Origin of the sequence: Psychrobacter sp. HII-4, from assembly GCF_904846595.1 — a bacterium.
In the GTDB taxonomy this organism is placed as follows: Bacteria; Pseudomonadota; Gammaproteobacteria; order Pseudomonadales; family Moraxellaceae; genus Psychrobacter; species Psychrobacter celer.
The window spans coordinates 1-43,425 of record NZ_CAJHBJ010000022.1 but is presented as its reverse complement, the minus strand read 5'-3'; the positions used below and the strand labels follow the sequence as shown (position 1 = coordinate 43,425).

Annotated in this window: 32 protein-coding genes, 1 pseudogene and 1 other annotated feature; of the genes and pseudogenes, 10 read left to right on the top strand and 23 right to left on the bottom strand. The window is 43.1% G+C overall.

Translation table 11 applies throughout. The annotated features are described in order from the left end of the window. The 14 genes from JMX98_RS10165 to tssJ form a co-directional block, all read right to left on the bottom strand. On the bottom strand, nucleotides 1-1,597 hold a 1,597-nt coding region (locus tag JMX98_RS10165), incomplete at its 3' end, for a type VI secretion system Vgr family protein (protein ID WP_201586327.1). A gap of 102 nt (nucleotides 1,598-1,699) precedes the next feature. After that, a complete protein-coding gene (tssH, locus tag JMX98_RS10160; protein ID WP_201586326.1) occupies nucleotides 1,700-4,507 on the bottom strand; it encodes a type VI secretion system ATPase TssH in 2,808 nt (935 codons plus the stop codon). Between the two features lie 107 nt (nucleotides 4,508-4,614). Beyond that, on the bottom strand, nucleotides 4,615-5,676 hold the full coding sequence (gene tssG / locus JMX98_RS10155; protein WP_201586325.1) for a type VI secretion system baseplate subunit TssG: 1,062 nt from the start codon (nucleotides 5,674-5,676) through the stop codon (nucleotides 4,615-4,617). Further along, nucleotides 5,673-7,643 carry a type VI secretion system baseplate subunit TssF gene (gene tssF / locus JMX98_RS10150; RefSeq protein ID WP_201586324.1) on the bottom strand — a complete coding sequence of 657 codons (1,971 nt, stop codon included), beginning with the start codon at nucleotides 7,641-7,643 and terminating at the stop codon, nucleotides 5,673-5,675. The genes tssG and tssF overlap by 4 nt, the downstream gene beginning before the upstream one ends. Next, on the bottom strand, nucleotides 7,636-8,142 hold the full coding sequence (tssE, locus tag JMX98_RS10145; RefSeq protein ID WP_201586323.1) for a type VI secretion system baseplate subunit TssE: 507 nt from the start codon (nucleotides 8,140-8,142) through the stop codon (nucleotides 7,636-7,638). The genes tssF and tssE overlap by 8 nt, the downstream gene beginning before the upstream one ends. A gap of 132 nt (nucleotides 8,143-8,274) precedes the next feature. Further along, complete coding sequence (locus tag JMX98_RS10140; protein WP_201586322.1) at nucleotides 8,275-8,757, bottom strand: Hcp family type VI secretion system effector; 483 nt, start codon at nucleotides 8,755-8,757, stop codon at nucleotides 8,275-8,277. Between the two features lie 51 nt (nucleotides 8,758-8,808). After that, nucleotides 8,809-10,311, bottom strand: a complete 1,503-nt coding sequence (tssC, locus tag JMX98_RS10135) for a type VI secretion system contractile sheath large subunit (protein ID WP_201586320.1) — start codon at nucleotides 10,309-10,311, stop codon at nucleotides 8,809-8,811. A gap of 35 nt (nucleotides 10,312-10,346) precedes the next feature. Then, nucleotides 10,347-10,886, bottom strand: a complete 540-nt coding sequence (gene tssB / locus JMX98_RS10130) for a type VI secretion system contractile sheath small subunit (protein WP_201586317.1) — start codon at nucleotides 10,884-10,886, stop codon at nucleotides 10,347-10,349. 269 nt (nucleotides 10,887-11,155) lie between these two features. After that, entirely contained in the window at nucleotides 11,156-12,199 is a 1,044-nt protein-coding gene (gene tssA, locus JMX98_RS10125; RefSeq protein WP_201586315.1) for a type VI secretion system protein TssA, read from the bottom strand. A gap of 3 nt (nucleotides 12,200-12,202) precedes the next feature. Next, nucleotides 12,203-12,802 (bottom strand): TagF domain-containing protein, encoded by a 600-nt coding sequence (locus JMX98_RS10120; protein ID WP_201586313.1) that lies wholly within the window; start codon nucleotides 12,800-12,802, stop codon nucleotides 12,203-12,205. A 45-nt stretch (nucleotides 12,803-12,847) separates the two neighbouring features. Beyond that, nucleotides 12,848-16,582: a type VI secretion system membrane subunit TssM gene (gene tssM / locus JMX98_RS10115; RefSeq protein ID WP_201586311.1), complete on the bottom strand. Its 3,735-nt coding sequence runs from the start codon at nucleotides 16,580-16,582 to the stop codon at nucleotides 12,848-12,850. Between the two features lie 74 nt (nucleotides 16,583-16,656). Then, entirely contained in the window at nucleotides 16,657-17,865 is a 1,209-nt protein-coding gene (gene tssL, locus JMX98_RS10110; RefSeq protein WP_201586308.1) for a type VI secretion system protein TssL, long form, read from the bottom strand. A 27-nt stretch (nucleotides 17,866-17,892) separates the two neighbouring features. Further along, on the bottom strand, nucleotides 17,893-19,233 hold the full coding sequence (gene tssK, locus JMX98_RS10105) for a type VI secretion system baseplate subunit TssK (protein WP_201586307.1): 1,341 nt from the start codon (nucleotides 19,231-19,233) through the stop codon (nucleotides 17,893-17,895). A gap of 18 nt (nucleotides 19,234-19,251) precedes the next feature. After that, a complete protein-coding gene (tssJ, locus tag JMX98_RS10100; protein WP_201586306.1) occupies nucleotides 19,252-19,860 on the bottom strand; it encodes a type VI secretion system lipoprotein TssJ in 609 nt (202 codons plus the stop codon). Nucleotides 19,861-20,385: 525 nt separating this feature from the next. Between tssJ and JMX98_RS10095 the strand changes: the two genes are divergently transcribed. Next, a complete protein-coding gene (locus JMX98_RS10095) occupies nucleotides 20,386-20,673 on the top strand; it encodes a hypothetical protein (protein WP_201586305.1) in 288 nt (95 codons plus the stop codon). Here JMX98_RS10095 and JMX98_RS10090 read toward each other — a convergent pair. From JMX98_RS10090 to JMX98_RS10080, 3 genes and pseudogenes are all read right to left on the bottom strand, one after another. Beyond that, nucleotides 20,637-21,856 (bottom strand): annotated as a pseudogene (locus tag JMX98_RS10090) (IS3 family transposase). The gene JMX98_RS10095 and the pseudogene JMX98_RS10090 sit on opposite strands and share 37 nt — an antisense overlap. Continuing rightward, nucleotides 21,465-21,581: a sequence feature (AL1L pseudoknot), on the bottom strand. It overlaps the preceding pseudogene by 117 nt. Nucleotides 21,857-21,918: 62 nt before the next feature. Further along, complete coding sequence (locus JMX98_RS10085; RefSeq protein WP_201586304.1) at nucleotides 21,919-22,440, bottom strand: helix-turn-helix domain-containing protein; 522 nt, start codon at nucleotides 22,438-22,440, stop codon at nucleotides 21,919-21,921. A gap of 73 nt (nucleotides 22,441-22,513) precedes the next feature. Next, the gene (locus JMX98_RS10080) at nucleotides 22,514-22,771 is read right to left on the bottom strand and encodes a hypothetical protein (RefSeq protein ID WP_075101596.1); all 258 of its coding nucleotides are present in this window, start codon (nucleotides 22,769-22,771) and stop codon (nucleotides 22,514-22,516) included. Between the two features lie 401 nt (nucleotides 22,772-23,172). Here JMX98_RS10080 and dinB point away from each other — a divergent pair, with 401 nt between their 5' ends. From dinB to infA, 7 genes are all read left to right on the top strand, one after another. After that, nucleotides 23,173-24,258: a DNA polymerase IV gene (dinB, locus tag JMX98_RS10075; RefSeq protein WP_201586303.1), complete on the top strand. Its 1,086-nt coding sequence runs from the start codon at nucleotides 23,173-23,175 to the stop codon at nucleotides 24,256-24,258. A gap of 260 nt (nucleotides 24,259-24,518) precedes the next feature. Continuing rightward, the gene (gene queA / locus JMX98_RS10070) at nucleotides 24,519-25,694 is read left to right on the top strand and encodes a tRNA preQ1(34) S-adenosylmethionine ribosyltransferase-isomerase QueA (protein WP_413786549.1); all 1,176 of its coding nucleotides are present in this window, start codon (nucleotides 24,519-24,521) and stop codon (nucleotides 25,692-25,694) included. Between the two features lie 123 nt (nucleotides 25,695-25,817). Further along, nucleotides 25,818-27,668 (top strand): FimV family protein, encoded by a 1,851-nt coding sequence (locus tag JMX98_RS10065; protein ID WP_201586299.1) that lies wholly within the window; start codon nucleotides 25,818-25,820, stop codon nucleotides 27,666-27,668. Nucleotides 27,669-27,719: 51 nt separating this feature from the next. Further along, on the top strand, nucleotides 27,720-29,369 hold the full coding sequence (locus tag JMX98_RS10060; RefSeq protein ID WP_201586296.1) for a FimV/HubP family polar landmark protein: 1,650 nt from the start codon (nucleotides 27,720-27,722) through the stop codon (nucleotides 29,367-29,369). Between the two features lie 214 nt (nucleotides 29,370-29,583). Continuing rightward, nucleotides 29,584-30,669 carry an asparaginase gene (locus JMX98_RS10055; protein ID WP_201586331.1) on the top strand — a complete coding sequence of 362 codons (1,086 nt, stop codon included), beginning with the start codon at nucleotides 29,584-29,586 and terminating at the stop codon, nucleotides 30,667-30,669. A 64-nt stretch (nucleotides 30,670-30,733) separates the two neighbouring features. Further along, nucleotides 30,734-31,573 carry a tRNA pseudouridine(38-40) synthase TruA gene (truA, locus tag JMX98_RS10050; RefSeq protein WP_100749575.1) on the top strand — a complete coding sequence of 280 codons (840 nt, stop codon included), beginning with the start codon at nucleotides 30,734-30,736 and terminating at the stop codon, nucleotides 31,571-31,573. Between the two features lie 107 nt (nucleotides 31,574-31,680). Next, the gene (infA, locus tag JMX98_RS10045; protein WP_021814850.1) at nucleotides 31,681-31,902 is read left to right on the top strand and encodes a translation initiation factor IF-1; all 222 of its coding nucleotides are present in this window, start codon (nucleotides 31,681-31,683) and stop codon (nucleotides 31,900-31,902) included. A 483-nt stretch (nucleotides 31,903-32,385) separates the two neighbouring features. On the opposite strand, the gene JMX98_RS10040 is transcribed toward infA, so the two are convergent. The 5 genes from JMX98_RS10040 to leuC all read right to left on the bottom strand — a co-directional run bounded on the left by JMX98_RS10040 (nucleotide 32,386) and on the right by leuC (nucleotide 38,129). Beyond that, nucleotides 32,386-33,519: a L,D-transpeptidase family protein gene (locus tag JMX98_RS10040; protein WP_201586293.1), complete on the bottom strand. Its 1,134-nt coding sequence runs from the start codon at nucleotides 33,517-33,519 to the stop codon at nucleotides 32,386-32,388. A 378-nt stretch (nucleotides 33,520-33,897) separates the two neighbouring features. Continuing rightward, nucleotides 33,898-35,001, bottom strand: a complete 1,104-nt coding sequence (gene leuB / locus JMX98_RS10035) for a 3-isopropylmalate dehydrogenase (RefSeq protein WP_105246303.1) — start codon at nucleotides 34,999-35,001, stop codon at nucleotides 33,898-33,900. Between the two features lie 208 nt (nucleotides 35,002-35,209). Further along, the gene (locus JMX98_RS10030; protein WP_201586291.1) at nucleotides 35,210-35,878 is read right to left on the bottom strand and encodes a hypothetical protein; all 669 of its coding nucleotides are present in this window, start codon (nucleotides 35,876-35,878) and stop codon (nucleotides 35,210-35,212) included. 137 nt (nucleotides 35,879-36,015) lie between these two features. Continuing rightward, complete coding sequence (leuD, locus tag JMX98_RS10025; RefSeq protein WP_201586290.1) at nucleotides 36,016-36,666, bottom strand: 3-isopropylmalate dehydratase small subunit; 651 nt, start codon at nucleotides 36,664-36,666, stop codon at nucleotides 36,016-36,018. Nucleotides 36,667-36,710: 44 nt separating this feature from the next. Then, nucleotides 36,711-38,129: a 3-isopropylmalate dehydratase large subunit gene (leuC, locus tag JMX98_RS10020; RefSeq protein WP_105246307.1), complete on the bottom strand. Its 1,419-nt coding sequence runs from the start codon at nucleotides 38,127-38,129 to the stop codon at nucleotides 36,711-36,713. 409 nt (nucleotides 38,130-38,538) lie between these two features. Here leuC and JMX98_RS10015 point away from each other — a divergent pair, with 409 nt between their 5' ends. Both JMX98_RS10015 and putP read left to right on the top strand, forming a co-directional pair. Beyond that, nucleotides 38,539-39,411: a LysR family transcriptional regulator gene (locus tag JMX98_RS10015; RefSeq protein ID WP_075101606.1), complete on the top strand. Its 873-nt coding sequence runs from the start codon at nucleotides 38,539-38,541 to the stop codon at nucleotides 39,409-39,411. A gap of 575 nt (nucleotides 39,412-39,986) precedes the next feature. Further along, nucleotides 39,987-41,486: a sodium/proline symporter PutP gene (putP, locus tag JMX98_RS10010; RefSeq protein ID WP_201586289.1), complete on the top strand. Its 1,500-nt coding sequence runs from the start codon at nucleotides 39,987-39,989 to the stop codon at nucleotides 41,484-41,486. An 85-nt stretch (nucleotides 41,487-41,571) separates the two neighbouring features. Here putP and JMX98_RS10005 read toward each other — a convergent pair whose 3' ends face one another. Then, entirely contained in the window at nucleotides 41,572-43,119 is a 1,548-nt protein-coding gene (locus JMX98_RS10005) for a porin family protein (RefSeq protein ID WP_201586288.1), read from the bottom strand. Between the last annotated feature and the right edge of the window lie 306 nt (nucleotides 43,120-43,425).

Genomic DNA, 43,425 nt, shown 5'->3' with positions numbered 1-43,425 from the left:
TTTCAGTACGCTTGCCATGTACCGTCACGGTCTCATCTTTATCAATGGTGGTGGTACGGTCACGGTTGACTCTGCGAGTCTCATCGTTCTTCACCAGTGAGTTTAAATCACGCTGCGCCTGCAAGTTCACCAGCTCAAAGCCGGCATCATCATTGAACATGAGCTCATTGTAGTTCTCAAGGGGCGAGTTAAAGCTTTTAGACTTGATACCAGATTTCTTGGCCGCCTGCGGGTAGCCCCATGGTGGTGGATTGGCACTGTTGTAGAGACGGCCGATGACGATGGGACGATCAGAGTCGCCGTTGATAAAGTCAATAAGCACTTCTTCACCGATACGCGGGGTATTGATGGAACCAAAGCTACCCCCTGCGGAGCCTTGTGCGACCCGTATCCAGTCTGAGCTCAGCTGGTTCTTGGGGCCGTATCGGTCCCAGTGGAACTGGACTTTGATGTCGCCATAATCGTTGGTGTGTACTTCTTCTCCTGCAGGGCCGGTGACGGTGGCGCCTTGGGTGCCGATGATTTGCGGCTTGGGAGTAACTCTAGGGGCACGGTACTGGTAAGTGAGGGGGATGGCACTAAAGCGGATACGGTAGTGCGATTGTTCGGTGCCACTGGCATAACCGGCCTCTTTGAGTTCGTACTCGGCATAGATAATGAGGTGTTCGGTGTTGGCGGCGTCATGCGGGTGACGGGTCAAGGCAAAGGTGTGACCGGGGGCGATGGTGAGGACGTTACCAGCAGCACTAATGCGTTTGCTTTGGGCGTTGTAGTCTTGGGCGCGGACTTGTTGGTAGTGCGGGGCATCCTCTTTGCTACTGAAGTTGGTATAGAAGTCGTAGTGTTCGGTATTGATACCCCCTAAGCCATGGGTTTCGCCTTGGTAGCTGAGCTTACGGTTGGCGGTTTGGTAGTTGTGGTCGTTGACGTTGACGGTCTTGGTGGCGAGGCGGTCGGTTTGCTGCCATTCGTCGATGTAGTTCTGATCAGGGGTGCCTGGGGTGACGGCTGAGTGGTAAGGAATGAAGGGTTGACCCTGAATGGGAGGATGGGCGCTGTTGTCATCAACGATGATGAGGGTATGATTGCCGTCGGTATGGGCAAAGTAGTAGTAGAGCCCTTCTTGTTCAAACAAACGGTTTAGGTAGGCAAAGCTGGTTTCTTGGTATTGGGTGCTGTGTCCGTATTTACGGTAGTGGTTCTGGCACTGTATCTCGTAGGGGAAGCCAAATTCGTCTAGGATGGTGCGGGTGATCTCAAGTATGTCTTTGTCAACAAAGACTCGGCTGTCATAACGCTGGGTGAGATACCACATGTTTGGACGCATGATGCAGGTGTAGAGATGGTAGCTTTGCTCGTCTTCATCTTCACTGAGGTAGCCAAAGTCGGTAACTAGGCCATTTAGTACGCGCTCACCGCTCTTGGTGTCTATGGTGACGGCGATGGTTTGGCCGATGATGTCGGTGGCAGCGAGATTGGGGTTTTTGCTGGTGAGGGTTAGGCGATACTCATAGAGCATGCTGAGCCCTTCAAATCCATTGAGTTCGACAAAGGACAGCTCACGGCCAAAGGGGGTGTGGATGGCAATGGTGCGCATGAAGAGAGCCTTTTTAGAGGTTAGTTGATAAATATATGTCTGGCTAGAAGCACGACGTCAACACTTATGATGGGTAGATAGTGCTGACTTGCTCATTATACTCTACAAATATCGGTAGATTATATCATCTTCGTCGGTGCTTAGATGAATAGAATCGATGGTTTTATTGTCGATAATGTAAGTCAGTAGGTCTTTGCTGATTTTAGGTAAGATAGTATTGGTCAAGATGGCATCAATCATGCGACCGCCAGACTCAACTTCGCTACATCGATCAGATATCAGGGCCAAAATATCATCAGAGTAGCTCAGTGTAATACCATGATTGTCTTTGATGCGCTTGACGATACGCTTAAGCTGCAAGTCTACGATCTTATTCAATGCCGCGTCGTTCAGTGGATAATAAGGAATAACCTGAATCCTACCCAACAATGCGGCTGGGAATACTTGCAGCATAGGTGCTCTTAGCTCTTTTTGTAGCGTTTCTATATCGATGACTTCATCGTTGTTATGGCAACGATTCATGATGAGCTCTGTACCGACATTGGTGGTCAAAATAATGATGGTGTTTTTAAAATCAATATGTCGCCCTTCTCCATCTTCCATCCATCCTTTATCAAATACTTGAAAGAATATCTCATGGACATCAGGATGGGCTTTTTCTACCTCATCAAGTAATACCACACTATAAGGCTTACGTCTGACGGCCTCCGTTAACACACCGCCTTCTCCGTACCCAACATAGCCTGGAGGTGCGCCCTTTAGGGTTGATACAGTATGTGCTTCTTGGTATTCACTCATATTGATCGTAATGACGTTATGCTCACCACCATATAATGAATCGGCTAACGCCAAGGCAGTTTCTGTCTTACCAACCCCTGATGGGCCCGCCAGCATAAAGACACCGATAGGCTTATTGGGATCATCAAGACTCGCTCTTGAGGTTTGTACTCTTCTAGCAATGGCCTCCATACCATGATCTTGGTCGATGACACGCTGACTCAGCGTTGAGCTAAGCGCCAGAATGGCCTGTAGCTCATCTTTCATCATTTTACCTACTGGTATGCCTGTCCAGTCTGAGACCACATTAGCCACTGCTCTGGAATCTACCAATGGCAATACTAGCGGATCATCATTTTGTTGCTGTTTCAGCTGCTCAATGATATTTTTTTGTGTCTCAAGTAGGCCCTCGATATCACTACTGGTATCGCTTATATTTGGTAGATGATTAGTGTCATCGTCATTATGGGCATTGTCTGCGGCAATAGCACCATTGCTATCTGTCTCATCATTGAGCGCTGTTTCATTATGACTATCAACTGTAGCATCAGTAACTTGCGTATGACTGCCTTCTGTTGTAGCGTCCTGATCCTCAACATCTGAAACATCTTCGTCTGTTACATACTGCAAAATTTGTTGACGAACATCAATTAGCGCATGAACCAGACGAGACTCTTCCTGCCATTTATTCTCAAGCTCGACTAATTGAGCTTCTAAATCAGCGATGTCGCTGTCAATCTCACTCAGTTTGTCTTGCTGATCATAATCAAGCTTCATTTCACGCTCCATATTATGCTTTTGTGTTTCTAAAGCAATAATTTTTCTATTGAGATACTCAATTCGACTTGGCGTTGAGTGCTGACTTAATGATACTCTCGCGCAGGCAGTATCCACTAAGCCAATGCCTTTATCTGGCAGCTTACGTGCAGGAATATAGCGATGGGACAGCTGCACGCTTGAGACTATGGCTTCATCAAGGATGATCACATTATGATGTGATTCCAGTGAAGGTACTAATGCTCTTAGCATCTCAATCGCCTCATCTTCTTCTGGCTCATCAACGTTGATGACCTGAAAGCGTCGTGTCAAAGCAGGATCTTTTTCAAAGTACTTTTTGTATTCTGCCCATGTGGTTGCCCCTATGGTTCTTAGCTGACCGCGAGCCAGCGCAGGCTTTAGCAGATTGGCAGCATCACCAGTACCAGCAGAACCGCCAGCACCTATCAAAGTATGTATTTCATCAATAAAAAGTACGATAGGCGTTGGACTTGATTCTACTTCCTCCATAACTGCGCGCAGACGCGTTTCAAACTCCCCACTGACGCTAGCACCTGCTTTTAAAGCACCAATATCAAGTAAGATAAGCTCAACGTTTTTCAGACTTGGCGGCACGTCACCTGAGGCAAGTTTGAGCGCCAACGCTTCAACGACTGCTGTTTTACCAACGCCGGCCTCTCCAGTCAAGATAGGGTTGTTTTGGCGGCGGCGCATCAGGATATCTATGATTTGTCGTATCTCATTATCACGGCCCACGATAGGATCAATCTTGCCAGCGGCCGCCATTTCGGTCAGATTGCTACCATATTTTGCCAAAGCCGTTTTTTCTGAATCCTCTACATTCGCGTTTGATGACACTGGCGACTCTTGTTGGACGTTTTCAGAAGAAGATTCAAATATAGTATCAAAATCATCGACCAGTTTATCGGCGTTAATCTTCTTAAATTGGCTTGATATTCTAAATAGAATATTAGACAGCTCTGAGCTTTTTAGTAACGTATAAAGCAGGTAAGCACTACGTATCTTTTGGCTATCAAACAATAACGAAGTATAGGTCCAGCTTTGTTCTACTGCCTCCTCTACATGTCTTGAGAAATCAGCAACATTACTAGCACCCGTCGGTAGACTCTCAACTGCAGCAAGAATATCCTTTTTCAAATTATTACTATTTATCTCAAAGTAGCGATTAATACAATCGAGATCGTTATCAGGTGTCTGTACTAGAACATGTAACCAATGCACTAGCTCCACATAGCTGTTCTCTCTCAGACGACAATAGGTAAAAGCACTCTCTAAAGACTTATAAAGAGAGTCATTCAACTTGGCAAATAGTACACTTCGGCTAATATTAGACATGATTACTCCATTAAATTGTTTAATTATTATGTTAAAAGGCAGATTGCTTTATAGTCGGTGTTTAAGCACGCGGTACTAGCGTTACATTCATACTTAATATCGATGGTTTAGCGTTGATAGTTTAGTATTAGGCCGTCTTCATCTGTATCAATAGCGCCAAGCCAAGTAGTAAGACCAAGCTTATTACGTCCTCCTAAAACCAGCTGTGGTATATCTGGTTTTGCCAATACAAGCTGTACATCCCAATCATATTCTTCGCCTACGTAAAAACGCACCCACTCTATCATTCGTTTTGAGTTGAGACTTCCTTTAAAAAAAGACTCAAACTCATCCAGCTCCAAAGGTCCAATGATTATGCGAAACTTAGTTTGCACATCATAGATTTTGCTGCCGACGATCAAGCCATCACCAAGATTGTACTGTCCCTTTACGCCCAAACACGTCTGCTCCTCTTTGGGCAGCTCAAACCACTGGCCAATATTTTCTTCAATATGAATCGGTAAAGAAAAGTACTGTGATAATAGATCTTGGAAACTATCAGTAGAGCGGTTTCTTTGCAGACTGTACCCTGCAAAATATAATTTTGAGAAGTGTTCGACATATTGGTGAGGTCGTTGTTCATCGAAAACCGCAAAGCCTGCTAAACTGGCTATATACCTACTGAATTTATTAGCACCCTTGTTTTCAAGTGATAGGACACTTTGAGCATTCATCCAGCTACGATAAAACATCGTTAGCACTCTATGCTGTAGCATATTAACGAAGTCCGCCCATGCACCATCACCATACTGATGTTTTCTTTGAAAAATAAACTCAATCAAATGCGATGGCAGTGGTGAATTGGCTCCTAATAACCCTATTTCATTGATAGCAATTTGGAACTTATTACTTTTAAGTGAGATGCTATCGATATTCTTATATATAAAAGACATCGATGGGTTTTGATACAACCTAAATAGGTCTTGCGTAGGACTGCTCGTTTCACCGATTAAGGGTACAGAGGTATCTTGACTACCCTCCAAATGCCTCAAGATTGAAAAAAAGCTATATTTATGAAGATGGCTAGTAATCTCTGCAAGATCAAACTCATCATCTAATGTATTTAGGCCGTCTGGCAATCCCTTATGCCCGCTTGATAGCACATAGTCATTGATCTTGTTGTCACTCATAGTAAAGACTTCTCACCCTTTATGTCTTTCCATTTAATAATCTGACCTTTTTGTACCGTCAATACGGTCATTTCAACAAATGAATTGATAGAAATAATACGAGAGAAATAATGCCTTAAAATAGAAGCAAATAAGAAAGGATGCACGCCTGCCAACAAACTTTCATCAAAAGTTAGTTGAACGGCTATTCCTTTTATTAGACTTCCTGCGCCTTTGTGCCGAACTACTTTTGTCATTGGCGTAACTTTAAGCTGCGTAATGCTGTTGATCTCAGACTTATAAAATTCATTATTTTCATGGGGGAACGCTAAAAGCAGCTCTTTTAATAGCAATGTACTGTCTTTATCAGCGTAATCTGTTAATGAGATATAACTAAGATTAAGCTGATTGAGTAGCGACCAAAGCGTATGATCCTCGCTTACTGCTTCAACGGGCTTAGTGACTCCTGAGATGATATGTGCAGCACCTACAGGCAGTGCAGCATCAACCAAAAAATCCGACTCCACAGATCTGGTAAGAATCAATGGTAAATCACGATTGGTACACCACGCCTCTACGGCCAAATGATCAATATTAAAGCTAAAAACAGACTGACCTTCACTCATCATCGATAAATACACTTCACTGCCAAGATAAGACGTCCGACCACCATACAAATTCGCCGAGCTTGACTGTGCTCTCTTTTCTCTTCTCATTGAAAAAAAGGCATTATTGTGACGATTATTGAGAAACACCTCTTGATCAGTGGCTTTATAGATGGGGGTAAAATTCACTTGTTGATTATTAAACTTGTCAAATCCTTTGACTCGCTCTATGCTGTGCACCTCAAAATCCAGAGGATGTACACGATCGACGATGACGTGATGATCTGTGTTCTGCATAGTGACAGGAAAACGTACAGATTTCTTTTTGAAAAGGTTGACTATCGGTGCTGTATTGATAGTAATATCCTGCTCTTTTAGCAATTGCGTCAATTCAGGTATATAGCTGTCGAATAAAAACGAGACACTAAACCTGCGCTTCTCATGGCCTACCACTCTCTTGTTTACGCCGTTTTCGACTATAACGTCCTCAGTCTGTAATGCAGAAAGAGCAAAATCACCATTGATCTCTGCTTTTTTTATGGCTTGATTGATTCCTTGCTGACTGACAAATAAGAACTTCTCTGGTAGCTGAATATACTCTTGTATCAATCTTAAAGATGAAATAGATTTATTTAAATCAAATACTAACGCTTCGTCTTTAGCAAACCCTTTATGCTTAGGATGGTCATCTATAACATAATTCCATCTGCGCGCATCTTCAAAACTATGGCACACGACATTATTACAAGCGTTCATCAACAGGTTTAATAACTGAGAGGCGACGGGTAGCTCTGAGCCTAGATAAAGCACTAAATCTTCGGGTGTTAATTCAGAGCATTTAGTGGCCGATCTGATGGAAAAATCCAATCTGAGTGCTGATAAGCTCTTACCAGTTTTTACACTTTTCAAATCTGGGAGATAGTTCAGTGAGTTGGTATAATGTGATGCCTCAAGCTCAATCGGAGTCAACGCCGTATTTTGAGTCAAAGAAAAATGGCAGCTCAGCATATTGGCATCTATGTCAATAGGCAAAGACTCAAGCAGCTGACCGCGTTTCAATGTGTTCAAAACATTGACACTATAATGCTTTGAGGTATCAAACTTTATAATAGTGGACGCTGGCGTAGGATACAAAAACTGTGGATAAACCACTTCTAAAATGCGTTGAACAAAACGTGGGTATTCAGCGTCTATTTTTAGCTGAGTTCTTGCAGTAAGGTAAGCGACTCCTTCTAGGAGTCGCTCAATATAAGGATCTGGAATCTCGTTGTCACTCAGTTTGAGACGAGAGGCTATCTTAGGATATTGCTTAGCAAACTCCTGCCCCATCTCTCTAAGAAATCTTAATTCTTTGTTGTAATAAGACACAATTTTATTATTCATCTATACTGCCGTCCACTAACGAGAAAAATCCAGTTTCAACGTCTATAGTTGTTCTTAACCAAAACTCTTTGGGATATGGGTTAAGCTTGATCATGCCTTTGATTTCTATCAATAATTGATTGTGATTGGCATGCATGTCATTTTCGATATGCACTAAAACCTTTAAACCGTTTTCTACAAGTCTGGGTTCAAAGTTTATTAATGACTCTAAAATCAAATTTTGTACACCAGACCAGTCAATATCTGAGATATTTATCCCTGAAAATGCAGGGATACCATAGTTCATAGTGGAGCGCTTAACGTGAATGGGTAATAAGATCTCGAGCTGCTCACTATGCAAGCAAGTCGTATTCAATAAAAATAGAATATCTCTTAATATCGTCTCACGATACTCAGATATACTAATACCTCTATGGTATTTAGTATCATAGCTGCTTCTAGGATCTGTATCTGTTAGCCTATCCAATAAACAAGGGACTAAACCAATTTCATTCTTCATTGATAATCTACATAAGTTTTATGATTTACTTGTCTGATGATTTTGATATAAATATATTGCAAATCTCTAAAAAAAAGATCCAACTCAAACTTTTAAGTTAGATCTTAATATTACAAATAATAATCAAGCAAATTAAGCAGAACGATTCTCTTTGACATCAAACGCCATTTGCACTTCAGCACCTTTAGAACCTTTATCATTCTGTTCCCAGTACTGATTTTTAACTTTTGCTGCTTGGAATGAGTACTCCATCATTAGTGACTCATTTTCTTGAGCGCCAATGAATTTAACAGCAGTAATCAAAACATCTTCTAAAGTAGTGCGAGAATACTCAACTTGGTTGCCACCTGCTTTGCAGACAGATATTTCAACCTTGCCCAAATGCTGACCCACTGAACAGTTCTTTAGTACTGTTGGTGCTGCTTTATCAATGGCTGCAACGACTGTTAGATCATCAAAGTTTACTTTGCCTGCGCCACCGCCACCGCCAGAGCTCATAGAACCTGGCTGCTCAGCCCCCCAGCTAAAGCTGCGGATATCCGTCCAGTTTTTATGGTTAGAATCCTTAGATTCACCGCTTACACCTTCAATACGCATAAACATATCTAAAGCCATACTACTCTCCTAAATTAAATTAAATAATGATAAATAAAAAGACAGACGTCTTTATTCATCCCTTGCTGAAGGCAGTTTAGATACTAAGCGTAAAGAAACCGTTAATCCTTCTAGTTGATAATGAGGTCTTAAAAAGAACTTCGAGGTATAATAGCCAGGACTACCTTCAATCTCTTCAACAACGACCTCTGCCGATGCTAATGGCTTTCTTGCTTTTGTCTCTTGAGTAGAGTTAGTAGGGTCTCCATCCACATAGTTCATAATCCACTCATTGAGCCACCTTTCCATATCATCACGCTCTTTGAACGAACCCACTTTGTCTCTAACAATACATTTCAAATAGTGGGCAAATCGGCAACAAGCAAACAAGTAAGGCAGACGTGCTGCTAATTTAGCGTTTGCTGAGGCATCAGCATCATAATAGTCAGCCGGCTTGTTGAGTGACTGCGCTCCTATGAATGCAGCTAAGTCAGTGTTCTTTCTATGCACTAAAGGCATAAACCCTAAGTTTGCCAATTCAGACTCTCGGCGATCACTGATAGCAATCTCCGTAGGACATTTCATGTCCACGCCGCCATCATCAGTGGGAAAAGTATGTGTTGGCAAGTTCTCTACTATACCGCCCGACTCTACACCTCTGATAGAGGTACACCAACCGTACTGTTTAAAAGAACGATTGATATTGACAGCCATAGCGTAAGCTGCGTTTGACCACGTGTAATTATCGTGGTTAGATCCATCCGTACTCTCTTCAAAATCAAACTCATCAACTGGATTCGAGGCTGCGCTATAAGGCAACCTTGATAAAAACTTAGGTAATGCTAGACCAATATAACGAGAGTCTTCTGACTCTCTTAAGCTACGCCAACTAGCGTACTCAGTGTTTTGGAAAATCTTGCTCAAATCTCTTGGATTTGCAAGCTCCTGCCAAGTTTCCATTTGCATAACATCAGGGGAAGCACCTGCGATGAAGGGGCAATGAGATGCCGCCGCAATTTTTTTCATGCCATTTAATAGCTCAACATCCTGCGGTGAATGATCAAAATAATAATCACCTACCATACAACCAAATGGTTCACCACCGAACTGACCGTATTCTTCTTCATATATTCTTTTGAATAAAGGACTCTGATCCCAAGCTACCCCTTTGTAGCGCTTAATATCGCGAGCGACTTCTTTTTTTGAAATCGGTAAGACCTTTATTTTTAGCAAGTCATCGGTTTCTGTATTAGTAACCAAATGATTAAGACCTCGCCATGCGCCTTCCAACTTTTGAAACTCTTGATGATGAATAATTTGGTTTATTTGCTCTGATAACTTTCGATCTATCTCAGCAATAATATATTCAATCGTTTGGTAAGCATCATCTGAAACGACGACTGTATTTTTTAATGCTTGTTGAGCCAATGTCGTTACTGCATGTTGCACGGCACTTTTTGCATCTTCAGTTTTAGGTCTAAACTCCTTTTGCAATAAGTCTGTAAACCCAGTCTTTTTTTCTTGTAAAAGCTCAGGGTTGGCATTTATTTCATTTAACTCTTGGACTTTATTCATAATAGTAGTCTCTAACCCTATAATTTTTAAATCATTTACTCATCAATACTATTTTTTGTAGAAGCCTTGTTACTACTAGCCAGTGCATTTAACAACTCACTGTCTGCTAGCACTTTAGAAATTAACTCTTCAGCGCCTGACTTACCATCCATATACGATAGTAAATTTGATAGCTCAGTTCGAGCTTGCAACAGCTCTCTCAAAGGCTCAACTTTATTCGCCACTGCGGTCGGTGAGAAATCATCCATACTTTCGAACTCTAACTCGACATTTAGGTTTCCCTCTCCCGTTAAGGTATTTTCAACCTGAAAGGCAGCTCTTGGTTTTAGAGCTTTCATTCTGTCATCGAAATTGTCTATATCAACTTCTAAAAACTTTCTTTCAGATAAGTCAGGAACGGGTACTTGTGATTTACCTACAAGATCAGCCATAACGCCCATGATAAAAGGTAGTTCGACTGTCGACTCTGAGCCGTATAACTCAACATCATATTCAATTTGAACACGAGGAGCTCGGTTACGTCCCACAAACTTTTGGCTTGATGAATATTTTCTATTGGGATTATCGTTAGACATTTATGCGTCCTTGTTAAATTGCATTTTAATTACTGACTAATAAAGAGTAACTCTCAAAAAATTTAGATAATAGTGAATATTGGTTACTAATACTTATAATGACAGTAAACTTAATTACCATACTATAGTCTATTAAAATACTTAAATCCATTATTAAAATTTGTAGTTACATTATGTATATATTTAATTTACGAATGACATTAGTAATTTTAAAAATAGCTTTTGAATATATTCAAAAAATAAAATATTAATTAACAGTTCTTACTGTTTTAGTCCTCATCGTCTTTGCCAATGATCACATCTAAATCATTCAGACTATTTGGACTTATATTTTTTAACATCTCATAAAAACTCATATCCATGAGCTTTTGTAATCTTTCTATAAAAAGAGGAGCAGGATGGCTTGGTTCTTTCAGTCTAAAGTACAAGTTTAGTTTTTCCAGTACTACTTTTACATCGTTTCTATCTTTTATACTGATATCGTCTAATTTCTGGATGCTCATTACTGATTTATTTGCTACATTATCTACAGCAGTTGAAACATCCTCATAAAGAGAGGCGTTTTCTTCTACTTCTTCTACAACATTAGACGATCTGACTATTAATCTGGCAATTACTTCGATAGGCTGTTTTATGGCGGAGAAATCCAAATGGGAATCTTCAATTTTTTCATCAAAAATAAATTCGATATTATTTATTAGACCCAAAGCATCTTTCAGCGCTACCAGCTCTTCTTGATCGTTTTGATAGGCAACTTTGATATCCTCTATCAACTTCTCTCTTCCCCCAGGATAAGAGTCATCATCATTATTTATCAAAATCGACACTACAGACTTGAGAGTAAAATAGCCCTTCTTGCTGGCAGAATATATAATGTTAGACTTGTTCAACTGTTGGATGATGCCGCTCTTATCAATTAATAAGCTTATAGATCCTGATCTATAAAAAGCATCAAACTCATTGTCCTCATCAACTAATTTTGGATACAACTCATCCCAGTACTTCTCTATATTGGTATGAATTATCTCACAACCTTTTTTAAAACCGATAACACCATGGTTGGCTGTAAGTGCTTGTGCATAGAAACAGAAAACTCTGATATCCTTTGATTCAGATAAAATCTGACGACAAAGCTTTTCAATTGTGCTCCAGTCAGGCTCTTCGGCTTCTATGATAACATCGCCATATTGTTGCTCAGGCTTACCTTCAACCAAAGTCTGTATATCGATAAAACGGGTATCATATTCAATGTCTATACCAGTTGGTTGCGCCACTGAAATAGGGTCAATAAAGTCTGAAAAAATTTTAGTCATAATTTAGCCATATATTTTATTGTAGAGCGTGCAAGTCAAATAGCCTTGGTGAGTAATAGTGATAAATTTTTCCAGATTAACCCAATAAGAACACATAATAGGATCAAACCCTCTTTCTAAAACCTCCAAAGCAATATCGTCTATGACTACTTTTAGTTGGTCCATTCCTTCATATTCTTGAGAATAAGAGCTGAAATAGTGTGTTTCCTCAATCTTAAGATCGCCATTAGCGACTATATTTACAAACCCTTCATACTTACCAGCCATAGATAGAATAAAAGTAGAAATTTTTTCTAAGTCGTTTAATTGCGTTTTTTCAGTATCAACATATACAAAAAAAGGATATTTACGCTCTGACATATCAGAACTCAAAGTAGTCAAACCGATCTTTAAAGTATCACCTTCACTCACAACAAATAGCCATACGGGTTTGGTTTTACTTGTAGTATTCAAAAAAGACAGCAAGGTGTTAGTATTAGAGCATTTATTGAACCAAACCTCCCAATCATAATAATAATCCCGAGTTAGACCAGCAGCTTTAATAAATTCTCGTCTTCTACGTAGTTTGCCAAAGTAATGGATTCGTTCAATGTTACACATCATCTATTCTCTTATACTCATTAATGTCTACTGAATAAAATTACATATTCAAGCACATGAGAACCGACGTAAATCAGCCAGATAAAAAGGGTTATTGCCAGTGCTGGCACTAAACTCAATAACGATATCCTTATTGTTAAGAGAGTACCTGACGACACTTCTATTTCGATTGTTAATAAGCATTTTTCCACTTTCCACCAGTCTCAATAACGCCCATGAACCTTTCATCTCAATGTCGTCTACTCTTTTTTCATTGATGTAAGCTGAGAACCCAACCTTTCCTGATGTAGCTTTTGGCCATACTGCTTCAAAGTTTTCTAAAGGTCCATGACTATAGGAATAAGATTTACCACCGTAGTTGAAAATCAGCTTCTCAATTTCTGGATCGACGTTAATCACCTTAACCTCAAAGTCGAATCCTAACTGGCCAGCATCTTTTTGAAAATAAGGACTGCTCATCTGTTCAACTTTACGAACATCTCCAAACTCAGATCTAAATTTTGAGTTTGCACGCACCAGCTCATCAAAACTATAGACTTGCATATCACTAGCGATTTGTGGGTCAAGGTTCATAAAGGACTGGTATAGTCCTTTATGTCCAAATAGTTTTTTGAAGTTAGTCAGCACTACCTCATCGCTTGAGTCTTTGTTAAAAGGATAATTTGCTTGAGTGGCCCTTTTACAAACAGCAGTGATGGGAGCTAGTTCACGCTTCATGATATTGAAAGCTTCTATTTGCTGCTTTTTTTTTTGCTCTTCATCTAAAGCCTCTCTTCGCTCTTGTTCCTCTTGACGCAAAGCTTCTGCTTTATCTTCTGCCTCCTTTCTTAAGTCATCTTCTCTCTGTCGTTGCTCTTCCAATTGCCTTTTTGCATCAATATCTGCCTGTAGCAAACGATCATTCATCTCATCCAAGCTTTGATTAAGAATAAAAACTGAGAATTGATCAAACATCTGACGAAAAGGTGACGGCAACCTGTTTATTTCAGCTCTATAACCAAATAGCGAATCGTTTGAAGGAAGATCCACTCCTTTTTCTATTGCGACATCAAGTATATCTAAGAATTCATAAAGATCCTTAATAGAGATAATTACTTCATTAATTGCAGCTGCTTCAGACCCTTGTTTTTCAGTCAATACATTGAACTCTGAGAACTCTTCATCTACAGGAGTAGTGAACTTGAGATTGTCAATATAATTATCTTTGACGTAGCTAGCCTTGTTTTGCAGATTACCGAAACCGGCTCTAGACACAAGTCTATCTATAGTATCTTTGACAGTTCCATTATCATCACTACCTTGTATCTGTTTGCTAATGTCTAAAGTAGTATTTTCGCTTATTCCTTCAATCATGTTCTGCAATGGCGAATCTGAAGTATTAGAAAGAATCTTAGCAATATCTCTAGCTTCTTTTAGATTTCTAGGCTGTTTCAGTCTTATATCAGAGAGATATCTATTCCATACGTTGATGTATCTTTTAAAATAAGCACTTTTCGCTTCTTTCAAAGTATCTTTTTCACTCGATTTAAGAGACGCATAGTTCCCTAATACCCATTCTTCTTCTTCATACAGCTTGGCAGTTGATTTCAAAAGTTCAGGGAGGACAAATTCAATGTAAGCCTGCTTAGTATAAATAGGGTTAATCGTTTCAGTTAACGGTTTGCCACTCGCTCTAGTAAACACTAATCTACTCTGCTTACCTCCCATAGTATCAAAAGAGACTTGTGCTACTTTATTATTACCTCTAGATATCTCAGTAAAACTATCATTCAAAATCATAATTGAAATATCATTTTGGGCGATAAACTGCCTTCTTTGATCAACCAGCTCAGTATCAAGTGGAAGACTTGGCGTCAGTCCTTCTTCTTGAAGAATATATTGTAGTGATTCTTCAATTTTCTTTTTTTGTTCGGCATTCTTAATAGAAGAATCTTTTTCAAAATTGCGCATCAGCCAAGACAACATAAACTCTGCATCAAATTTAGTATCGTCGTATAGCATTAAATAAGCTTTAAGAGCATTATAATTATCTATCGAAGAATCCTCTGGGCTTTGTCTTAATAGCTCATCGATTTTATAGGATATTAGCGGCATTACACTTTCACTTAGCGCTCGTTTATAAGCAGCCTGCGAGATTTCATCTACCGCGTAACCTTGATAAAGTCCCATCCTGTGCTTGAGTGCGGGTGACTCAATCATTGTAAAAGGTGAAGTTTTTGACAGCATTCTAATCTTGTCAGCCATCTCTACCGCTTGTAGTAAATCTTTAGTTTCTGTAGTGCCCTTCAGCTCTTTATCTAGCTTAATGGTCTTTTCGTTGACATCTTTTAGATACTGACTGTTTGTTAAAAAACTATTAAATATAAGCGCAGATACTAATAGTCCGGTAGCTGCTACTGTACCAACACCTATCCATTTCAATATTTTATTCTTGGTAGACCACACCTTGTTATTGCTGGCGAGGTTAGCGTCATTAAATATAACCTCAGTAAAGAGATCATGGATAAAATAACTTTTGGTAAACTGTGAACCTGACTGATTTTCTTTTACATATTTAGGAGTAAGTTCAAAGTTGCTTCTGATAGTATTAAATACGGGATCCACACTCTCACCATCTTGGTAAGCACTGGTAAAAAATATGCCCCGCCACTGTATCGAGTCTTCAAATTTAGAAGATTTATACAACTCTCTAAACAATAGAACCAGTCTTTCATTGAGTATCGAAAACTCATTCGAAAATGTAAAGATCGCGTCTTTTTCGTTTTGATTAGTAGCATCATCTATTACTCTAAGATAAGAAGATTCTATATTATCTCTGATACTCTCAAGTTTTTTTGCAACAAAGCCAATAGTAGCCGCTCCATTGTCTTCCTCTGCATCATTAGCAGGTATCGTAAACCCTAAATATTTTTTTCTTTGATCCTCATCGAGTGCATTAAAAAAGTCTTCAAAGCCCTTCAAGATGTCTAGCTTAGTAATCACTAAGTAGACTGGAAAGTTGATGCCCAGCTTAGCTCTCATTTCTTGAATTCGTTTACGTAGCTCTCGGGTAATATTTTTAAAATCGGTCTCAGCGTTTAGAATATCGTCTAAACCGATAGTGACAACTACACCATTAATAGGCTGTCTTGGTCTATATTTTTTTAACAGACCCATAAACTCAAGCCAGTCGTACGAGTCTTCTTCATTATTATCTTGCAGTGACAGCCTACCAGCTGTATCTAACAACACAGCCTCATCTGACAAAAACCAATCACAATCTTTAGTACCGGCCAGACCACTGATAGAAGCACCGAAGGAACTTTCTAAAGGAAAGTTTAAACCAGACTCTCTTAATGCTGTTGTTTTACCGGTTCCAGCGGCCCCTAATACCACATACCAAGGCATTTGATATAAATACTGACCTGTAAAGAACTTATTTTTTATAAAACCATCAGAGTTTGAAAATTTTGCACTTTTTAGTACAGAATCTATTTCCTCAAACTGACGACTAAGAGCACTGTCTTTGTTGACATGCTTTAATATAGGTTGTTGTGATGTTTTAATGTCTTCAACCAACTCTCTATTTCTTCTCGCCTGTAAATATTGTTTCAAGAAACTATTGATTAACCAGACTAAAAATATGAACAGAATAATAATTGCTCTTACGACTTTACTTTCAAGAGGTTTGTAGCTACCAATAGCTACAATACCGCCAAAGAACCAAATCAATAAAGATATTCCAAGTAGTCCTAAAAACACCCAAAAAACTTTTGAACTTGTAAAAGATAATAACCTTCTCATCTTATAGAACCTTCTTGTGATATCTCAAATAATTTAATAATAAAATCAGTCATTATTATTCTGGGTTTAGATGTTTAAGGCTCAACTGGGAGATTGTTACCCAAGCTATAAACTGTTATTTCAACGCGTCTATTTTTCGCTTTATTTTCGGCCGTGTCATTAGCAACGACAGGGTTGGTAGAGCCTCGGCCCTCTGATCGAATTCTATTTTTATTCTCAATATAGTCCGTCAAAATGTCCTTTACAGCATCTGCACGTGCTTGAGATAGGTGCCAATTAGAAGGGAAAGTGATGCTTTGTATAGGCGTGTCATCGGTGTATCCAGTTACTACTACTTGACCGTTAATGCCTTGTAGTGCTTGTCCAATGGTTGCTAATACAGGAAAAAATTGATTTTGAACATTTTCTGATCCAGACTCAAACAACCCATCGCCCAAGATAGTAATAACGCTACGATCGGCGAAATCATTAACCTCGACTAAGTCTCGACTGATTTCGCTTTGTAAAGCTGGGGTTAGTGGTTTAGTTTGAGTGGTATCACGTCCAACAACTGTATATTGAGCATTTTTAGGCAAAGATAAATTATTAATTTTGGCACTGGTATCATCCATCGTAGAGCCAAGGAAAAATCTCAAAAGAATATAAAAAAAGGCAACAATAAGACTGGCTAAAACACCGATTACCCATAATGGTATATGCCAACGCCGCTTAACCTCTTCGTCCTGCTTGCTACTAATGCTCTCATGAAAAAGCAAACTAAAAGTTTCTGGTCTTTTTGATTTGATCAACTCAATGAGTTTGCTTTTTTCTTGCTCTAAAATAGTCTCGCCGTTATTTGCTATCTGATACTTACCCTTATAACCGAACTGCAAACACAGATAGATGAATTCAATCAGATATAAGTTCTTGTCAACATCCAACTTTGCTTTTTCTAAGATTTCAAAAAATCGCTCTCCGCCCCATGTTTCATCAAAGAAAGATACTAATAAGCTTCTTTGTGACCACTCTTCATCTGACCAACCAGATCTGACGGCGGACTCATCAACAAACGTGCATAGACAGTATTGAGCTGCTTTTACCATCTCATATGGCGCACCTTCTTGTTCAGCTTCCGCCTCGAAATCCTCAATCATCTTAGTAAATCTAAATAACACCTTCTCGGTTGAAAGCTGTGTTGTGGAGTTTCTCATTGCATTAGATAACACAAACACAGGCTTTGCCGCTGAAATTATTGGATTATAAATATCTGAAAACTGCAGGTTTGATCTTGAGTCACTTTTCATTTTTTTTCCGTCTATTCGGCATGAAGTCTATTTTATGTTAGGTTTAATTGCCCAAAACTCTAAATCAATATTTGGGAAGTCGCCTGCAATATGGAACGCCATACCAGACGAGTCATCGAAACGCTCCCATAACTCTGTGTCTTTATCTAGCTCAAAGTAAACATAACCATTGTGATAAGGTAGCTCTCTAGGTGCTACTGATAGAGCATTAAGTTTCACGCCAGGCAAGTGATAAGCAACTAGCTCTTTGATTTGCTCTACAGTACTAATTTTCATGGTACTTGGTAGGTTATTTCTTAAAGTTTCGTTCGGCATATCTGCTTTTACAGCTAGCACGAAGTCAGCAACTTCAAGAATCTGAGCATTCGGTGTTTGAGCTACGTAAGTTGCACTGTCTTTTTTGCTTAAATCTATCCTTATCACTCTTTGCTCTAAGACTGTAGATAAGCTAATTCTTAGATTTGATACTAAGTGTTGATAGCACTCTCTTAGATTTTTATGGTCATAAACTGGCATATCACCCATTTTACGAGTGGGCAAAAAAGTCATCAAATCACTGCACAGTTTAGATAAATTTACAAAAAGTGTTTCTGGATGTGTGTGATTGGTCATCTGTTTTTGGTGTAGCATATAAGCCAGATCTCTATTGACTGTCTGTAGCATCAGAAAATCTGTAATCTCGAGTGACCCGCCTCGATTGGGGTCATTCACTGCATTGGCTAAACTTTTACTTTTCTGTGCAAGAAGACCATAAATCTCATTTATATAGCTATAAAGTTTATCGTTTTTTTGAGCAACTAACGTTGGTGGGATATAGCCTTTTTGAATAACAATTTCGGAATTTTCATTACTTGAAACAGTAGCTATAGGAATTTTAACGAGACTGGAATGAATGTCATCTTCTAACATTAGGCGTGCGTTCAATCTGGCTAAAGTCACTACCCTTGGCTCTGAATTAGTATCGGCGGTATCCACTAAAGATTTCTCAAAAGCACTATAACGGGTGTTTTTTATATCATCTGACTCATATGATATTTCCTTAGCGTTTGCTGAGCCTCTAGCAATAACTAGATATAACTTAGTCTCGGCTGTTTTTGCGGATATACTACATTTTAAAAGGCTAGTTTCAAACGGCGTAGGTATAAAGATAGTACCATCCTCAAAAACCACCTCCAGTTTAGACAGACCTATCACGCCTTGTTTGAGTAACGATTCATTGATGACTAACTCCGATACTCCATAATAATGCGCTTGTGCAAAGCTCACAATATTGTGGATATTACGCTCAGTGTATCTATCATTTTGCTGGAAATGCTGCGGTGAAAGATAAGTTCCTTCAGCCCACACAACTTTTGAATACTCGTCCATCACTAACACCTATTATTTTTATAATTTATTAGTAAATATACCTTTACTGTAGTCATACTTTGGCTTTTTGAAGACTCCACTCTTTGTCACTGACTTATCATTTGGATGTCTTTTTGCATACTTTTTCAGCTCTTCTTTCATTTGCCTCTTCGAGATTTGAAAAATACCTGAGCTATCAACTTTTAGATATAAATAACTATTTTGGCTCCACCATTGAGGAGGTTGCTTTTGAAGTACAATCTTCCATGAAGTGTTTTCAATGTCGCGGAATCCTGTTGTGATTCCTAGATAGTTAGTGTCTTTTTCCAAACTCAGCGGTATTGACTTAATAGTATCAGGTATGATCATATGTTGATTTCTTAGTAGCAGATCACCTTTTAAGTCATTGTCTTCGTCAATTAAATCTAAATATTCTTCATAAATAAAAGTTGGTTTTTTAGTCAGCTGAAATATATCTAGTCTCGCTGGAGCAGCCCTATCCACAACGTCAAGATTGACTGAAGGAGCAGTTAAAACCAAAAAATCCACTTGCTGATTATAGTCTTTTTCTTTAGCGTTGCTGAATACTGTACAACTTGATATTACAAGACTTGACAGTACAATAGTGTACTTGAGATTTTGAAGCATATCATATCTACTTTATCAATGGTTATGGCACAGAACCCACAAGGTATAGTGCATCAATATAGACCAATCAAACGTCGTGAATTTTTGTAAATCCATTTAAGTATCGCGCCAACTTTCTGCTAGAAACAGAAAAATAAATATCAATACTAGTAAATTTATGTCCACTAAAAGTCGTGATTTTAACACAAGATAATTACAGTGGAAAACCTTTAACTCTTCTAAATAAAAATTTATTGGTGATTGGCTATGTGAATTTTTGGTAAGTACATAAAAATACAGAAGATTTGATCCAAATCAGGACAGAAAATTCGTTAGCTTGTTCGGTAGACTCCCTGCACTCGAAGCAACAAAATGAACCTGCTCACGATCATACCCACCAATACCACCTGCATTGGCCCTTCACTATCATTACGGGATTACCCTTTGAATGCGACAATCCCCGACATACCCATCTGCGAATAATGCTCAATGACATTTGAGTCATTCATATTCAGAATTTTTTGACAACTGCTAAAGTTTAAGAAAGTGACCCAACGCTATCAAATTGATGACTTCATGATGCAAGCTGTCATGTCAGACTCTAAAGTAAGTAAAGAACAAGCGATGAGGATTTTGGCAATCCAAAGCGGGGTTCAAGACGAGGGTGTATTGCAAGGTTTATTTGATGAACTGGGTGAAGATCTGGTGGTAGCAGGTTGGGGATTTGCAACACCTGACCAAAAAGGCATTAGAAGAAGTGAACCGCCCCGACTATATCGGAGAGTGTTTTACTTGAGTCAGGCAGCCATGCCTGACAGGATTAAATTATCGTAATACCGCTTTTCAAACTCAAAGGGTGACACATAACCAATCGTGCTATGCAGACGTGTTTTATTAAACCAGTCCACCCATTCAAGGGTTGCCAGTTCAACATCATTAACGCCAGTCCAGTTCTCCTTTAAATAGTCAATTACCTCAGATTTATACAGCCCGTTAACCGTTTCAGCCAGTGCGTTATCGTATGAATCACCAGTCGTGCCGACAGAAGCGATGATACCAGAGTCACACATTTTGTCAGTATAGCGAATGGATAAGTACTGAACCCCACGATCACTGTGATGAATCACATCTTTGAGATGGTTCCTATCTGCTATCGCCTGATTTAATGCTGCCATAACCATATCGGTATTCATGCGATTAGAAACTTTCCAGCCAACAATAGCGCGAGCAAACACGTCAATAATAAAAGCGGTGTAAACCCAGCCGCTAGTTGTTTTTATATAGGTGAAGTCAGCTACCCATAGCTGATTAGGACGATGCGCATTAAAGTTACGATTGACTAGGTCATCAGCGCATTTTTGATCATCACGGCTATTGGTGGTGATCTTGCCCTTACCGCGCCAGACACCTTGCATACCATACTGCTTCATTAATCGCTCTACGGTACACCGAGCAACCTTTAACCCGTCAGCTTTCATCTGCTGCCAGACTTTGCGCGCACCGTAACGGCATTTGCTGTTCTTCCAGATACGTTTAATCTCATTAAGGTAGAAATCGTCATGCTGACTACACTGTGAACGCTTTTCAGGATTTTCTTCTAGTTCTTTAGCACGATAGTATGTGGATGGAGCAATCGGTAATACTCTACAGATTGGCTCGACTCCATATTGTTGTTTATGATCTTCAATAAAATCAACCATGACTTGGGTTTGCGGTCGAGCTCCGCCTGGGCGAAAAAAGCGGCAGCTTTCTTTATAATCTCATTGGCTTGCTTTAACTCTCTGTTCTCACGTTCAAGCTCTTTGATACGCTCCGCTTGGCTTTGAGCTTGAATATTTGCAGGAATGGTTTGATCGATTTGCTTCTTATGCCATGATCGTAGGGTCTCAGGCGTGCAGCCAATCTTTGACGCTATGGCTTTGATGGCTGACTAGGTGGATGGGTAATCGTCTTTAGCTGCAATCAGCATACGGACGGCGCTCTCTTTCATTTCAGGGGTATAATTTCGTGTTTTCATTGTCGTATTCTCTTGGAGCGTTGAGTCTCCGACAATCCCAGGGCGGTTCAGATAGTCTTGCCTTAGTTCTTCGATGAGCCTTGCTTTCTCAAAGCTTGTTTCCTCTTCTGTTTGAGCAAGGCATCCAGCTTTTTTAGGTAGGCGTTCTCCGCACGTAGGTATTCATTCTCACGCTTAAGCTCTGCTAAGTTCTTTTCTTCATCTGGCTTGTCTGTGATAAAGGGTTTACTCATGGCGGTTCTACCTTTGGGTTTGGGTGTTAGTCCAGACATACCTTGTAGCCGATACGCTTTGTGCCAGTGACTAATAAGCGCCGGTGAGCTGATGTTATACCTTAAAGCAACTTCCAATTGACTCAAGCCTTGGCTAAGCATCGTTGTAAGCACTTTGTGTTTAAACTCGCGACTATAGTAGGCTTTGCTGGTCTTTGGTTTGATAGCATCGATACCACCGCTTTGATATTGCTTAACCCATTTAAGAACAAACTTTGGATTTACAGTAAACTTCTTGCTTGTGGCTCGACTACTATGTCCTTGTTCATAGTATGCGATGACTTGAAGCTTAAAGTCTAGATTATAACGCATAAAAATACCCCATAAGTTGTGTCCAACTTATGGGGTTCGGTTCATATGGGAGGTTTTTTTGTGTTTATAAGATTTATTGTATCATTGGGCTATCAATGTCTTCTTGCGTGATGGCTGCTATCTTTATAGGCACTGCACAGGCCCAAGATGTGCCGCTACGACAGTAAAAATATCCATCACGATAAGCAACAATATAGACGGTGAAGTCATTACCATACAGATCCATCATCGCCAGCTCATCACTCTCATCGCAAACTGCACACCAAATATCCTTATCTCCTCGTGCTAGCATTGCGCGTGTCAATTCGCTCCCTGTTAGTTTATTCATCATCAGCTCCTTAGTCCCTCATGCACCCCTAAGTATGTTCCTTTAGGCGGCGGGTTTACCAATACTCTATAGGCGAGTGTGGTGCGAGCCATAAACAACCTTTTTATTCGCTATAGACTAGGGCGTATAAAGAAGTTGTTTATTCTTTTAACAATCGTCTACTTCGATACTTACTTTAGTGTAGAACGTCTGAAGCAAAAGCGTAACATCTAAATGCATTAATCACGATGGACGGCAAATCCTTTAGGTTAAACGGTAAACAAAAGGTACGATCTTAGGGATATTGACGGGTTTAACCCACTGATATTTTTTAAATTGTTTTAATAGTCTATTTGTTTATAAAATCAAGCCATATTTATGGTTGCCGCTAAAATAGTTTTGCTAATTGGGGTAAAATAGCGGTCATGACTGCTTCTACTCCTCTTTCACCCCGCAAAATCATTCATATTGATATGGATGCTTTTTATGCCAGTGTCGAACAACGTGACTTCCCAGAGTTACGAGGTTTACCTTTGGTAGTCGGCGGTGACCCAAGCGGGCGCGGGGTTGTCGCAGCAGCCAGTTATGAGGTGCGCAAGTTTGGTGTGCGCTCAGCGATGTCATGCTATGAAGCGCGTAAACGCTGTCCTGAGGCGATATTTGTTCGGCCACGCTTTGAGGTTTATCGGGCGGTCAGTCGTGATATACGCCAACTCATGCATCAATTGACGCCTCATGTCGAACCGCTGTCATTGGATGAAGCCTATCTGGATGTCACCGGCTTATCTGTACATAAGGGCTCAGCGACGTTAATGGCCAATTGGCTACGAGCGCAGATTTTGGCGCACACAGGGCTAACCGCTTCTGCTGGCGTCTCATTTAATAAGATGCTGGCCAAGATTGCCTCTGATATCAACAAGCCCAATGGTATCGCAGTTATCCCACCAGCCGATGCCGATGCGTTTATTAGCACCCTTCCCATCGAGCGCTTTCATGGTATTGGCAAAGCCACTGCCAAGCGTCTCCATGCCATGGGCGTGCGCACGGGTGCTGATTTGCGGCGCTTGCCAGCGGCGGCATTGGTACAGGAGTTTGGAAAACGTGGTCAGTTCTATCATGATATCGCTCATGGCCGCGATGAGCGTACGGTCAAGTCGCAGCGCACGCACAAATCCGTAGGCTCTGAGACCACCTTTCGGGATAATCTTGACGACGATGCTGAGCTAAAAGTACAAATTTATGCACAAAATGAAGATGCGTTTGATCAAATGCAAAAAAAACAACTGGTCGCGCATACCATTACTTTAAAAGTTAAATACGCGGATTTTACTCAAGTCACGCGCTCACACACGTTATCGACGGCCTTTGATAGCGCCGAATCCGCCCATTATTGGCTAGACAAGCTGTTTTTGGACATCCCGCGTCAGCTGCCCATACGTCTGGTCGGTGTGACTTTCTCTTCATTGGTGCCCGCCGCCCTGCTCTTGCCTCAGTTAAAACTATTTGAATAGATGAGCCTGATTGATGTCTGACTGATAGTTACCTCAAGCCATCAGTATGGCTGTCAGGTTTTTGTGGCAGCGCGCGCGGTCATGACGACATGGCCGTAATAACGTGGTCGTTATGACATATTATGCCTGTGAGTCACTCAATGAGACATGCGTTTATCCTGTCATTTCTGCTACAATTACGCTCATATCATCCTTCACCACTCTTCATTGAAAGACCCATTATGACCCACTCCCACGCTGTAGATTTAGATCGCCATACCATGACTGACACCCATAAAAGCAATAATGACTTAGACTATCTGAGCGTTAATGACTATGACTATGAGCTCCCAGATGACTTAATCGCCCGCTACCCGCTAGCGCAGCGCTCGGCCTCAAGATTATTGTATTTACCCGCCAGCAATCCCGCCACTGTGGCAGATAGCCGTGCCGAAGACCGCATGTTTTCTGAGTTGCCAGATTTACTAAATGCGGGTGATTTGATCGTATTTAACGACACCAAGGTGATGAAAGCGCGCCTGTTTGGACAAAAAGACACAGGCGGTAAGATCGAAGTGTTGATCGAGCGTTTGGTCGATATTGCCGACTTAGCGCCCGCCGCCCTGCATTTGACGACCGCAGATGATCAACCGGTCTGCACTGACCACATCGCGCTTGGCCACATAAAAGCCAGCAAAGCGCCCAAGCTTGGACAGCGCTTGCAGCTCGCGGATGGTCATATACATGCGGTCATGATTGGTCGTCAGGATAATTTATTTATCCTAGCCTTTGATGCTCCTATCCTGCCGCAGCTAGAGCAATACGGCGAGCTACCTATCCCGCCATATTTTGAGCGTCATGCAGACGACACGGACAATACCCGCTATCAAACCGTTTTTCATGATCCAGCCAAACTCGCTAGCGTGGCGGCACCGACTGCCAGCTTACATTTCGATGAAGTGGTTTTGGATAAACTGGCGGCCAAAGGCATTCACACCGCCTTTGTGACGTTGCACGTGGGCGCAGGCACCTTTGCCCCTGTCAAAACCGACAACTTGCTCAATCACACCATGCACAGTGAATATGCGCATCTACCGCAAGCAACCGCGGATCTGATCAATCAAACCCATAAAAACGGCAAGCAAGTGATCGCGATTGGCACGACGGTCACGCGCGTGCTCGAAACTGCCTACCAAAAGACTGCGAGCACGGGCAAACCGCTTGCTGGCTGGTCAGGCGACACAGATATTTTTATTTATCCAGGCTTTAAATTCGCCGTCATCGACAAGCTACTGACCAACTTTCATTTGCCCAAGTCCACCCTATTGATGCTGGTCTCGGCATTTTCGGGTAAACAAGCGATAGAACAAGCGTACAAACATGCCGTCGAGCAGCAATACCGCTTCTTTAGTTATGGGGATGCCATGCTACTTGGGAAGCAGATAACCGCTGAATAAAAGGGCGTTTTATACAGTAAATTAACATTTGATACATTGGACACAACAGTTGTGAAATAAACTGGTAAACTAAACCAGATTTTGTTATAAAAGCAAAGATAACCTATATTCTAAGGGCTGCATATGTCTTATCGTTTATCTCATCGTTTGACTCGCGTACACCGTGCGGTATCGATGGCATTACTGTGTTCGGTAAGCTGTGCCGCCTTTGTCTCTAGCGCCCAAGCGGCCACGATTGGCAAGACCGTTGTGACCTCAGCACAGCATGAGCCTCTAAGAGCCAGCATCAGTGTCTCGGACATTCGGGCTGCTGATTTTTCAGCCAGCTTGGCCAACCCTGCTATCTATCAGCAAATGGGGTTGACGCCAACTGACTCAATGAGGATACGCTTTCAGCCGACCTCAGAAACCAGCGGCCAAGTCTATATCAGTACATCAAAACCTGTTTCTAAACCCTTTGCCGATATTGTGTTGACCATCAATGATCAGGGTCAGCGTAATGTCGTGCCCAAAACATTATTGATGCCGCTCGATGCCAGTTTACCCATCGACACCACCAAAAACATCGTAACAGGCGCAAAAAAGCCCAATTTACCTGCCGTATCCGCCAATAATGCCAAACCTTTGACCCTTAGAAAAGGTGCTCCGCCACCACTGATATCGGCATCAGCTGCAAGCTCATCGACAAGCGCTCCTACGGCCGTCAAACGGTCCGCGCCCAACGTGCAACTACCGAATACGCAAGGGGCCAATACGCAAAGCGCAAGTATTCAAACGCAAGTTGCCTCAGCCAGCATGCCTGCCAAGACATCTGTATCAGCAACTGACCATCTAGTCTATACGCCTAGCCGTTTAGACAATGGGCGTTTGGCAAATGACTTTGAGCTCACGGCCGCCAGTCCAGCGAAGAGCAATGCTATCCGACCCAACCCTGCCAGCCGCTTGGACAATGGCCGTTTGGCTCAAGAACAAACCGCCTCAAGTGTTAGCACCGCGAGCGAAGCATCACCTGCTACGCAACACACGCTCGGCACAGCGCAAGCAGACAACGCATTAGATACGCTAAGTATTCAAGTCACGCGTCAGATACAGCCGAGTCAGCAAAAAACCACGGGTGTGAGTGCCAATATCGTAGCTGCCGCCCCAAAAAACGACGCAGCTCAAGACAACCAAGCCGCCGAGCAAGCGGCTTTGAGCACTGCACATACGGCAACGGTAGTCGGTAGCAACATACCGGCTGATACTGCCGCGCCCTCTCAGCCAAGCACCAACAATCAAACTGCACCTACAAACCACGTGGCAGCAGACTCTATAGCAGACGCCAAAACGCAAAGCACGGCAAACTTTCAATATCAAGTACAGCGCAATGACAGCTTATGGATCATTGCTCAGCAGATTGCCCAAGAAAACAATGTCGATATTCAGACCGTGATGAAACAGATTCAATCACAAAACCCCAATGCTTTTATCAATAAAAACGCAGACCAGCTCAAAGCCGACGCCAAGCTAAATCTGCCGAATTATGATGTATTGCCATCACAGCAAGCGCTAGAGGCCGCTATCAGCGCCCAAAAACAAAAATATCGTCGGCGGATAAATACCCCTGTCGCACAGCCAGCGCCTAAAGCAAAGCCCCATACAGCTAAAGCGCAAAACAACTCAGCGCCTGCAGCCAAGCCACAAAAAAAACCAACCATTACCAAGACCCTGCCAAGAGCGCAGTTTTCTGTATTGGCTCCAGGACGTGATGGCAATGCCGATGGCACCCAAACCAAATCAGCGGCGGCCACAGGCAATGGAATTAGCACAGACATACTAGCTACTTTAAAAGCATCACGGCAAGCGGCTGCCTCTCAGGCCCAAAGCTTCTCCAAGACCAGTAGCGCACTTGACAGTTATACGCGAAAAATTCAATTACAGAATCAAAAATTGGCAGAGCTGCAAGCTCGTCTCAAAAAACTACGCAACCAATAATTGCCTGATATAGCAGCGTATTATGCTGTAATCATAGGCGTGGGAGTAACAATGGACAATATGCTATACATCATCGCCGGCTTGGTACTGATTGTATTAATAGCGGTTTTAGTGATACGTAAAAACAAAGCGCAAAAACCTTCGGCGCAGCCTTATGTCAAGTCAGATAGACATGCCGCGGCACAGACACCAGCGCCAAAAGCAAGTGCGCCCGTACAAACTGACGTCAGCGGCGAAAACAAGTTTGACCCCATCACCATTGCCCAGCGCTTTATAGATCAGCAGCGTTATGACAAAGCGATTGAAACACTCAATCGTGGCTTGCGCGAAAAGCCTAACGACAGTCAGCTTTCTTTAAAGCTGCTAAGCATCTATGCGACGATCAATCAATCAGAGAATTTCAACAAAGTCTATGACACCATCAGCTCGCAAAATGACCCAAAAAGCCTTGCCTTAGCAGATGAGCTAAAGACGCTGTTTTTTGAAGAGCAAAATCAAGTCGCCGCGCAAACCGCACCCGTTGAGCAAGCTGCCGACTTTGAAAGTATAGATTTTGATCTGCCAACGACACATGCCAGTCCCACCCATGATGTGGCAACTGATGATATCAGCGAGAGCGATGCCTCCTTAGCTTCTTCTGTCGAGACCCCAGCACTATCAGAACAAGTGCTGGCAGATGAAAATACCGACACAGATTTTGCTTTGACGCTCAGTGATTTGGAAGCGGATTTAGATGAGCCGGCACCGGCAGCAGAGCCTACCACGGCAGCTGACGAGAGCACTGCGGCCACAGAAGTGGCTGAAGAGACAGATTTTAGCGAATTCGACTTTGGTCTTGAGGACATTGAAACAGCGCAGCCAGAGTCATCTGATGTCTCAACCCAAGCGGACAGTGTCGAAGCGGATACCACTGAAGCGCTAACGCTAGATGAAGAGGATTTCGTCTTAGATTTTGATGATTTAGTGACAGATATGGATTCAGAAGATGCTGCTGATAAAACAAGCACGACTGACCATATGACTGATGCGACCGCCCAAAGCCGCGACGACGACTTTGTCTTGTCCTTAGACGATTTGGATGACGCAGATGACTTAGACAGTGACCTAAACAGCGACCTAGGCAATGACTTAAACGCTGCATCAGAGACGGCACTAGCAATTGAGACAGAGTCTAACTTAGCTGACTTAGATGTTGAAACAAACACTGATGAGCCTGTGCTTGATCTAAGCGATGAGATAAGTGACGAATTAAGTGATGACAGTATCGATATTGATGACTTAACATTAGACAGTGACTTTGCAGACAGCAGTGATGACGCTACTCCTACTTTGACAGCAGCCTCTGAGCTGACTTCAAGTAGCCCCACATCGTTTGATGATAATACATTGATCGATGATGACTTTGATTTTGATACATTATCAGATGAATCGCATACAGCAGCGAGCCCAGTTGCCCCAGTAGCAGCTCAACCTGCCGAAAGTATTAAAGAAGATAACGCTGAGGACTTCTCAGCACGGTTTGCCGCTGATTTTGACTTTGTCCAATCATTAGACAGCAATCAGGTAGCACTAGACTTGGCAGGTCAGTACCTGCAGCTAGGCGAGTACGATAGCGCCAAACGCTTGCTCAATGAAGTCATTTCTCAAGGCAACAGTGCACAGCAGCAGCAAGCGCAGTCGCTACTCGAGCGCACAGCGTAATTAAAAAGCAGGCTTTTTTATCAGCAAGTATTCTTGTGCCTTGAGAATACTTGCTTTTTTTTGCATTGAGCCTTTATAGTAGGGTCTGATTTAGATGACTATTGATGCAGTTGCGCAACTCATTGAGCAGTTCATTTGAGCGATTGAGCTGGGGCACCCTAGTTCTTATTTTTATTTACTTTTTATGACGGCGCCGACTATGCCCTCTTCTGTTATGACCAAGACGCTTACTGATCCCATCCAGCTGATTTATGCAGGCGGCACTTTTGGCAGTTATGGCCGGCCATTAGCACCGCTACCAGCAGAGGTGTTTTTACCGACGTTACAAACACTGCTAGCAGAGCCAGACCATGCCCACCATCTGCCGCCAATCTCTTGGCTAGACAACACTTTAATCAAAGACAGTAGCCAATTAACGCCTGTCGATTTTGTGCATTTTTACCAGCTGATACTAGCCGCCTATGCGCAGGGGCACAGACGTTTTGTCCTCATCACTGGTACCGACACGCTCAGTTATCTCGGGGCGTTTTTGGCAGAGGCCTTTGCAGGGAGTGATATCTGTGTGGCGGTCACTGGCAGTATGCGCCCGCTATTAGACAGCGAGATGCTACATACCTATAGCGTTGATACGCATAGCGATGCGTGGGGCAACCTAAACGATGCGTTAAAACTGGCAGCAGCGGGTGAGTCAGGAGTGAAAATTGCCTTTGGCGGCGAATCTTGGCCTGCACAAACGGTACAAAAAATCCATAGTCATGACCTCATGGCGTTTACTGGTCACTCTCGGGCAGCCTATCCTGCCAATAGTTATATAAAGCACTTGCCAGACGCCCGCCGCCAACACTGGCTCGAGGACCAACAAGAAATCAGCAAAAGCATCGATGCTCGTGCCAAGCAAGCACGTATTCATGCTCTGTATTGCCTACCCAACGATACTGAGGTTATGAGCAATCAGCTACAAGCCCTACTTTCTCAGCCGCCATGTGGCATTATCTTATTAGGGTTTGGTGCAGGCAACGTGCCCTATTCAGCTGATTTGGCGCAGGCATTGACCCTTGCGCATCAGCATGGGCATATGGTGGTTTGCGCCAGTCAATCGCCTTTTGGCGGCGTGAGTGACAACTATGCGGCTGGCAGTTGGCAATATGAGTATCATGTCATCGCTGGCGGCCGGTTGACCATTCCAGCTATCTATGCGCGATTATTGTGGCTGCTGCTACGGTACGATAGTCCTACCAGGCGCCGTCAACGCTGGACAAACAATGTCAGCCAACCCAGCATCACCATCAAAAAGCGCTGATTTGATCGGTCTTATTACGACCATAAGAAACCCTTACCATTTACTTTATAAGCCACACATTATCATGTCTGAGATACTCCCTATCGAAACCGCCAGCCAACCCACTTACACCCTAGCAATCGCTATTGAGTTTTTGGGTACGCAGTATCACGGCTGGCAGCGGCAACAAGAAGTGCTGGGTGTCCAAGAAGCCCTCGAAACCGCTATCGGCAAAGTCGCCAATGAGACCGTAGAAGTCGTCGCCGCAGGGCGTACCGATGCCAGCGTCCATGCCAGTAATATGATTGCCCACTTTACCACCCACGCTTATCGCCCGACTCATAATTGGCTTCGCGGTGTAAACAGTCTGCTCCCCGACGACATTGCGCTGCGCTGGATACAGCCCATGCCGAACGACTTTCATGCACGGTTTGGCGCTATCGCCCGTCGTTATCGTTATATCACCCTCAATCAACCCCAGCGCCCTGCTATCTTAAACCATCAAGTCACTCATATTTATGAACCACTTGACCTGGCCGCCATGCAGCAGGCAGCAGCGGATATCGTCGGTACGCACGACTTTAGTAGCTTTCGCGCCGCCGCTTGTCAGTCCAATCAGCCAGTGCGCTCAGTCAGTCATGCCAGATTGTTTGCCCATGGCCAGTTTATCGTGTTTGACATTCAAGCAGATGGCTTCTTGCATCATATGGTACGCAACCTAATGGGCACCTTGTACGCTATCGGCAAGCACGAGCTAGAGCCATCTGATTTTTTGACTATTTTGGCCAAAAAAGACCGTACTATTGCACCACCGACCGCCTCTGGTGACGGCCTATACTTTATCAATGCTTACTATCCCGAGCATTGGCAAAAACTATTGCCCACCGCGCCTCTTACGCCCCTCTGGCTAAACCTGCCTGACTGATATACATATCGATTACAAGCTGTCAAGCCAAAACCAGGTTCTGTATTGCTTTAATACGCTAGCTTGCGTATAATATGGGCTTATTTTTAACTGATTGATACAAAATTATGGCAAAAGACGATATTATCGAATTTGAAGGCGAGGTCATCGACACCCTTCCAAACACATTGTTTAAAGTTCGTTTAGAAAACGGACACGAAATCATCGCGCATATCTCTGGTAAAATGCGTAAACACTATATCCGTATTTTGACTGGCGATAAAGTCAAAGTCGAGATGACCCCCTATGACTTATCAAAGGGTCGTATCACCTATCGTGGTAAAAACTAATTGCGATAAAAATCGACTTTAATAAAATCGATTTTATTAAACAGTGATGACGATTACGCGGTTATGACAAATCTCATCATTACTAAATGATGCAGTACTTGCTAAGACGTTTTTAAGAACATTTTTGTGAATCCTTGGGTGGTTTAACAGATAATAATAATGAAAATGCGAACCTACTCATTATTGGCTATCAATGTTTTGTCTTACAAGTTAGTCAGGTCAATATAAAAAAGATATGGCGAGACTCGAATAAGTTTTTTGCGGCATCGAGCGGCGCTGGCACAGTACGCAAGAAGAATTTGTACCAATCTCGCGAATTTATGCTGTGTATCTTTTTTATTTAATAATGACTATATCCGCCATGCCCGCATAAAAATACCGCTAACTGATGGTTAGCGGTATTTTTTTTGACGCGTTCATAAAAACCCACCTTTATAAGCAAAAAACCTTGATGGTTTCATGCTCTTTGTCTTTTGCCTGAAGCTATTTGAACTCTACCGTAGCCCCATCTTGTATGACACCCAATAGTGCCAAGGCATCCCAGTTGGTCAGACGCACGCAGCCTGCAGATGCTTGACGGCTGATACGGGCAGGGTCCGGTGAGCCATGAATACCATAAGAGGGTTTACTCAGGCCAATCCACACAGAGCCGACTGGGTTGTTAGGGCCTGGCGGCAAGATAGCTTTACTCCCATCATTGGCAGTATAAGTATAGTTAGGCTCATGAACCTTTACCTCTACTGTATGCGTGCCTGATGGTGACGGGGTTGCCGTACTCCCTACTGTCGTCGGATAACTGGCAACCAGAGTCCCTTTATCATCGTACGCATATAGCGTCTGGGTGGTTTTGTCGGCGACCACACGGCTGACGGGCGCGGTGTTAGGGTTTCCTGGATTATAGACCGTTATGGTCTCACCCGCTGAAAAGCTGGCATTGGGGTTTAGAGTTTTGAGATATTTTTCACTCATGTGAAACTTCTCTGCCAATGCCTCTACCACATTTTCATAGTACAGACCCTCTAGCTCCGCTTTTGCGGTAGCGCCCGCTGGGATAGTAGTGGTTTTGATATCGACGTCCGCGTCTGTCAATTGGTAGCTGACCAACACAGGCTGCGTCATAAGCGTTTTATCACTCGTGAGGGCTTGCCAAGTCTCGGTATTTAAAGCCTCTGTGACACTTAGGCCATTGGCTTTTTGAAAGGCTTGCATGGCTTTTTTGGTGTTTTTGCCCCAGTATCCATCGACCGCACCCACGCCACTATGATGCCAGTTTAATAATGCTTGTAATTTGGTGCCAATCGTCCGATCGATATTAGTACCAGGCGTCCAGCTGGCGTCGTTTACTTTTTTTGCCATCGCTGGCAAATTTTCGGTGCTGTATTTAATGGTAGGAAGCAGTTTGTTAAGCGACATCGACGTTTTGTTATCGCCAGTCAACTTTTGACTGACGCCATTGGTGACTGGGCTGACGTCTTTAGTGGCGGCAGATTTGCTCATCACTGCCTGAGCATCACCCACGGCATTGTCTGTATCGGCGATAACGCTTTGCCCTATCAATACGGCAGCTGACAAACCAACCGCGGCGAGCGCTGCGCTGACTTTATTTAAATGATACATGTGTGCTCCTAGCATTTTTATCAAGTTTTATTGTTATATCAATTATTTTTATCAGATTGTTTTTTATAAGTTGTATACGTGAAATATGGTGCCATATCGGTCTGTGAGCATATAACACCTTTATGTTAATAAGACCAGCCTTTTGCACAAGCTGTGTTAATAAAAGTACTTTTTTGCGGATAACAGGTTGGTTATGTTACCTAGCGCAGCCAAATGAATATAAGACAAGTATAAAAAAACCCATAAACTGCAGAGCAATTTATGGGTGCTAAATTTATAAAATATGACGATTTAACAGTCAAAAAACGAGCAGTCAGACTTTAAATCAGTCGTCAAACTTTGTATATGGCTTTTTGTAGGGCGCGATATCATAGAGCCTTATACCAATTTTGCCAAAACGGCTTGTCCCATTTGCTGACAGCCAACTTGGGTCAATCCGGCTTCACTAGGATCTAAAATATCGAGCGTACGAAGTCCATCATCCAGCACGTCGCTGACTGCTTGTTCAATGGCTTGGGCGGCCGTTTCTTGTTTAAAGGTATAGCGCAGCATCATAGCAACAGATAATATCGTCGCTAGTGGGTTGGCCTTGTCTTGTCCTGCGATATCCGGTGCCGAGCCATGACAAGGCTCGTACATGCCTTTTCCTGACGCATCAAGACTGGCTGATGGCAACATACCAATGGACCCTGTCAGCATCGCAGCTTCGTCAGATAAGATGTCACCAAACATATTGCCCGTCACCATAACGTCAAACTGTTTTGGGTCTTTGATCAGCTGCATACACGCATTATCAGCATACATATGTGATAACGCCACATCACCATACTCAGCCTGCTGCATCTCAATCATCGTCTGCTTCCACAGCTCAGTGACCTCTAAGACATTGGCCTTATCCACTGAGCAGACTTTGGCAGCACTACCTGTCGCGGCTGCCCGCGTTTTTGCCAACTCAAATGCCACCTTGCCGATACGCTGAATCTCGCTTGTGCTATATACCATGGTGTTATAGCCTTGCTGCTCACCATTATCTAGCGTACGAATACCGCGCGGCTCCCCAAAATAGATTCCGCCTGTCAGCTCACGCACGATTAGTAGATCGAGACCTGAGATGATTTCAGGCTTAATGCTCGAGGCATTGGCCAACTGGGGATACAGCTTTGCCACACGTAGGTTGGCAAACAAGCCAAGCTCACCGCGAATCTTCAGAAGACCACGCTCAGGACGCTTGCTGCGCTCGATACCATCCCATTTTGGACCACCGACCGCGCCTAGTAATACTGCATCGGCGGCACGGGCACGAGCCAAGGTCTCATCTGGTAAAGGCTCGCCTGTCGCATCGATGGCGACGCCGCCGATCAGTCCAGATTCGAGGGTCAAATTTAACGCAAACTTATCATTGACGGCATTTAATACATCAATGGCTTGGGTCATAATCTCAGGGCCGATGCCATCGCCCGCTAGTGTCAAAATCGTTGCCATACTGATCCTTTTTCATAGGTTTTTATTGAATAATATTGCTATAGGTTTTTGCTAAAATGTACAAAAAAACACGCCCTCGCTACAGCGTATTTCGCGGCTTTTAAGGCGTGTCTTTATCCCAAAACTGCGTTAAACATGAAACAAACGACAGTCAAGCAGGCTATCCTATCTGGCATAGATGGATGACCTCAACGTATTAACCAGATTTTTATATACGGTTTTCTACAAACTCACCTCGATGCTTGCTATCTAACTGTTTACAAAACCGGCGCTGTACGGTACTACCCTGTAGCAGCTCAATGCATAAAGGCTCGGGCGACGCGGTCTCTAACAAGCTGCCTGACTTGTTACTAGGTCTTTTTTGATAAGCACGTAACTGATAAGTCCCTGCCTGAGTAAAATCATGAATCATGGCAAAACGCTCAACATAGCCCACGTTGTTTTCTGGATAGAAGTTGACGTGAATTTCGCGCTTGGCTGGCATGACTCTGGCATAGTAATTGGTCAATCCTGGCATTGCAGAGGCGGATAGCGGCACTATCTTGATCGACTTTTTATTGGCAAGCGGCCTCATCTCAGCACTGGTTGGGGCCTTTTTTGTGCCCTCTGCAAGCGTCGTCACCATGGCTGGATTTACCGGCTCGTGACTGTCAGGAGCGATGACGAGTGTTTTGTCTATCTGCACGATTTCGCAGTGATAGGTTCCAACACACGCGATACTTACCTCGCCTGCGACTGGCTGAATATGGCCTGCCCATACTTTGGCATTTTCGGCTTCATCGATTTTTTGATAGCCGGTTAATAGCTGGCAGCCTGACATTAAAAAACTGGCAGCAATCACTGTACTGGTCCACAAAGCATAACGTGTTTTATTCATAATGGCGGCTACTATTAATAATAAGGAAGATAAAAACAACACAACGACCCCCTTATTTTAGCCAGTTCACCGCCATAACTCAACGCTGCATTACTATTGTTCAGCACTTTACTCACCGTGGTTTAAAGGCGCTTTGTTTATGCTTGTACGTCATTAAACACCCAAGGTGTTTTTTGTTTCATCTTGTCCTCATACGCTTTGATGGCGTCGCCTTGCTGCAAAGTCAGTCCGATGTCATCAAGACCATTTAACAAGCAATGCTTACGAAACTCATCGACCTCAAAAGCGTACTCTTCACCGCTTGGAGTGATGACCACTTGACGCTCAAGATCGGCGGTGAGCTCATAGCCTTCATTGGCCATGGTCGCTTTCATCAATTCATCGACAATCTCTTCGTCTAAGACGATGGGCAACATACCGTTTTTAAAGCAGTTATTATAAAAAATATCGGCAAAGCTTGGCGCAATAATCGTACGAAAGCCATATTCTGACAGTGCCCAAGGCGCATGCTCACGGCTTGAGCCACAGCCAAAGTTTCTGCGTGCCAGCAAAATGGTAGCACCTTGATAGCGGGGCTGATTTAAGACAAAATCAGGGTTGATCGGGCGTTTACTATTATCTTGCCCCGGAAACCCTTCGTCCAAATAACGCCAGTCATCAAATAGATTGACGCCAAAACCGGTGCGTTTAATGGATTTTAAAAACTGCTTAGGGATAATCTGATCGGTATCGACGTTTGAGCGGTCTAAAGGGCAAACGATACCCGTTTGGGTGTTATAAGCTTGCATAGTTTTTCCTATCAATTCAATGAGGGAGTTATGGATGAACGGTCTTAAAACGTACGCACGTCGACAAAGTGACCCGCCAATGCTGCTGCTGCTGCCATCGCGGGACTGACCAAATGCGTACGACCACCATTGCCTTGACGGCCTTCAAAGTTACGGTTAGAGGTTGAGGCACAATGCTCTCCAGGCTCTAGCTTATCGGCATTCATCGCAAGGCACATCGAACAGCCAGGCTCACGCCACTCAAAACCCGCCTCCGTAAAGACGGTATCCAAGCCTTCTGACTCTGCCTGCTGCTTGACCTGCCCTGAGCCCGCCACCACGATCGCCTCTTTGATATTGTCAGCGACTTTGCGGCCTTTGATGACCGCAGCAGCATCACGCAAGTCTTCGATACGCGAGTTGGTGCATGAGCCAATAAAAATACGATCAAGCTGGATATCGGTAATCTTTTGCCCTGCACTTAGACCCATATAGGTATACGCGCGTAGCCAGCCTTCTTGCTGCGCCTCATCGATAGCTTCGTCAGGTGTCGGGACAGACTGAGTGACATCGACGACCATTTCAGGTGACGTGCCCCAAGACACCTGCGGCGCAATCTCACTACCATCAATCTCAATTACGCTATCAAATACGGCATCATCATCTGAGTATAACGTACGCCAATAAGCTTCGGCTTGCTCCCACTGCTCCTCGGTCGGCGCATAAGGACGACCTTTGACATAGTCAATCGTTGTATCATCGACCGCCACCATACCAACGCGTGCGCCCGCCTCAATCGCCATATTACAGACGGTCATGCGCCCCTCCATGCTCATGTCTTCGAACACTTGCCCTGCAAACTCGATGGCGTATCCTGTGCCGCCTGCCGTACCGATTTTGGCAATAATCGCTAGCACCACATCTTTTGGCGTCACGCCAGCGCCAAGCGTACCATTGACTCGGATTTGCATATTTTTTGATTTCTTTTGAATCAAACACTGAGTGGCTAGTACGTGCTCAACCTCAGAGGTACCGATGCCATGCGCTAAACAACCTAGCGCGCCATGAGTGGCGGTATGTGAATCACCGCAGACCACTGTCATACCGGGCAACACCAAGCCCTGCTCAGGACCGACCACGTGCAAAATACCTTGACGCGCATCATTGATGGTAAACTCAGCAATATCGAACTTGCTACAGTTTTCATCCAACGTCAGTACCTGCAGGCGCGATACATTGTCTTTGATACCCGACACGCCCTCTAAGCGCTCTTTGGTCACTGTTGGGACGTTATGATCTGGGCTTGCGATATTCGCAGACAGACGCCACGGTGTGCGATTGGCCAGCTCTAAGCCTTCAAAGGCTTGCGGACTTGTCACTTCGTGCAGCAAATGGCGATCGATATAAATCAGGCTCGAGCCATCATCGCGCTTGGTGACTTCGTGAGCGTTCCAAAGTTTGTCATATAACGTTTGACCGGCCATATTGCTATCCTTTATTGATTGCTAATTGCTAATTGCTCAGTTTTTCACTTACTTACTATTTTAACTGACTTACTATTTTTACCTGCTTGCTATCGGTAAGCAAAAATGAGGTCTAGTCTAGGTAGTATGTTGGTATGTCTTATCTCTACGCCAACGCTTTGTCAAGTCGGCATACTTATCTAGTATTTATTGCTAAAAACTGCGCTTAAAACAAGCGTTATACGAAAAAACACCGCCGTTTATGCAATAAATATGTGACAATACGTCTCGATGTCTTGTGATTATAGCAGGCTAATCCTATAATAATAATTGATGATTTTTACATAGACACAAACTTTTATTTCTAATACATTGTGATTGGGTCAGCCAACTTTTATTTATAGCTTACAAAGTAGCTAAGGACATCCGTTTGAACACCACAAATTTGACGACATTCGTTACCGTTATGCACACTGGCAGCATCTCAGGCGCAGCCGAAAAGCTGTTTATCACTCAGCCTGCAGTCAGTAAACGTATCAAAAATTTGGAAGATGAGTTTAACATCACTTTGTTCGATACTGTCGGACGCGGTATTGTACCCACGCAAGCGGCGACCGAAATGCTGCCACATGCCAAACGCTGGCTTGAAGATTATGAAAACTTCAAGATAAACCTGCAGCACTCCCAGCATATTGTATCAGGTAAGCTGATCATCGGTACCAGCCATCATATTGGCCTACACCATTTAGCGCCTGTCCTCAAACACTTTATCCAAGCGTATCCTGCCGTCCAGCTAGAAGTGCATTTTGTCGATTCAGAGGCGGCACACAAAGCAGTATTAGATGGTGACTTGTCACTGGCGTTTGTCACTTTGCCACCTGTCTACGACAAGCGGCTAACCTACCATACGCTTTGGTCTGACCCTTTATACTTTATGACAGGCACTTTGTCACCATTGGCGACCAAATCCAATGTGACGCTCGAGCAGTTGGCTCGCTATCCTGCGATTTTACCGTCGGCCAATACCTTTACCAGTCAGATTACGCTGGCTGAGTTTGCCAAGCATAACCTCAAGCCTTATGCGACCATGAGCACCAACCCATTAGAGTCTATTCGTATGCTGGTCTCTGTCGGTCTTGGCTGGTCGGTACTGCCGCAGACCATGATCAGTCAAGACTTGGAGCGTATCGATATGGCAGACAATATAGAGTTACAGCGTTATTTGGGCGTGGTCATCAATCCAAAGCTGACTCAATCTAGCAGTGTGACGGCGCTATTGGATCTATTATCTCCTATCGATTAATAAAGTGATTCATACTATATAGCATCAGTCAAGCCGCATAATCCTTGTGCCTTACCACTAGTAGGCACGCCATTCGCATTTGTAGTAGTCATACGTTATAATACGCTTGACGTTGTTTTTATAACAAAAATTTACCATATGAACACTGATAGTCATATATTGAACACTTCGAGTAATATATGATAGGTGTCAGTAGGTTTAATGGTTTTAAATGATTGGTTATATTGGCGACCAATATAGTTATATAACTATAGGTATATAACTGGCAAATGCGATAAAGCGAAGCATCGACTTTTTGATTTGCTCCTTATTGAATGACATTCTTTATTGACTACGCCATGTGCTATTTATGAGCGGATGATTTGGTCGATAATCGCAGTGTCATGATCTATATACCTTCGCCCTAGAGCAACGCCAATCATATAAAACTAACAACAGATATTGAATCAAAGCCATTATGTCCTACTTAATGGCTTTTTTTGTCTTTAGATATTGTTTTGGACAACGTCTTGTAACACTTACTCTTTATAGTTAAAAATAATTACCGCCAACGTAGTTGGTTAAGGACAATTTATATGAACGGAGTTTCTAGTGGCGTGCTGATATCGCTTGCCGCCTATTTTTTAGTGATGATTGGGATTGGCATTTATGCTTACTTTAAGCAGGCCAATGACACAGAAGGCTATATGCTCGGTGGCCGTAATCTCAGCCCAGCAGTAACGGCACTCTCAGCGGGTGCCTCAGATATGTCAGGCTGGCTATTGCTTGGATTACCAGGCGCTATGTATGCCGATGGCGTGGTCAGTGCTTGGATTGCCATCGGTCTGACATTGGGTGCTTTTTTAAACTATATCATCGTGGCACCTCGCCTTCGTGTGTACACCGAAGTAGCTGACAACGCTATTACCCTACCCGATTACTTCGCCAACCGCTTTGAAGACAAGTCGCACATGCTACGTGTCATCTCAGCCGTTGTCATCATTCTATTCTTTACCGTCTATACCGCTGCAAGTCTTGTAGGGGGTGGTAAACTTTTCGAAAGCTCATTAAATCTATCTTATAGCACAGGCCTATGGGTCACCGCTGGTGTGGTCGTCATTTATACCTTGTTTGGTGGTTTCCTTGCCGTGTCGATGACGGACTTTGTACAGGGTGTCATCATGCTGTTTGCCATGGTGATCGTCCCTATCGTTGCCTTGACAGATCTGGGCGGCGTATCAGCCACGACTGATACCATCAGAACCATCGATCCTAGTATGCTCGATATCACAAGCGGCATGACAGCACTTGGTATCATCTCGCTACTCGCTTGGGGATTAGGCTATTTTGGTCAACCGCATATCATCGTGCGCTTTATGGCGATTCGCTCAGTGCGAGATGTTCCAACAGCGCGTAACATCGGTATGAGCTGGATGATTATCAGCCTGATCGGTGCTTGTGTGACGGGTATCGCCGGTCGCGCTTACGTACAAAAAACCGCGATGACTCTAGATGATCCCGAGACCATCTTTTTGGTATTCACGCAGTTTTTATTCCATCCATTGGTTTCAGGCTTCTTGTTAGCGGCCATCTTGGCAGCGATCATGAGTACCATCTCATCTCAGCTATTGGTGGTATCAAGCTCATTGACGAAAGATGTGTATAAGCTGTTCTTTGATAAAGAAGCCCCAGAGGCGCGCCAAGTACTGGTTGGCCGTATTTCTGTGATTGTCGTCGCTGTCATCGCTATCTTATTAGCGTCGAACCCAGACAGCTCAGTACTGAACCTCGTTTCTAACGCTTGGGCAGGATTTGGCGCGGCATTTGGCCCGCTCGTTATCTTTAGTCTGACATGGCGCGGTATGAACCGTAACGGCGCTGTCGCCGGTATGGTTGTCGGTGCCTTGACAGTCATCCTATGGGTCTATGGTCCATTTGAGATGAATGGCGTACCACTAAATAGTTGGTTATACGCCATCGTTCCAGGCTTTATTTTAAGTACCATTGCTATCTTTGCAGTGAGTATCATGACTGGCGGTCCAAGACCTTCGGTATCTGCCAAATATAAAGAGATGGAGCTGAATTTAAACAAATAAGTTCATAAACTATCGAATACTAAAAAACCCTCGCTATCCGAGATAGCGAGGGTTTTATTTGGCTAATACAAAACTGGTAAGATACTTAGAAAGTCTTGGTTAATAATACCGTCGCTGATTTTTCATCACGATCATCATAATAACCAAAGTTACTAGAGGTCGTTTCATAGTCAAACACCAGTCTTGGAGTCAGACCAAGCACTGTGATATCGCGCTTCCAGACTTGTAGACCTAGTGAGGTGGTTTTATCCTCGCGTTTTGTACCCGGCTTACCGCCCACTGCATTATAGTAGCCCAACCATGCACCACTACCAGCTGGATAGGCATCTGCAGGATCTTCGTACTCTTTGATACCATAGCCTGCTGTCGCAAGGGTAGATATACCGTGCTTCCATTCACGCCCCCAACCAACATTGACAGAATTGCGATCGTAGCTGATGATGCTTGATTTGGGGACATCGTTTTGATAATTACCCAATCCACCATAGAAGTACTCTTTGGCATCTTTGATATAAAATGCGTTTAGGCCAAGGAACTGACCATCGGTTTCTCGGTTTTTATTGTCGTCATCCTCAAACGTTTCATTGGACAAAATACCGGTGGCCGTCAATTTCAACTTTGGTTTTACCCAGCGTGAGCCGCTGACCGTGACCCCTTTACGTAGGCTATAATCTTCTTCATCGTAATACCGCTTGGTCACAAACGGCGTGAGTGAGACATCATTTTTGGCATCATCATAACCAATACCAGCAGAAGCGGTCAGCAGATAATCGTTATAATCCGTCTCATCCCAGTAGCCTTTTAGTGAGGTATTTCCGCCTACGGTTGCATAAAAATTCTCAGGTAAATTAAAGCGCTTATTGGCACTGCCAGACACCTGAATACCATTAGCCGTTTTTTGTTCGATTGAACGCCCCAGACTAGATTGAATAGACTTAGACGGTGCGTCATTGATATTGCTATCTCTCACATAGCTAGCAGAGACATTAAACTGCCATTTTTCTGAACTATTTATTTGAGCCAACGAGTTTTGAACTCTCGCCATCACAGGCGCTGGTAAATCAACCGACTGTAGCTTTAAAAACTGCTCTTTTGCGGCGGCATACTGCTTATCTGCTTGCATGGCAATCGCCATATTTAGGCGTACAGGGTGAAAATCTGGATCTGCTGCGAGCATCTCACGGTAGATTGCAATGGCTTGCTTGTTTTTGGCTTCACTGCGATATATTAAGGCGTCAGCGAATTTGATGAGCATGGGGTCATTGGTTTTAAGTGCTTTATAATGCGGCAATACTTCTTTTACCGTGACCATATCTTGCGCGGCTAACGCATCATTTAAAAACTTACTAAACGCCGCTGGGTTGGCTTTTAACGCCGCCAAATTGTATGTCGTGGCGGCAGCAAGTTGCTGACGACTTTTGATGGCACGCTGCGCCTCTGTATCAGAAACCGCGGTAGATGGCGCTGTGGGATCTGATACTGCTGTTTGATTTTCACGTTTGAGCAGCTCAGTTGCCTGATCAAGCTCCGGCCCTATGTCTGGTGGCGTATCTTCTGCCATGACGGGGACAGAATAAGCCATCATTAGTGAAACACAGAGCGTAAGAGGTTTGAGCATATATTGATTATTCATGGGTATCCTTACCTAAGTATGATCATTAATCTTCCAAACTTAATCATCCTAAGGGATTTTAAACGTTTAAGCGAGAAAAAAAGCGTCCTAAGACGCTTTTTCGTTTGGGTTGTACAGTCATATTCCTTTATTGCTTTTCGGCGCCAAAGGTTCCTTGAAAGGTCGTGCCTGTTCCTGGCGTGGTACCTGTTCCTGCTACATTACCAGGTTGAGCTTCTTGATAAATGCCTCCTAGGAACTTTGCACCATCACCATAAAAACCACCTGATGTCGCAATATTGTCCTTACTACCAGCGAAAGTATTTC

What these genes read in the sequence shown, in the direction of transcription:
- JMX98_RS10085 (WP_201586304.1), bottom strand. Translation starts at nt 22,440, where the DNA reads ATGCGTTATAATCTAGACTTTAAGCTTCAAGTCATCGCATACTATGAA.
- tssG (WP_201586325.1), bottom strand. Translation starts at nt 5,676, where the DNA reads ATGAGTGACAACAAGATCAATGACTATGTGCTATCAAGCGGGCATAAG.
- tssF (WP_201586324.1), bottom strand. Translation starts at nt 7,643, where the DNA reads ATGAATAATAAAATTGTGTCTTATTACAACAAAGAATTAAGATTTCTT.
- leuB (WP_105246303.1), bottom strand. Translation starts at nt 35,001, where the DNA reads ATGGCAACGATTTTGACACTAGCGGGCGATGGCATCGGCCCTGAGATT.
- JMX98_RS10055 (WP_201586331.1), top strand. Translation starts at nt 29,584, where the DNA reads ATGACCAAGACGCTTACTGATCCCATCCAGCTGATTTATGCAGGCGGC.
- tssL (WP_201586308.1), bottom strand. Translation starts at nt 17,865, where the DNA reads ATGAAAAGTGACTCAAGATCAAACCTGCAGTTTTCAGATATTTATAAT.
- tssH (WP_201586326.1), bottom strand. Translation starts at nt 4,507, where the DNA reads ATGTCTAATATTAGCCGAAGTGTACTATTTGCCAAGTTGAATGACTCT.
- tssA (WP_201586315.1), bottom strand. Translation starts at nt 12,199, where the DNA reads ATGACTAAAATTTTTTCAGACTTTATTGACCCTATTTCAGTGGCGCAA.
- JMX98_RS10030 (WP_201586291.1), bottom strand. Translation starts at nt 35,878, where the DNA reads ATGAATAAAACACGTTATGCTTTGTGGACCAGTACAGTGATTGCTGCC.
- JMX98_RS10065 (WP_201586299.1), top strand. Translation starts at nt 25,818, where the DNA reads ATGTCTTATCGTTTATCTCATCGTTTGACTCGCGTACACCGTGCGGTA.
- tssJ (WP_201586306.1), bottom strand. Translation starts at nt 19,860, where the DNA reads ATGCTTCAAAATCTCAAGTACACTATTGTACTGTCAAGTCTTGTAATA.
- infA (WP_021814850.1), top strand. Translation starts at nt 31,681, where the DNA reads ATGGCAAAAGACGATATTATCGAATTTGAAGGCGAGGTCATCGACACC.
- tssC (WP_201586320.1), bottom strand. Translation starts at nt 10,311, where the DNA reads ATGAATAAAGTCCAAGAGTTAAATGAAATAAATGCCAACCCTGAGCTT.
- putP (WP_201586289.1), top strand. Translation starts at nt 39,987, where the DNA reads ATGAACGGAGTTTCTAGTGGCGTGCTGATATCGCTTGCCGCCTATTTT.
- tssB (WP_201586317.1), bottom strand. Translation starts at nt 10,886, where the DNA reads ATGTCTAACGATAATCCCAATAGAAAATATTCATCAAGCCAAAAGTTT.
- JMX98_RS10040 (WP_201586293.1), bottom strand. Translation starts at nt 33,519, where the DNA reads ATGTATCATTTAAATAAAGTCAGCGCAGCGCTCGCCGCGGTTGGTTTG.
- JMX98_RS10060 (WP_201586296.1), top strand. Translation starts at nt 27,720, where the DNA reads ATGGACAATATGCTATACATCATCGCCGGCTTGGTACTGATTGTATTA.
- queA (WP_413786549.1), top strand. Translation starts at nt 24,519, where the DNA reads ATGACTGACACCCATAAAAGCAATAATGACTTAGACTATCTGAGCGTT.
- tssK (WP_201586307.1), bottom strand. Translation starts at nt 19,233, where the DNA reads ATGGACGAGTATTCAAAAGTTGTGTGGGCTGAAGGAACTTATCTTTCA.
- JMX98_RS10140 (WP_201586322.1), bottom strand. Translation starts at nt 8,757, where the DNA reads ATGGCTTTAGATATGTTTATGCGTATTGAAGGTGTAAGCGGTGAATCT.
- tssE (WP_201586323.1), bottom strand. Translation starts at nt 8,142, where the DNA reads ATGAAGAATGAAATTGGTTTAGTCCCTTGTTTATTGGATAGGCTAACA.
- JMX98_RS10080 (WP_075101596.1), bottom strand. Translation starts at nt 22,771, where the DNA reads ATGATGAATAAACTAACAGGGAGCGAATTGACACGCGCAATGCTAGCA.
- leuC (WP_105246307.1), bottom strand. Translation starts at nt 38,129, where the DNA reads ATGGCCGGTCAAACGTTATATGACAAACTTTGGAACGCTCACGAAGTC.
- dinB (WP_201586303.1), top strand. Translation starts at nt 23,173, where the DNA reads ATGACTGCTTCTACTCCTCTTTCACCCCGCAAAATCATTCATATTGAT.
- leuD (WP_201586290.1), bottom strand. Translation starts at nt 36,666, where the DNA reads ATGCAAGCTTATAACACCCAAACGGGTATCGTTTGCCCTTTAGACCGC.
- truA (WP_100749575.1), top strand. Translation starts at nt 30,734, where the DNA reads ATGTCTGAGATACTCCCTATCGAAACCGCCAGCCAACCCACTTACACC.
- tssM (WP_201586311.1), bottom strand. Translation starts at nt 16,582, where the DNA reads ATGAGAAGGTTATTATCTTTTACAAGTTCAAAAGTTTTTTGGGTGTTT.
- JMX98_RS10005 (WP_201586288.1), bottom strand. Translation starts at nt 43,119, where the DNA reads ATGAATAATCAATATATGCTCAAACCTCTTACGCTCTGTGTTTCACTA.
- JMX98_RS10120 (WP_201586313.1), bottom strand. Translation starts at nt 12,802, where the DNA reads ATGATGTGTAACATTGAACGAATCCATTACTTTGGCAAACTACGTAGA.